General features: G+C 66.7%; 54 protein-coding genes and 3 tRNA genes (2 of these 57 running past the window's edge). 40 read left to right on the top strand and 17 right to left on the bottom strand.

Annotated elements, in window-relative coordinates; translation table 11 throughout:
- Positions 1-1,488 carry the 5' portion of a PhoX family protein gene (locus ACTIFS_RS18095; protein WP_439575522.1) on the bottom strand. It extends 516 nt beyond the left edge of the window, so 1,488 of the gene's 2,004 nt are visible here — the first part of the coding sequence; it begins with the start codon at positions 1,486-1,488; its stop codon lies off the left edge, out of view.
- Here ACTIFS_RS18095 and ACTIFS_RS18090 point away from each other — a divergent pair.
- Positions 1,466-1,894, top strand: coding sequence for a hypothetical protein (locus tag ACTIFS_RS18090; RefSeq protein ID WP_439575521.1), 429 nt, complete (start codon positions 1,466-1,468; stop codon positions 1,892-1,894). The genes ACTIFS_RS18095 and ACTIFS_RS18090 overlap by 23 nt on opposite strands.
- Positions 1,895-2,051: 157 nt before the next feature.
- Here ACTIFS_RS18090 and glnA read toward each other — a convergent pair whose 3' ends face one another.
- A complete protein-coding gene (glnA, locus tag ACTIFS_RS18085) occupies positions 2,052-3,461 on the bottom strand; it encodes a type I glutamate--ammonia ligase (RefSeq protein ID WP_439575520.1) in 1,410 nt (469 codons plus the stop codon).
- A 56-nt stretch (positions 3,462-3,517) separates the two neighbouring features.
- Positions 3,518-3,856 (bottom strand): P-II family nitrogen regulator, encoded by a 339-nt coding sequence (locus ACTIFS_RS18080; protein ID WP_439575519.1) that lies wholly within the window; start codon positions 3,854-3,856, stop codon positions 3,518-3,520.
- Between the two features lie 346 nt (positions 3,857-4,202).
- On the opposite strand from ACTIFS_RS18080, the gene ACTIFS_RS18075 reads away from it, so the two are divergent.
- Positions 4,203-5,669, top strand: a complete 1,467-nt coding sequence (locus ACTIFS_RS18075) for an NAD(P)H-hydrate dehydratase (protein WP_439575518.1) — start codon at positions 4,203-4,205, stop codon at positions 5,667-5,669.
- Between the two features lie 6 nt (positions 5,670-5,675).
- On the opposite strand, the gene ACTIFS_RS18070 is transcribed toward ACTIFS_RS18075, so the two are convergent.
- A complete protein-coding gene (locus ACTIFS_RS18070) occupies positions 5,676-7,013 on the bottom strand; it encodes a multicopper oxidase family protein (RefSeq protein ID WP_439575517.1) in 1,338 nt (445 codons plus the stop codon).
- 154 nt (positions 7,014-7,167) lie between these two features.
- Here ACTIFS_RS18070 and ACTIFS_RS18065 point away from each other — a divergent pair, with 154 nt between their 5' ends.
- The 5 genes from ACTIFS_RS18065 (at position 7,168) to clpX (ending at position 11,294) form a co-directional block, all read left to right on the top strand.
- Positions 7,168-7,314, top strand: coding sequence for a hypothetical protein (locus ACTIFS_RS18065; RefSeq protein WP_439575516.1), 147 nt, complete (start codon positions 7,168-7,170; stop codon positions 7,312-7,314).
- 130 nt (positions 7,315-7,444) lie between these two features.
- Positions 7,445-7,529, top strand: a tRNA-Leu gene (locus ACTIFS_RS18060).
- Between the two features lie 49 nt (positions 7,530-7,578).
- Positions 7,579-8,934, top strand: a complete 1,356-nt coding sequence (gene tig / locus ACTIFS_RS18055; protein WP_439575515.1) for a trigger factor — start codon at positions 7,579-7,581, stop codon at positions 8,932-8,934.
- Positions 8,935-9,087: 153 nt separating this feature from the next.
- Positions 9,088-9,723, top strand: a complete 636-nt coding sequence (gene clpP / locus ACTIFS_RS18050; protein WP_439575514.1) for an ATP-dependent Clp endopeptidase proteolytic subunit ClpP — start codon at positions 9,088-9,090, stop codon at positions 9,721-9,723.
- 314 nt (positions 9,724-10,037) lie between these two features.
- Positions 10,038-11,294 carry an ATP-dependent Clp protease ATP-binding subunit ClpX gene (gene clpX, locus ACTIFS_RS18045; protein ID WP_439575513.1) on the top strand — a complete coding sequence of 419 codons (1,257 nt, stop codon included), beginning with the start codon at positions 10,038-10,040 and terminating at the stop codon, positions 11,292-11,294.
- Positions 11,295-11,362: 68 nt separating this feature from the next.
- Here clpX and ACTIFS_RS18040 read toward each other — a convergent pair whose 3' ends face one another.
- Positions 11,363-11,722: a hypothetical protein gene (locus ACTIFS_RS18040; RefSeq protein WP_439575512.1), complete on the bottom strand. Its 360-nt coding sequence runs from the start codon at positions 11,720-11,722 to the stop codon at positions 11,363-11,365.
- A gap of 454 nt (positions 11,723-12,176) precedes the next feature.
- On the opposite strand from ACTIFS_RS18040, the gene lon reads away from it, so the two are divergent.
- The 5 genes from lon (at position 12,177) to ACTIFS_RS18015 (ending at position 16,857) form a co-directional block, all read left to right on the top strand.
- Complete coding sequence (lon, locus tag ACTIFS_RS18035) at positions 12,177-14,600, top strand: endopeptidase La (protein ID WP_439575511.1); 2,424 nt, start codon at positions 12,177-12,179, stop codon at positions 14,598-14,600.
- A gap of 199 nt (positions 14,601-14,799) precedes the next feature.
- Positions 14,800-15,075: an HU family DNA-binding protein gene (locus tag ACTIFS_RS18030; RefSeq protein WP_439575510.1), complete on the top strand. Its 276-nt coding sequence runs from the start codon at positions 14,800-14,802 to the stop codon at positions 15,073-15,075.
- A 172-nt stretch (positions 15,076-15,247) separates the two neighbouring features.
- Positions 15,248-15,323, top strand: a tRNA-Val gene (locus ACTIFS_RS18025).
- Positions 15,324-15,490: 167 nt separating this feature from the next.
- Positions 15,491-16,633, top strand: coding sequence for an AbrB family transcriptional regulator (locus ACTIFS_RS18020; protein ID WP_439575509.1), 1,143 nt, complete (start codon positions 15,491-15,493; stop codon positions 16,631-16,633).
- Positions 16,634-16,780: 147 nt separating this feature from the next.
- Positions 16,781-16,857, top strand: a tRNA-Asp gene (locus ACTIFS_RS18015).
- Positions 16,858-16,958: 101 nt separating this feature from the next.
- Here ACTIFS_RS18015 and ACTIFS_RS18010 read toward each other — a convergent pair.
- Both ACTIFS_RS18010 and ACTIFS_RS18005 read right to left on the bottom strand, forming a co-directional pair.
- Positions 16,959-17,474, bottom strand: coding sequence for an ATP-dependent Clp protease proteolytic subunit (locus ACTIFS_RS18010; protein ID WP_439575508.1), 516 nt, complete (start codon positions 17,472-17,474; stop codon positions 16,959-16,961).
- Between the two features lie 118 nt (positions 17,475-17,592).
- A complete protein-coding gene (locus tag ACTIFS_RS18005; protein ID WP_439575507.1) occupies positions 17,593-18,816 on the bottom strand; it encodes an MFS transporter in 1,224 nt (407 codons plus the stop codon).
- A 381-nt stretch (positions 18,817-19,197) separates the two neighbouring features.
- Here ACTIFS_RS18005 and ACTIFS_RS18000 point away from each other — a divergent pair, with 381 nt between their 5' ends.
- From ACTIFS_RS18000 to ACTIFS_RS17905, 20 genes are all read left to right on the top strand, one after another.
- On the top strand, positions 19,198-19,575 hold the full coding sequence (locus ACTIFS_RS18000; protein ID WP_439575506.1) for an NADH-quinone oxidoreductase subunit A: 378 nt from the start codon (positions 19,198-19,200) through the stop codon (positions 19,573-19,575).
- Positions 19,576-19,585: 10 nt separating this feature from the next.
- Positions 19,586-20,170 carry a NuoB/complex I 20 kDa subunit family protein gene (locus ACTIFS_RS17995; protein ID WP_439575505.1) on the top strand — a complete coding sequence of 195 codons (585 nt, stop codon included), beginning with the start codon at positions 19,586-19,588 and terminating at the stop codon, positions 20,168-20,170.
- Positions 20,171-20,179: 9 nt separating this feature from the next.
- Positions 20,180-20,779 carry an NADH-quinone oxidoreductase subunit C gene (locus tag ACTIFS_RS17990; RefSeq protein WP_439575504.1) on the top strand — a complete coding sequence of 200 codons (600 nt, stop codon included), beginning with the start codon at positions 20,180-20,182 and terminating at the stop codon, positions 20,777-20,779.
- A gap of 2 nt (positions 20,780-20,781) precedes the next feature.
- The gene (locus ACTIFS_RS17985) at positions 20,782-21,966 is read left to right on the top strand and encodes an NADH-quinone oxidoreductase subunit D (protein ID WP_439575503.1); all 1,185 of its coding nucleotides are present in this window, start codon (positions 20,782-20,784) and stop codon (positions 21,964-21,966) included.
- Complete coding sequence (gene nuoE, locus ACTIFS_RS17980) at positions 21,963-23,066, top strand: NADH-quinone oxidoreductase subunit NuoE (RefSeq protein WP_439575502.1); 1,104 nt, start codon at positions 21,963-21,965, stop codon at positions 23,064-23,066. The genes ACTIFS_RS17985 and nuoE overlap by 4 nt, the downstream gene beginning before the upstream one ends.
- A gap of 4 nt (positions 23,067-23,070) precedes the next feature.
- The gene (nuoF, locus tag ACTIFS_RS17975; protein WP_439575501.1) at positions 23,071-24,372 is read left to right on the top strand and encodes an NADH-quinone oxidoreductase subunit NuoF; all 1,302 of its coding nucleotides are present in this window, start codon (positions 23,071-23,073) and stop codon (positions 24,370-24,372) included.
- 70 nt (positions 24,373-24,442) lie between these two features.
- Positions 24,443-25,267, top strand: coding sequence for a hypothetical protein (locus ACTIFS_RS17970; RefSeq protein ID WP_439575500.1), 825 nt, complete (start codon positions 24,443-24,445; stop codon positions 25,265-25,267).
- 119 nt (positions 25,268-25,386) lie between these two features.
- A complete protein-coding gene (nuoG, locus tag ACTIFS_RS17965) occupies positions 25,387-27,462 on the top strand; it encodes an NADH-quinone oxidoreductase subunit NuoG (RefSeq protein ID WP_439575499.1) in 2,076 nt (691 codons plus the stop codon).
- A gap of 12 nt (positions 27,463-27,474) precedes the next feature.
- On the top strand, positions 27,475-28,494 hold the full coding sequence (gene nuoH, locus ACTIFS_RS17960; protein ID WP_439575498.1) for an NADH-quinone oxidoreductase subunit NuoH: 1,020 nt from the start codon (positions 27,475-27,477) through the stop codon (positions 28,492-28,494).
- 10 nt (positions 28,495-28,504) lie between these two features.
- On the top strand, positions 28,505-28,762 hold the full coding sequence (locus ACTIFS_RS17955) for a hypothetical protein (RefSeq protein ID WP_439575497.1): 258 nt from the start codon (positions 28,505-28,507) through the stop codon (positions 28,760-28,762).
- 25 nt (positions 28,763-28,787) lie between these two features.
- Entirely contained in the window at positions 28,788-29,276 is a 489-nt protein-coding gene (nuoI, locus tag ACTIFS_RS17950; protein ID WP_439575595.1) for an NADH-quinone oxidoreductase subunit NuoI, read from the top strand.
- Between the two features lie 130 nt (positions 29,277-29,406).
- Positions 29,407-30,012: an NADH-quinone oxidoreductase subunit J gene (locus tag ACTIFS_RS17945; RefSeq protein WP_439575496.1), complete on the top strand. Its 606-nt coding sequence runs from the start codon at positions 29,407-29,409 to the stop codon at positions 30,010-30,012.
- 2 nt (positions 30,013-30,014) lie between these two features.
- A complete protein-coding gene (gene nuoK, locus ACTIFS_RS17940) occupies positions 30,015-30,326 on the top strand; it encodes an NADH-quinone oxidoreductase subunit NuoK (RefSeq protein ID WP_439575495.1) in 312 nt (103 codons plus the stop codon).
- 9 nt (positions 30,327-30,335) lie between these two features.
- Positions 30,336-32,423, top strand: coding sequence for an NADH-quinone oxidoreductase subunit L (gene nuoL / locus ACTIFS_RS17935; RefSeq protein ID WP_439575494.1), 2,088 nt, complete (start codon positions 30,336-30,338; stop codon positions 32,421-32,423).
- Positions 32,423-33,946 carry an NADH-quinone oxidoreductase subunit M gene (locus ACTIFS_RS17930; protein WP_439575493.1) on the top strand — a complete coding sequence of 508 codons (1,524 nt, stop codon included), beginning with the start codon at positions 32,423-32,425 and terminating at the stop codon, positions 33,944-33,946. Before nuoL ends, ACTIFS_RS17930 begins: the two co-directional genes overlap by 1 nt.
- 14 nt (positions 33,947-33,960) lie before the next feature.
- On the top strand, positions 33,961-35,397 hold the full coding sequence (gene nuoN, locus ACTIFS_RS17925; protein WP_439575492.1) for an NADH-quinone oxidoreductase subunit NuoN: 1,437 nt from the start codon (positions 33,961-33,963) through the stop codon (positions 35,395-35,397).
- 4 nt (positions 35,398-35,401) lie between these two features.
- The gene (locus tag ACTIFS_RS17920; protein ID WP_439575491.1) at positions 35,402-36,175 is read left to right on the top strand and encodes a biotin--[acetyl-CoA-carboxylase] ligase; all 774 of its coding nucleotides are present in this window, start codon (positions 35,402-35,404) and stop codon (positions 36,173-36,175) included.
- A gap of 1 nt (position 36,176) precedes the next feature.
- Positions 36,177-37,865, top strand: coding sequence for a ribonuclease J (locus tag ACTIFS_RS17915; protein WP_439575490.1), 1,689 nt, complete (start codon positions 36,177-36,179; stop codon positions 37,863-37,865).
- Positions 37,866-37,894: 29 nt separating this feature from the next.
- Positions 37,895-38,299 carry a methylmalonyl-CoA epimerase gene (mce, locus tag ACTIFS_RS17910; protein WP_439575489.1) on the top strand — a complete coding sequence of 135 codons (405 nt, stop codon included), beginning with the start codon at positions 37,895-37,897 and terminating at the stop codon, positions 38,297-38,299.
- Positions 38,296-38,568 (top strand): DUF1467 family protein, encoded by a 273-nt coding sequence (locus ACTIFS_RS17905; RefSeq protein WP_439575488.1) that lies wholly within the window; start codon positions 38,296-38,298, stop codon positions 38,566-38,568. Before mce ends, ACTIFS_RS17905 begins: the two co-directional genes overlap by 4 nt.
- Positions 38,569-38,913: 345 nt before the next feature.
- On the opposite strand, the gene ACTIFS_RS17900 is transcribed toward ACTIFS_RS17905, so the two are convergent.
- Complete coding sequence (locus ACTIFS_RS17900; protein ID WP_439575487.1) at positions 38,914-39,420, bottom strand: GNAT family N-acetyltransferase; 507 nt, start codon at positions 39,418-39,420, stop codon at positions 38,914-38,916.
- Positions 39,421-39,509: 89 nt separating this feature from the next.
- Here ACTIFS_RS17900 and proS point away from each other — a divergent pair, with 89 nt between their 5' ends.
- The 3 genes from proS (at position 39,510) to sugE (ending at position 41,733) form a co-directional block, all read left to right on the top strand.
- The gene (gene proS / locus ACTIFS_RS17895) at positions 39,510-40,835 is read left to right on the top strand and encodes a proline--tRNA ligase (protein WP_439575486.1); all 1,326 of its coding nucleotides are present in this window, start codon (positions 39,510-39,512) and stop codon (positions 40,833-40,835) included.
- The gene (locus ACTIFS_RS17890; RefSeq protein ID WP_439575485.1) at positions 40,828-41,253 is read left to right on the top strand and encodes a GNAT family N-acetyltransferase; all 426 of its coding nucleotides are present in this window, start codon (positions 40,828-40,830) and stop codon (positions 41,251-41,253) included. The genes proS and ACTIFS_RS17890 overlap by 8 nt, the downstream gene beginning before the upstream one ends.
- Before the next feature lie 162 nt (positions 41,254-41,415).
- The gene (gene sugE, locus ACTIFS_RS17885; RefSeq protein ID WP_439575484.1) at positions 41,416-41,733 is read left to right on the top strand and encodes a quaternary ammonium compound efflux SMR transporter SugE; all 318 of its coding nucleotides are present in this window, start codon (positions 41,416-41,418) and stop codon (positions 41,731-41,733) included.
- A gap of 39 nt (positions 41,734-41,772) precedes the next feature.
- Here sugE and ACTIFS_RS17880 read toward each other — a convergent pair whose 3' ends face one another.
- On the bottom strand, positions 41,773-42,894 hold the full coding sequence (locus tag ACTIFS_RS17880; RefSeq protein ID WP_439575483.1) for a Kelch repeat-containing protein: 1,122 nt from the start codon (positions 42,892-42,894) through the stop codon (positions 41,773-41,775).
- Positions 42,895-43,052: 158 nt separating this feature from the next.
- Between ACTIFS_RS17880 and ACTIFS_RS17875 the strand changes: the two genes are divergently transcribed.
- Positions 43,053-43,799, top strand: coding sequence for a VWA domain-containing protein (locus tag ACTIFS_RS17875; RefSeq protein ID WP_439575482.1), 747 nt, complete (start codon positions 43,053-43,055; stop codon positions 43,797-43,799).
- A gap of 12 nt (positions 43,800-43,811) precedes the next feature.
- The gene (locus ACTIFS_RS17870) at positions 43,812-44,531 is read left to right on the top strand and encodes a DnaJ domain-containing protein (RefSeq protein WP_439575481.1); all 720 of its coding nucleotides are present in this window, start codon (positions 43,812-43,814) and stop codon (positions 44,529-44,531) included.
- Between the two features lie 35 nt (positions 44,532-44,566).
- On the opposite strand, the gene ACTIFS_RS17865 is transcribed toward ACTIFS_RS17870, so the two are convergent.
- Positions 44,567-46,159 (bottom strand): serine hydrolase, encoded by a 1,593-nt coding sequence (locus tag ACTIFS_RS17865; protein WP_439575480.1) that lies wholly within the window; start codon positions 46,157-46,159, stop codon positions 44,567-44,569.
- A gap of 387 nt (positions 46,160-46,546) precedes the next feature.
- Between ACTIFS_RS17865 and ACTIFS_RS17860 the strand changes: the two genes are divergently transcribed.
- Entirely contained in the window at positions 46,547-46,885 is a 339-nt protein-coding gene (locus ACTIFS_RS17860; protein ID WP_439575479.1) for a phasin family protein, read from the top strand.
- Positions 46,886-46,929: 44 nt separating this feature from the next.
- Here the strand turns inward: ACTIFS_RS17860 and ACTIFS_RS17855 are convergent, their stop codons facing one another.
- Positions 46,930-47,940, bottom strand: a complete 1,011-nt coding sequence (locus ACTIFS_RS17855; protein ID WP_439575478.1) for a TerC family protein — start codon at positions 47,938-47,940, stop codon at positions 46,930-46,932.
- A 323-nt stretch (positions 47,941-48,263) separates the two neighbouring features.
- Here ACTIFS_RS17855 and ACTIFS_RS17850 point away from each other — a divergent pair, with 323 nt between their 5' ends.
- On the top strand, positions 48,264-48,620 hold the full coding sequence (locus ACTIFS_RS17850; protein WP_439575477.1) for a DUF1236 domain-containing protein: 357 nt from the start codon (positions 48,264-48,266) through the stop codon (positions 48,618-48,620).
- A gap of 102 nt (positions 48,621-48,722) precedes the next feature.
- On the opposite strand, the gene ACTIFS_RS17845 is transcribed toward ACTIFS_RS17850, so the two are convergent.
- The 6 genes from ACTIFS_RS17845 to ACTIFS_RS17820 form a co-directional block, all read right to left on the bottom strand.
- Entirely contained in the window at positions 48,723-49,928 is a 1,206-nt protein-coding gene (locus tag ACTIFS_RS17845) for a vWA domain-containing protein (RefSeq protein WP_439575476.1), read from the bottom strand.
- Between the two features lie 174 nt (positions 49,929-50,102).
- Positions 50,103-50,891, bottom strand: coding sequence for an indole-3-glycerol phosphate synthase TrpC (gene trpC, locus ACTIFS_RS17840; RefSeq protein WP_439575475.1), 789 nt, complete (start codon positions 50,889-50,891; stop codon positions 50,103-50,105).
- 7 nt (positions 50,892-50,898) lie between these two features.
- Complete coding sequence (gene trpD / locus ACTIFS_RS17835; protein WP_439575474.1) at positions 50,899-51,915, bottom strand: anthranilate phosphoribosyltransferase; 1,017 nt, start codon at positions 51,913-51,915, stop codon at positions 50,899-50,901.
- Entirely contained in the window at positions 51,915-52,529 is a 615-nt protein-coding gene (locus tag ACTIFS_RS17830; RefSeq protein WP_439575473.1) for an anthranilate synthase component II, read from the bottom strand. The genes trpD and ACTIFS_RS17830 overlap by 1 nt, the downstream gene beginning before the upstream one ends.
- Positions 52,526-54,043, bottom strand: a complete 1,518-nt coding sequence (gene trpE / locus ACTIFS_RS17825; RefSeq protein ID WP_439575472.1) for an anthranilate synthase component I — start codon at positions 54,041-54,043, stop codon at positions 52,526-52,528. Before trpE ends, ACTIFS_RS17830 begins: the two co-directional genes overlap by 4 nt.
- A gap of 18 nt (positions 54,044-54,061) precedes the next feature.
- Positions 54,062-55,945 carry a SurA N-terminal domain-containing protein gene (locus ACTIFS_RS17820; protein WP_439575471.1) on the bottom strand — a complete coding sequence of 628 codons (1,884 nt, stop codon included), beginning with the start codon at positions 55,943-55,945 and terminating at the stop codon, positions 54,062-54,064.
- A 161-nt stretch (positions 55,946-56,106) separates the two neighbouring features.
- Here ACTIFS_RS17820 and tpiA point away from each other — a divergent pair, with 161 nt between their 5' ends.
- Positions 56,107-56,307 carry the 5' end (the start) of a triose-phosphate isomerase gene (tpiA, locus tag ACTIFS_RS17815; RefSeq protein ID WP_439575470.1) on the top strand. It continues 552 nt past the right edge of the window, so the window shows 201 of its 753 coding nt (coding positions 1-201); its start codon is at positions 56,107-56,109; its stop codon lies off the right edge, out of view.

Genomic DNA, 56,307 nt, shown 5'->3' with positions numbered 1-56,307 from the left:
GCCGAAGCGGTTGTCGGGCCGCGGGTTCGCGGCATCGACCTGTTCGGGCCTGCGCCGGTCATTGCCGGTCAGCATGACATAGACCTTGTCGGTCGCGGGATTGGCCTCGACATCCTCCGGACGATCCATGCGGGTGGCACCGACGAGATCGGCGGCCCGGCGGGTCTCGACAAGGACATCGGCCTGGGACCGGAAGCCGTTGGCGGGGGTGAGCGGCCCCTGGCCGAACACGAGCGGCAGCCACGTGCCCGTGCCGTCGGCATCATAACGCGCCACCGACAGGGTGCCGGCATCGAGAAGGTCCCTGTCGCGGGCGCGCTCGCCGCTGACACGGCCGTCGGTCACGAAACGATAGATGTACTCGAACCGCTCGTCATCGCCCGAATAGACGACGTGTCGGCCGTCGCGGGCCGTGATGCCGGCCGCGCCCTCGTGCTTGAACCGGCCCATGGCCGTGCGCTTCTTCGGCACCGAGGTCGGATCGAAAGGATCGATCTCCACCACCCAGCCGAAGCGGTTCGCCTCGTTCGGCTCCTTCGCCACGTCGAACCGCGTGTCGAAGTCATGCCAGTTGTACCAGTGGGCCGGAAGGCCGAGGCGCCGGTAGTTGCGATATTCCGGGTGGCCTTCCGCCAGTGCCCCCGAGAAATAGCCGTTGAAATTCTCCTCGCATGTCAGCCAGGTGCCCCATGGCGTGCGCCCGCCAGCGCAGTTGTTGAGCATGCCGCGCACCCGCCGCCCGGTCGGGTCGAAGCCTGTGCGCAGGCGCGCGTGCCCGGCCGCCGGCCCGCTTATCTCCATCTCGGTCTCGGCGGTAATGCGGCGGGCATAGCGGGAACCGGCCACCACCTGCCAGGCCTCGCCCTCGCGCCGCACTTCGATCACCGACCCTCCGTGGGCCATCATCTCGATCGCCACCAGATCAGCGGTCATCTTCGCGAAAGGTACGCCGCCGCGCGCGGCGATGCGCCGGTCCTGGATACCGAGGCCGGGGAACATCAGCTCCTCGTTGGTATATTCGTGATTGATGCACAGCAGCCCGTGCCGTGACGGATCGGTTGCCCCTGGCATCGGGAAATAGCCGATATAATCGTTGTTATAGCCGAACTGGCCGGCCTGGGCGGTGGGCGTCTGGGCGTTCGGATCGAACGTCGGCGCACCGGGCAGGACCGGGTCGCCCCAGCGCATCAGCACCGTGGCGCGGTAGCCATCGGCGACCCCGATGCCGTCTGTCGGTGCAGACGAGAGCTCTTCGAACGCAAAGGCGCTGGCAGCAGGTCCGACACTCTGTGCGGCAAGGCTGCGCGGCCCGAGCGCCGCGGAGACGGCGGCCGCGCCGAGAATGCCTCTGATCAGGTCCCTGCGGCCGAAACGGGCGGCGATCACATCGCCGATGGTCGGACCCAGCGTCGGATTGGAGCCGGCATCTTCGACCGCTTCGGCAAGCTCCGCGCGGGAGCGGGCAATGCTGTCGTCGGTATCGGCCACGAAACAACCCCGGTCTGGAAAGGCGGGCGCGATGATGGCGCTGCTGGACGACGTCACCATGACCCAACGTGGCCGATCTGCAACAGCCAAGACGCTTTGCTCCGGTGGCACGAAACCTCAAGACCGCGTTTACCCGCCGGCGCGCATGCTCGTCATGAACCACGGATGGTTCTGGCGTACAGGAGTACAGGCGATGGACCGCCTCTTGGGACTGGCGACGATCGAGACGGACATGTCCCGGCTCATGCGCGCCGCCGAGAGAGCCGGCCTTGCCCTTGGCTGCATCGACCCTGAGGAAACCAGGCTGGTGCTTCCCGGCGACGAGGCTGACCCGTCCTGGACGCTCGGCCGGATTGGCGCCTGGGGGGTCACCTGCGCGATGGCCGCGGCCTTCCTGCTGCTCTGATCGCGGGTCCCCAAAAGAAAAACGGGCGCCGGGGCGCCCGCTTGTGAGGTGACCGCAGCGCGGCCGCGGTTGGGAGGAAGCTCGTTCTGCGCGCAAGGCGCGGGAATGGGCTCGCCGGCCTGCGAGGGGGCGGGTGCGAAGACCCGCCCCGTCGGGATCAGACCGAATAGTACATGTCGTACTCGACCGGGTGCGGGGTCATCTCGAAGCGCATGACCTCGCCCATCTTCAGCTCGATGTAGCTGTCGATGAAGTCGTCGTTGAACACGCCGCCGGCCTTGAGGAAGGCGCGGTCCTTGTCCAGGCTCTGGAGAGCCTCGCGCAGCGAGCCGCACACCGTCGGGATCTTCTTCAGCTCCTTCGGCGGCAGGTCATAGAGATCCTTGTCCATGGCGGCGCCCGGATCGATCTTGTTGGTGATGCCGTCGATGCCGGCCATCAGCATGGCTGCGAACGCCAGGTAGGGGTTGGCAGTCGGGTCGGGGAAGCGGACCTCGACGCGCTTGGCCTTCGGGTTGGCCGTCCACGGAATGCGGCAGGAGGCCGAGCGGTTGCGGGCCGAGTAAGCCAGCAGCACCGGCGCCTCATAGCCCGGGACCAGACGCTTGTAGGAGTTGGTCGACGGGTTGGTGAAGGCGTTCAGGGCCTTGGCATGCTTGATGATGCCGCCGATGTACCAGAGGCACTCCTGGCTGAGATCAGCATATTTGTTGCCGGCAAACAGCGGCTTGCCGCCCTTCCAGATCGACTGGTGCACGTGCATGCCCGAGCCGTTGTCGCCGAAGACGGGCTTCGGCATGAAGGTGGCGGTCTTGCCGTAGATGTTGGCGACCTGATGGATGCAGTACTTGTAGATCTGCATCTGGTCGGCCATGTGGGTCAGCGTGTCGAACTTCATGCCGAGCTCGTGCTGGGCGGAAGCCACCTCGTGGTGATGCTTCTCCACCTTCACGCCCATCTTGGCCATGGAGGCGAGCATCTCGCCGCGCATGTCCTGCAGGCTGTCGATCGGCGGGACGGGGAAGTAGCCGCCCTTGGTGCGGACGCGGTGGCCGAGATTGCCGCCCTCGTAGTCGGTGTAGCCGTTGGTCGGCAGTTCCGAGGAATCGACCTTGAAGCCAGTGTGGTACGGCTCGGCAGAGAACTTGACGTCATCGAAAACGAAGAACTCGGCTTCCGGGCCGACGAAGATCGTATCGCCGATCTTGGATGCATTCAGATAGGCCTCGGCCTTCTTGGCCATGCCGCGCGGGTCGCGGCCGTAGGGCTCGCCGGTGGTCGGCTCCAGCACGTCGCAAACGATCGACAGCGTCGTCTCGGCGAAGAACGGGTCGATCTGCGCGGTCGACGGGTCGAGCATGAGGAGCATGTCGGACTCGTTGATCGCCTTCCAGCCGGCGATCGAGGAGCCGTCGAACATCGTGCCCTCGGCGAAGATCTCCTCGTCGATCATGGTGATGTCGAAGGTGACGTGCTGCCACTTGCCGCGCGGATCGGTAAAGCGGAGATCGACGTACTTCACGTCGTTCTCCTTGATCATTTTCAGGACATCCTTGGCAGTCGTCATTGTGCTTCCTCTTGGTTTGCACGTTCGCGTCGTGGCGGGCAGGCCGCCGGAAAGGATCAGATGGCGTCGAGGCCAGACTCACCGGTGCGGATGCGGATGGCTTCCTCGATGGTCGAGACGAAGATCTTGCCGTCGCCGATGCGCCCGGTCTGGGCGGCCCGGCGGATGGCCTCGACGGCCTTGTCCACCATGTCGTCCGGCATGACGATCTCGATCTTCACCTTCGGCAGGAAATCCACGACATATTCTGCGCCCCGATAGAGCTCGGTATGGCCCTTCTGGCGGCCGAAGCCCTTGGCCTCGGTGACGGTGATGCCCTGGAGGCCGACCTCCTGAAGCGCTTCCTTCACCTCGTCCAGCTTGAACGGCTTGATGATGGCCTCGATCTTCTTCATTCCGAACCTGCTCCTGTAGTCTGGGCGCTGGCTGCCGCGCCGCTCCCGGACCGTATCGCGGGCTAGCAGGAGACATGCCAGAGCGGTCCATGGCGGAAACCGTCGTTATTTCAAGAGGTTGAATGCATTCGGTCTTGCCCCTGATGCTCACCCGATCATGGCGATGCCGAAGAAATAAGCAATCTGCATTCGCAATGGGCATTGCGGGGTGCCATCGGTCGGCCATGTCTCGTCGGCAATTCCAGATGTGCACAGGAACTGTGCAGGATCGGGGCGACGGGAGCAGGAAGCGGGGTTTGACCCCCGCAGACCGGTCCCTCACAGTCATCGGATGATAGAACTTCTGATGCCGGTCGAGGTGGGCGAGGCGGATCGGTTGTCCGTCATGTCCGGCACCTCCATTGAAACACTGATGAACCGGGCCGGGATCGCCGTCGCGGATGCCGCCGCGCGCCGGCTGCAGATCGGCGGGCGGATCGTGGTGCTTGCGGGGCCGGGCAACAATGGCGGCGACGGCTATGTCGCGGCCAGGGTTCTGCGACAGAGGGGCTACCGGGTAACCGTCGCGCGAAACCGCCTGCCAGACGCGCGGGCGCCGGCGGCGCTGGCCGCCGCTGGCCGGTGGGACGGCCCGGTGGTCGGGCTCGAAGCCTTTGGCGAGCCTGAGCCCGACCTGGTCGTCGATGCCCTCTATGGCGCAGGTCTGGTGCGTGTCATAGCCGGGGCAGAGGCCGACGCGATCGAAAGCCTCAACGCTTCGGGCCGGCCGGTCATCGCCGTTGACATGCCCTCGGGAATCGATGGCGCCAGCGGGTCGGTTCGCGGGGTGGCTGTCCGCGCGGTCGAAACGGTCACGTTCTTCAGGCGGCGGCCGGGCCACCTCCTGATGCCCGGTCGGCTGGCCTGCGGCAGGCTTCGCACCGCCGATATCGGCATCGACGACGCGGTTCTGGACGTCATCCGCCCGCGCAATTTTTCCAACGAGCCGCCCCTGTGGCGCCCGGAATTTCCGCTGCCGGGAGCGGACGGTCACAAATACAGCCGGGGCCATGCTGTGGTGGTCTCGGGCGGTGCGACCAGCACCGGCGCCGCCCGGCTTGCCGCGATGGGTGCGCTGCGATCCGGGGCCGGGCTGGTCACCGTTGCCTCGCCGCCAGAGGCGCTCATGGTCAATGCCTGCCACCTGACGGCGGTCATGCTCGCGCGCATGGAGGGGCCGCCGGGCCTTGCCGCGATCCTTGCCGACCGGCGCCGCAATGCCGTCTGCCTCGGACCGGGTCTTGGGGTCGGAGACGCGACGCAGGCGCTGGTTGTGGAGGCGCTGGCCAGCGGTGCGGCGACGGTCCTTGATGCCGATGGCCTGACCAGCTTTGCCGGGTCGCCGGACCGCCTTTTCGCCGGTATCGGTGCCTGGTCGGACCGTCCCTGCGTCCTGACCCCACATGGCGGCGAGTTCGCACGGCTTTTCGGCCCGGCTGGCGACGCCTCCAAACTGGAACGCGCCCGGCAGGCGGCAAGCCGTTCAGGCGCGGTCGTGGTCTTCAAGGGGCCGGACACGGTTGTGGCGGCGCCCGACGGGCGGGCGGCGATCACGGCGAATGCACCGCCCTGGCTCGCCACGGCCGGCTCGGGCGATGTGCTCGCCGGTATGGTTGCGGGGCTGCTGGCGCAGGGCATGCCAGCCTTCGAGGCTGCGTCGGCAGCGGTCTGGCTTCACGGCGAGGCCGGCAACGGGCTGGGTATCGGTTTGATCGCGGAAGATCTGCCGGCTGCGCTGCCGGCCGTCTATGCCCGCCTGCTGCAGCCCGAATAGCCCCGGTTACTCGACCTGAAACCAGGCGATGAGCGGGGCCCGGTCATCATTGATCGGTTGAAGCTCGATCGGCCAGCCACCCGGATTGTCGGCGACGAAGGCAAGGCGTGTCGTGGTGCGTGGGGCGAGCACGGCCGTGCCGACAAAATACGGCTTCCAGCCATCATCCAGCGTGTCCAGCAGCCGTACCTGATGACCGTGAAGCTGGACGGCATGAAACCGATCGGTGCCGTTGGCGAGCGTCAGCACGACGACCGCGCCGCGCTGCGCTTTGAACGCCGGGGCGTCGGCCGGCTCGCGGTCCTGCCGCCCGGCAAAGGTCATCGCGCCAGCCGCGCCCATGGCCACCGGCAGTTCGGCGCGCGTTGCCGTTGCGAGATTCATCGTCTGCGCAATCGGATTGGCCGGCAGGGCGGCAGGGGCGGGGAGCGGCGTCGAGCGCATCGGCGCCGCGGTGCCCGCAGCCACCCGGCCCTCAAGCGTTGCACCCGCAAGGTTTGCCAGCGCGATCGGCACGGAAGCCAGCGATTCGCCTGGCAGGTCGATGATGAGGTCGGCGCGCTGGCACGGCGCGAGCAGCAGCCGGCCATCAGCGAGCGGGAACACCTCCGAGGGCTGTCCGTCGAGTGCGATCAGCCAGGGCTCGCGGCCACCGATCGTGATCTGGACAAGACGGTTGACCGTGCCATTGGCGATTCTCAGGCGCAGCCGCTCGTTGGCGCGTCCCTCGATGGACAGATCCGGCCGGCCATTGACCGTCAGATGGGGTAGCAGGCCGGGCGGCGGCTCGTCGTCGCCGGAAAACAGCCGACCGTCATCGGCCACCCGCCAGTCCTGGATCAGCAGCAACTCGTCGCGGTCGGCGACCGCCGGCCCCTCTCCATCGACCACGAGAAATCCGGTCAGGCCCTGCATGACCTGCCGCTGCCCGTGGCGCGGATGCCATGGCCGATAGAGAAACGACCCGGCATCCGGAGGCACGAATGTCAGGTCGCTCGTCGTCCCCGGCGCAATGCCAGGGCCGACCATGGCACCGAACCCGGCGGTCCGGTTGTCGATGCGCAGGCCGTGCCAGCTCAGCGAGGTCGGGTCGGCCAGTCCGTTTCGGAACTGGATCTGGAACGGCTCGCCCTGCCGTGCATACAGGGCCGGGCCGGGTATGGTGCCGCCATAGGTGAGAACGGACGAGCCGGCCGCCTCCGCTCCGCGCAGGCGCGCTACCGCCGGGCGCGCCACCAGAAGCCCCGAAGACTGGGACAGAGCTGTCCCCGGCCGGGACAGCGCGGCGGCCAGAGTCCCGGCGCCTGCGAGAAGGGAGCGGCGGGTCAGAGCAAATGGTTTCATGGCTGCGGCACGCCTGGCGGGCATTCGAGGGGGTTTTAGGGCGCTCGGCGGGCGGGACCAGCCCCCGGTCGGACAGGTCGCCGTCCCATGGCGGGATTGGCACGGCCCTTGTGACGAGCGGGTGTCAGGCTGTCGCCAACCATGGAGAACAGAGATGATCCGGCTGGCCATCATTGGTGTCTGCGCTCTCGTGCTTGCCTCGCATTTCGGTTTCGTGCCGCACAACCCTGCAACCTTCGTTCTGGGCGCCGCCCTCGCCACCCTGGCGATGATCTGGGCCGGCCTGTTCGCACGAAGCTGAACCTCCGATAGGGCCCGAACCAAGGCGGTCGCGCGTTTTTTTGCTGCAGTGGCCGCCCCATGGTGCTAAGAGGCCGCGCCCGATCGCGCTTGCGTCGATCGGAACGAGAAGCTATTTCGAGCGGCCCTCGGCGGGCGTGGTGGAATTGGTAGACACGCGGGATTTAGGTTCCCGTGGCGAAAGCCGTGGGGGTTCAAGTCCCTCCGCCCGCACCATCCGACCGAGCGGAACAGTCCCGCCGACCAACGCGAAAGACAACAAGCCATGCAGGTGACCGCCACCGTATCCGAAGGCCTGAAGCGCGAATTCCGCGTGGTGGTCCCGGTGTCCGATCTCGCCGCGCGGGCCGAAGCCCGCCTCGACGACCTCAAGGGCCGTGTGCAGATCAACGGTTTTCGTCCCGGCAAGGTGCCGACCGCGCATCTGAAGAAGCTCTACGGCCGCGCCGTGCTGGCCGAGACGATCGAGCAGCTGGTCGGTGAGACGAACCAGAAGATCGTCGAGGATAATGGCTTCAAGCTGGCCATGCAGCCCGAGGTCAAGCTCCCCGAGGCGGAGAACGAGGCCAAGGCGGTGTTCGAGGGGACGGCCGACCTCGACTACACGGTCGCCTTCGAGGTGCTGCCGACCATCCAGCTCGCCGACTTCAAGGGCATCAAGGTCGAGCGCCCGGTCGCCGAGCCGACCGAGGCCGATGTGCAGTCCATGCTGGAGACCATGGCCAAGCAGAACCGACCCTTCGAGCCGAAAGCCGAAGGTGCTGCCGCCGATGGCGACAGGCTGACCATCTCGTTCGTCGGAACCATCGACGGCGAGGCCTTCGACGGTGGCACGGCCGACGGCATCCAGCTTGAACTTGGCTCCAAGTCCTTCATTCCCGGCTTCGAGGACCAGCTTCTTGGCGCGAAGGCCGGCGAGGAGCGCCTGGTGAAGGTGACGTTCCCGACCAATTACATGTCGGAGAAACTGGCCGGCAAGGACGCCGAATTCTCCGTGACGGTGAACGCGATCGAACAGCCGGGCGAGCGCGCCATCGACGAGGAGTTCGCCAAGATGGTGGGCTTCGAGGACATGCCCAAGCTGAAGGCGGCCATCACCGAACGCCTGAAGGGCGAATACGCCACCGCATCGCGCCGCAAGGTGAAGCGCGCCCTGCTTGACGCGCTCGACGAAAAGCATGCCTTCGATCTTCCGAAGACGCTGGTGGACCAGGAGTTCGACAGCGTGTGGCGCCAGATCACCCAGGATCTTGAGGGGCGCGGCAAGACCTTCGCCGACGACGACACGACCGAGGAAAAGGCCCGCGAGGAGTACCGCAAGATCGCCGAGAGGCGCGTTCGCCTCGGCCTGGTCCTTGCGGAGATCGGTGAGAAGGCCCAGATCAAGATCACGGACGACGAGGTGACCCGTGCGGTCGTCGAGCGCGCCCGCCAGTTTCCCGGCCAGGAACAGCTGGTCTGGGAATATTACCGCAAGACGCCGGAGGCTCTCGCCCAGCTTCGCGCTCCGATCTTCGAGGAGAAGGTCGTGGACTACATCCTGGAACTCGCCGACGTCACCGAGAAGCCGGTGACCAAGGACGACCTGTTCAAGGACAACGACGACGAGGAGGAGGCCTGAGGGTTCGCCCCGGGTCTTGAGACGTCATCGGGCGGGCTGTTCCGGCAGCCCGGATCGCGTGGGGGGCGGCTCGCCGCAGGCGGGTCGTGCCGTTAGGATGACGTCAATGAGATTCGGTCGACAAGACCGGATCGAATCCAAGGACCGAAGATCATGAGAGACCCCCACGACACCCTGATGAACTATCTCGTGCCCATGGTGGTCGAGCAGACCAACCGGGGCGAGCGGTCCTACGACATCTATTCGCGCCTTCTGAAGGAGCGCATCATCTTCCTGTCGGGTCCGGTCGAGGACGGAATGGCGACGCTGATCGTCGCCCAGCTGCTGTTCCTGGAAGCTGAGAACCCGAAGAAGGAAATCAACATGTACATCAACTCGCCGGGCGGGGTCGTCACGGCGGGCATGTCGATCTACGACACGATGCAGTTCATCAAGCCGGCCGTGACGACGCTGTGCATGGGCCAGGCGGCCTCCATGGGCTCGCTGCTGCTGACCGCCGGCGCCAAGGGCCAGCGGTTCGCCCTGCCGCATTCGCGCATCATGGTTCACCAGCCCTCGGGCGGCTATCGCGGTCAGGTCACCGACATCCTCATCCATGCGGAAGAGGTCAAGGAACTGAAGCGGCGCCTCAACGAGATCTATGTGAGCCACACCGGGCGGACTTTGAAGGAGATCGAGGACGCTCTCGAGCGCGACAACTTCATGTCGGCCGAGAAGGCCCGCGAGTTCGGCCTGATCGACCAGGTCATCGAGCACCGTGCGGACGAGCCCGCGCCGTCCAAGGCCTGATCGGCGCCGCCGGCATGGGATCGGTCTCGCTGCGGGACAGGGCCGGCGGCCCGTTCCTTGCTGCTTTGCACCTGGGCCTGGGCCGTTTCGAAGGCGGTCATGGTTCCGTCACGATGGCGTGTCCTGGCTTTCAGGTCAGCGCGGGCGTGACGAAATAGCATTAATCCTTTCTTGATCCGGGTCGGGTCACCATGCTTGGCTGAAAGGCCGTCGGGTGACCGGCCCGGGACCAGGACGACCGGAAGCCGGGTCCGCCCCAGCGGATCAGGCCAGTGACGGACAGGCCAGCGCCTGCCCGACGTGGAGAGAGACTGATGAGCAAGGCCGGCAGCGACGCGAAGAACACGCTCTACTGTTCCTTCTGCGGCAAGAGCCAGCATGAGGTTCGCAAGCTCATCGCAGGCCCGACGGTTTTCATCTGCGATGAATGCGTCGAACTGTGCATGGACATCATCCGCGAGGAGTCGAAGTCCTCCCTGGTCAAATCCAAGGACGGCATTCCGACCCCGAAGGAGATTTGCAAGGTCCTGGACGACTATGTGATCGGCCAGTTCCATGCCAAGCGCGTCCTGTCGGTCGCCGTCCACAACCACTACAAGCGCCTGAACCACGCGACCAAGCACAACGACGTCGAGCTGTCGAAGTCGAACATCCTGCTGATCGGGCCGACCGGTTCGGGCAAGACGCTGCTGGCCCAGACGCTGGCGCGCATTCTCGACGTGCCCTTCACCATGGCCGATGCCACGACCCTGACCGAGGCCGGCTATGTCGGCGAGGACGTGGAGAACATCATCCTCAAGCTGCTTCAGGCCTCCGACTATAATGTCGAGCGGGCCCAGCGCGGCATCGTCTATATCGACGAGATCGACAAGATCTCGCGCAAGTCCGACAATCCCTCGATCACCCGCGACGTCTCGGGCGAGGGTGTGCAGCAGGCGCTGCTCAAGATCATGGAGGGCACGGTTGCCTCCGTGCCGCCCCAGGGCGGCCGCAAGCATCCCCAGCAGGAGTTCCTGCAGGTCGATACCTCCAACATCCTGTTCATCTGCGGCGGCGCCTTCGCCGGCCTCGAAAAGATCATCTCGACCAAGGGGCAGGGCTCCTCGATCGGCTTCGGTGCGTCGGTTCGTGCGCCGGAAGAGCGCCGGACCGGTGAAATCTTCCGTGACGTGGAGCCGGAAGACCTGCTGAAATACGGTCTGATCCCCGAGTTCGTCGGCCGTCTGCCGGTCGTCGCCACCCTGGAGGACCTGGACGAGGCGGCGCTGACCAAGATCCTGACCGAGCCGAAGAATGCCCTGGTCAAGCAGTATCAGCGGCTGTTCGAGATGGAGAATGTCGACCTGACCTTCCACGAGGACGCGCTCGGCGCCGTCTCGCGCAAGGCGATCGAGCGCAAGACGGGTGCCCGTGGCCTGCGGTCGATCATGGAAGGCATCCTCCTGGACACGATGTACGACCTGCCGGGCCTGGAAGGCGTGGAGGAGGTCGTGATCTCCGACGAGGTCGTGCAGGGCAAGGCCCGGCCGCTCTACATCTATGCGGAGAAGGAGAAGGCGCAGAGCGCCTGACGTCTCCACGGCTGCGGCGAATCAAAAAGGCGGGCCGGTGGCCCGCCTTTCTTGTTTCTGCGGCCCGGTCAGTCAACGCGGTATCGCGTGCCGCCGTTCCAGGTGAGCGTGACGACGCTGACGCGGCACAGATCGACTTCGCGGATCTCGGCCCGTTCGCCGTCCGAGTAGATGATCCGGATATCGAAACTGCAGTCGCGCTGGTTGCGTCCGAAGGTGATGTTCCGCCGCGTGCCCGAGGGCATCACTTCGTCACCGAGAATGTCGCGGCCCCAGCGATTGTTGGCCGAAGCGCTGACATAGAGTTCGTTGATCTGGTAGCCGGTGCGGTTGACCAGGGCGAAATCCTGCTGGGACTGGGCCAGCGCTGGAGCGGAGCCGAGGCATGCGCTGGCAAGAAGGGAGGCGAGAAGGATTCGGCGGCGCATGGGCAGTCTCCGTACTTGTCCCGCGGGCGAACGCAGCCCGGCGGAGGGTGGAATATGGCATCGACTAGAAGCTTCGTGTTTCCGACGTGCGACGCGCCACGGAAGTGCACGAAACGCGACATTATCGTGCAAGTGGCCGGCTGCAATGGTCTTGTTGCAGGCACAGGACAGGCTCTGCGGCCCGCCCGTCGGGCGCCTTGACACGGGCGGGTGCCGCCGCCACCTAATGGTCTCCGACAGACCCCCGGGCAGGGTTGTGTGCCCGAGGTCGGCCAAGCGCCTAGAGACCCCGAAGGAGGCCGGCAAGAGCCTTCGGATCGGCCTCGATTTCGCCGCCGTCCCCGCGCGACAAAAGCGTAATCCAGCGTGACCCTGTCTGGAATCATCCGAGCGCCGCCGTCGGGCGGGCCCATTGGGCCGTTTCGCGGCGTGTCGAGCAAAGGACGAACGAATCATGAGCGAGACCAAGAAGCGTCCGCCTCTGGAACCCGGTGAAGCGAAGGTCTTCCCGGTCCTGCCGCTCCGCGACATCGTGGTGTTTCCCCACATGATCGTGCCGCTCTTCGTCGGCCGCGAGAAATCCATCCGCGCGCTCGAGGAGGTGATGCGGGCGGAGACCCACATCCTGCTGGCCACGCAGATGAAGGCGCAGGACGATGATCCTGAGCCCGACGACATCTATCGCATCGGGACGCTGGCGAGCGTGCTGCAGTTGCTCAAGCTGCCGGATGGCACCGTCAAGGTGCTGGTCGAGGGCGTGTCGCGCGCGACCATCCTCGACTATTCCGGCCGCGAGGAGTTCTACGAGGCAGAGGCGACGGCGCTGCCGGACGAGATCGCCGACAAGGTCCAGGTTCAGGCTCTCGCCCGCTCGGTCATTGCCGAGTTCGAGGGCTATGTGAAGCTGAACAAGAAGGTCTCGCCCGAGATCGTGTCCGTCGTCGGCCAGATCGACGACCCCTCCAAGCTGGCCGACACCGTGGCCTCGCATCTGGCGGTGAAGATTTCCGACAAGCAGCAGGTGCTTGAGACGATCGACGTCGGCAAGCGGCTGGAGAAGGCGCTCGGCCTGATGGAGAGCGAGATCTCGGTGCTGCAGGTCGAGAAGAAGATCCGCACCCGCGTCAAGCGGCAGATGGAGAAGACCCAGCGCGAGTACTACCTCAACGAGCAGATGAAGGCGATCCAGAAGGAGCTCGGCGACGAGGATGGCCGCGATGAGCTCGTCGAGATCGAGGAGAAGATCAAGCGCACCAAGCTCTCCAAGGAAGCGCGCGACAAGGCCAATCACGAGTTGAAGAAGCTGCGGCAGATGTCGCCCATGTCCGCCGAGGCGACCGTGGTGCGCAACTATCTCGACTGGCTGCTGTCGCTGCCCTGGGGCAAGAAGTCGAAGATCAAGAAGGACCTGCCGGGCGCGCAGGCGGTGCTCGATGCCGATCACCATGGCCTCGACAAGGTCAAGGACCGGATCGTCGAATATCTTGCCGTCCAGCAGCGCGCCAACAAGCTGACCGGCCCGATCCTCTGCCTCGTCGGCCCCCCCGGCGTCGGCAAGACCTCGCTCGGCAAGTCGATCGCCAAGGCGACGGGTCGCGAGTTCGTGCGCATCTCGCTCGGCGGCGTGCGCGACGAGGCCGAGATCCGCGGCCATCGGCGCACCTATATCGGCTCCATGCCCGGCAAGATCATCCAGTCGATGAAGAAGGCCAAGACGGCGAACCCGCTGTTCCTGCTCGATGAGATCGACAAGATGGGTCAGGACTTCCGGGGCGACCCCTCGGCAGCCCTGCTGGAGGTGCTCGATCCGGAGCAGAACGCCACCTTCAACGACCACTACCTTGAGGTGGACTTCGACCTCTCCAGCGTCATGTTCGTGACCACCGCGAACACGCTGAACATCCCGCCGGCCCTGCTCGACCGGATGGAGACCATCCGCATTGCAGGCTACACCGAGGACGAGAAGCGCGAGATCGCCAAGAAGCACCTGATTCCGAACGCGATCACGAAGCACGGCCTCACGCCGAAGGAGTGGTCGATCACGGATGAGGCCCTGATGACGGTGGTCCGCCGCTACACCCGCGAGGCCGGCGTCCGCAACCTTGAGCGGGAGGTCTCGAACCTCGTCCGCAAGGGCGTGAAGGACCTGACCCTGACCAAGAAGCGGACGATCAAGGTCACTCCGAAGGTGGTCGAGGAGTATCTCGGCGTTCCCCGCTATCGCTACGGCATGGCGGAGACCGAGGATCAGGTGGGCGCCGTCACGGGCCTCGCCTGGACCGAGGTCGGCGGCGAACTTCTGACTATCGAGGCCGTGATGATGCCCGGCAAGGGCCGCATGACGGTCACCGGCAACCTCAAGGACGTGATGAAGGAATCGATCTCGGCGGCGGCCTCTTATGTCCGCTCCCGGTCGCTGGCCTTCGGCATCAAGCCGCCGCTCTTCGACCGGCGCGACGTGCATGTCCACGTTCCCGAGGGCGCGACCCCGAAGGATGGGCCGTCTGCGGGCATCGCCATGGCAACCGCCATCATCTCGGTGATGACGGGCATCCCGATCCACAAGGACATCGCCATGACCGGCGAGGTCACGCTGCGTGGCCGGGTCCTGCCGATCGGCGGTCTGAAGGAGAAACTGCTCGCGGCTCTGCGTGGCGGCCTGAAGACCGTGCTGATCCCCGAGGAGAATGCCAAGGACCTCGCCGAGATCCCGGACAATGTGAAGAACGGCCTGGAGATCATTCCGGTCGCTCGCATGGACGAGGTCATCAAGCACGCCCTCATCCGCCAGCCGGAACCGGTTGAGTGGGACGAGGGGGCGGAACCGGTCCGCCCGCGTTCGGCCGATGACGATCAGACCGGCGTTGTCGCTCACTGACGGCAGAGTTCGCCAGGCATTGCAGGAACCCGGGGCCGTGCCCCGGGTTTTCTGTTGAAACGGCAGAAAACCTGCCGTTTTTGGTGATTTCAGGCCGCTCTTTCCTTGCTTTCGGACCCGTTGCACGGCAAACGAGTGCCTCCGTCGGCGACGGAATCACGGATTCCCGGATCGGCGACAACGAAAAGGAGAACAGCCCGTGACCAAGAACGAACTGATCGCCGCGGTCGCCGAATCGGCGAGCCTGACCAAGGCGCAGGCGGGTGCAGCGGTGGATGCGACCTTCGACATCATCGCGAAGACGCTGAAGGCTGGCGACGATGTGAAGCTGGTGGGTTTTGGCGCCTTCTCGGTGAGCCAGCGCGCCGCCCGCGAGGGTCGAGACCCGCGTACCGGCAAGCCGGTCAAGATTGCCGCCTCCAAGGCGCCGAAGTTCTCGGCCGGCAAGGGCCTGAAGGACGCCGTCAACGGCTGACGATCAGCAACCCGGTGGCGGGGGGCGTGAGGCCTGGAGGGCTTCGCGCCCCTTTTGCTTTGGCGGGGGGCAGGCGCGGTTGGGCAGGGTGCTCCGCGGGACTGGCATCCTGCGACGGGGCTGCCGGTTGCGGCCCACCGTCCGAGCGTCTAAATCCCTCCAGGCTTGTTGGGGGCGGTTAGCTCAGTTGGTAGAGCGCCTGCTTTACACGCAGGATGTCGGCGGTTCGAGCCCGTCACCGCCCACCACCTCCAGACGCTTCGGCTGAGCCCGTCCGCGCATCGGCGACCGGCCACCCGGTGACAGGAGCGTCGCGGACTGCCTCGCGCCGGCCGGATGGCATCCTCCCGCGATCAGGGTGACTGGTGCGGCCCCCGCCATGCTATGCGGCGGTCAAGCGTGGAGGGGCCCCGTCGTGTCGAGCTGGCTTGCCGAACTCAGGAATGGCTTTGCCGCGCTTTCCCCTTCAGCCTTTCCCTATGGTCGCTTCGCCCTGGCCATCGCCATCGGCATCTGCGGCGGTTACGTCTTCTCGCGGGCCGGGCTGCCGCTGCCCTGGATGCTGGGCGCCATGTCCTTCTGCACGGTTGCGGCGCTGTCTGGCGCTCCGGTCGCTGCTCCCCCGGTGATCCGCTCGCCGATGGCTGCCGTCATCGGTGTCATGCTCGGTTCGGGCTTCACGCCGGCCATCGTCGGCCAGGTTCCGCACTGGATCGTTCCGCTGGCCGGGCTGGTGGTCTTCATGATCGCCTGCGGCGTGACCGTCGTCTGGTATTTCAGGGTCCTTGGCGGCTACGACCGGACCACCGCCTTCTTTTCCGGCATGCCGGGCGGCCTTGTGGAGATGGTGATCTACGGCGAGGAGCGGGGAGGCGATGCGCGCGTGATTGCGCTCGTCCATTCGGCCCGCATCCTGATGGTGGTGATGACGCTGCCGTTCATCATCCAGTGGAGCCAGGGGGTCAGTCTGGCGCGCCCCGTCGGCGGCGTCTCGATGTTCGACGTTCCCATGCTGTCGCAGGGCTGGCTGGTGGGCTGCGGGCTTGCGGGCGCGCTGCTCGGCCATCTTCTGCGCCTGCCCGCCAAGACCCTTCTGGGCGCCATGATCGTCAGCGCCGCCGTCCACATCTCGGGCCTGTCCGACTTCAAGCCCTCGTTCGAGATCGTCAATGCCGCGCAGGTCGTGCTCGGCGTGGTCATCGGCTGTCGCTTTGCCGGCACGGCGACCAGGGTGGTGCTGAAGGTCCTTGCCCTGTCCGTCGGCTCAACCGCCATCCTGCTGTTCTGGATGACGCTGTTCGCGGTCGTGGTGGCCCGCCTGTCCGGCTTCGAGGCCGTGACACTGATTCTCGCCTATTCGCCGGGCGGGCTTGCCGAGATGAGCCTGATCGCGGTGGCGCTGAACGTGGAAGTTGCCTTCGTCGCGGCCTTCCACATCATCCGGGTGTTCCTCGTCATGATCGCGGCTCCGCTTCTGTTCGGCTGGCTTGGCGCGGGGGGCGGAGATGCGGGTCCGGCAGGAGAAAATCCTCCGGAGGAACCCGGTCATCCCTCCTGATCATCGTGATCGGCGCCGCCGGCTGGCGCCCGCGGCGACCGGCTTCGGCCGGTGATGGCAGGACAGGCCCGAATGCGCCTTGACAGGGCAGGGTGCCTCCCGTAAGTCCGCCCTCCTCGACCGGCTCATGTCTGAGCCGAGCAACGCGCGGGCGTAGCTCAGTTGGTTAGAGTGCCGGCCTGTCACGCCGGAGGTCGCGGGTTCGAGTCCCGTCGCCCGCGCCAGTTCTCTCCGGGAAGCGAGCTTCGCAGTCCCGTCCCGGGGGCAGACCCCGATCATTCGCCGCGATACGCTCCCGCCACCCGTGCCGCGAGACGTGTTGCCGTCACGGGATGTGGATCGAAATCACCTCGTCGCCCGGCGCCATGCGGCGCTGCTCGATATGCTGGACCATGCCGATGCGCTGGGCCTCGTCCGCGCCGAAGCGGTAATTGTTCGGGGTGAAGCGTGCCGCCATGTCGGCCTCGCTCCATTTCAGGACGTCCCGGAAAGGCGCCGAGATGAGATCGGTGATGGGGTTTCTCTCGCCGGCGCGGGGGCCGCTGTCGAAGGTCACCTGGTGCAGCAGGAACTGGGTGGTCGGATCGCAGGAGCGGCGCTCCGAGGCCAGCATGATGGTCGCGGCAATCGAACTGCACATGCCGATCGCGTGAATATGGACGCTGATCGGCAGGAACCGGATCGTCCCCATCAGGCCGAGGGCCGTTTCGATGTCGCCGCCGCTGCTGGTCAGCATCAGGACGACGGACGGGTGTCCCGCGCGCTGGGTTTCGATCAGCTCTGCCTGGGTGTTCCGCATGCCGGGCGGGGTCACCCGCCCGTTATAGATGAGATAGCGCACGCCGATCCTCCGTGGTTGCCGCTCAGGCTCCATTCGGCCCCGGATCGGCGAACCTGTCCACACCTGCGAGTGTGGGTACGGGCGCGCCGCGTGCCCAAGGGCGCCACAAGGGACAGGATCAGGTGCGCCGGCGCTCCTGCACCAGTGCCAGCAACACGGTCAGCACCATGAAGACCGCCGCGACGGCGAAGATGGCGCGGGGCTGGCCCCTGTCGAGCAGGAAGGCAAACAGCAGGGGCCCGATGAGGCCGCCGATATTGAACCCCGTCGAGACGATGCCGAAGACGATGCCTTCCGCACCGCGGGGGGCGGCCGCCCGCACCATCATGTCGCGCGACGGCGTGATGATGCCCGACAGGAAGCCGGCCAGGCCCATCAGGATGATCACGACCACGGCGGAGGGCGTCGTCAGTGCCAGCCCGGCCGTGATGACAGCGGTTGCCAGATAGGCGGCAGCCGCGACCAGCCCGTGCCGACGCGTGCGGTCGGCGAGCGCCCCGCCGGCCAGCACCCCCAGCGCACTGGCAAACAGGAAGGCCGTCAGCGCCGCGCTGGCAGAGGCAAGATCGAGCCCGTAGCCCTGGACGAAGGCCGCCACCGCATAGCTCACCAGGCCGCCGGTGCTGAGCGCCAGAAGCACGAAAAGCCCGATCAGGGAGATGACCGTGGGCGTGATCAGGCTGGCGCGAGGCAGCGCCTCCTGCGGGCCGTCCGCCTGTCGCGCCGCAGTCGAACGGGCGCCCCCTTCGCCGACGGGCGTCAGGATGATCAGCACCGCCACGACGAATGCGAGGACGCCCGCCAGCGCGAAAGCCTGGCCAACGCCCGCAAGGGCGGCCGCGCCGAGCAGAAGGGGCGGGGCGATGGCATTGCCGAAATAGCCCGCGAATGTATGGATGGAGAAGGCGCGGCCCATGCGGCTGCCGTCGATCCCGCGGGCAAGCAGCGCATAATCGGCCGGGTGGTACACGCCGTTCGCAAGCCCTGCGGCGGCCATGGCGATGAGCAGCCAGACATAGCTGGGGCTCACCGCGATCGACAGGAAGCTGCTGCCGCCGAGCACCAGCCCGAGCAGCAGGATGCGCCGCGCGCCGAACCGGTCGGTCGCAAATCCCATGGGCGTCTGGACGAGCAGCGACACCAGGTTGAACACCGTCAGCGCCAGGCCGATCTCCACATAGCTTGCGCCGAAGAAAGCCGGCAGCAGCGGCATCAGGGCCGGCACCGTGGTGATGTGGACGTGGCTGACAAGATGGGCCATCGACACCTGGCCGAGCAGGATGCGCTCGCCGCTGCGCGCGGGGCCTCCCATCGGGGCCGAAATATCGGAGGAACTGGTCATAGAGGCGCTTCCCTGGGCCGCATGGCATAGCAGCTTCGCGCTGCTCCCGCCCTGCCGCCGCTGCAGCCGCGCCCGGCGCGCGCCACATGGCGCCGTATCGGCGGGCGTCCTGGTGAAGCCACGGGGTGAACGCGCCTGATTCCCCGGTCATGCCCGGTCCGGCAGCGGACAATGCGATGCGGGCACCGGCGATCGAGCTGCCACTTCGCTGGCTTGCAGGGGCGTCCGGATCGCTCCAGCGCGGAGTTCACAACGATTCCAGCCGTGGCCGGGAAATGCGTTCTGTCATGCGCTTGCACCGCAACAGATGAGAGAGTAAGGCACGGGGCAGAGCCGGAGGAGGGGCGCGCTTGTCCGCCGGCCCCACGCAGGAGAACCGCGATGCAGGCTGCCACGGCCGCGCTTCTGACCGACTATCTGCCGCTGGTGATCTTCATCGCGCTTGCCGCCTTCATCGGCGTGGTCCTGCTGGTTGCGCCCTTCGCCGTCGCCTATTCCCGGCCCGATGCAGAGAAGCTGTCCGCCTACGAATGCGGCTTCAACGCCTTCGACGATGCGCGCATGAAATTCGATGTGCGCTTCTACCTCGTGGCGATCCTCTTCATCATTTTCGACCTCGAAGTGGCGTTCCTGTTCCCCTGGGCTGTGGCCTTCAAGGAAATCGGCGTCTTCGGCTTCTGGTCCATGATGGTCTTCCTCGGCGTGCTGACGATCGGCTTCGTCTACGAGTGGAAGAAGGGCGCCCTGGAGTGGGATTGAGGGTCTGACCATGGCAACCACCGCTCTCGATCGCGGCAATCCGCTCGTCGCTCCGGCGCCCAAGGGCCTCCTCGGCCCGGATGGCAAGCCGGTTGGCGCTGCTGACCCGTTCTTCACCGGCATCAACAACGAGCTGGCCGACAAGGGCTTTCTCGTGACCGCGACCGACGACCTGATCAACTGGGCGCGCACCGGCTCGCTGATGTGGATGACCTTCGGTCTGGCCTGCTGCGCCGTGGAGATGATGCAGCTGTCGATGCCGCGCTATGACGTCGAGCGCTTCGGCTTCGCGCCGCGCGCCTCGCCCCGCCAATCCGATGTGATGATCGTCGCCGGCACGCTGACCAACAAGATGGCGCCCGCCCTGCGCAAGGTCTACGACCAGATGCCGGAGCCGCGCTACGTCATTTCCATGGGCTCCTGCGCCAATGGCGGCGGCTATTATCACTATTCCTATGCGGTGGTGCGCGGCTGCGACCGCATCGTGCCGGTTGATGTCTATGTTCCCGGCTGCCCCCCGACGGCCGAAGCGCTGCTCTACGGCGTTCTGTTGCTGCAGAAGAAGATCCGCCGCACCGGCACGATCGAGCGGTGAGGGGGCATCATGTCGCTTGAAGAACTCGGCGAGACCATCAGGGCGGAGCTTCCCGGAATGGTGACCGGTGCGTCGGTCGCCTATGGCGAACTGACGCTGGAGGCAGACGCAGCCGCGATCATTCCGATCCTGACCCATCTGCGTGACGAGCCGGACTGCCTTTTCCGCAACATCATCGATATCTGCGGCGTCGACTATCCCGGTCGCGAGAAGCGCTTCGACGTGGTCTATCATCTGCTCTCGCCGAGGCATAACCGCCGCATCCGCGTGAAAATCCAGACCGACGAGACGACGCCGGTGGCCTCGGCCACGGACGTGTTCCCCGGCGCCCTGTGGTTCGAGCGCGAGACCTATGATCTCTACGGCGTGCTGTTCACCGGCCATCCGGACCTCAGGCGGCTGCTGACCGACTACGGTTTTGACGGTCATCCGCTGCGCAAGGACTTCCCGACCACGGGCTTCGTCGAGGTTCGATACGACGACGAGGTCAAGCGCGTCGTCTATGAGCCGGTGCGCCTGGCGCAGGAGTTCCGGCAGTTCGACTTCCTGTCCCCATGGGAAGGCACGGACTACGTGTTGCCGGGTGACGAAAAGGCCAAGGCGAACTGAGCATGGCTGAAGCTGAAATCCGCAACTTCACCTTCAACTGGGGTCCCCAGCACCCGGCAGCCCACGGCGTGCTTCGCCTCGTCATGGAGCTCGACGGCGAGGTGGTCGAACGCTGCGATCCGCATATCGGCCTCCTGCACCGCGGCACCGAGAAGCTGATCGAGACCAAGACATATCTTCAGGCGATGCCCTATTTCGACCGGCTCGACTATGTCGCGCCGATGAACCAGGAGCATGCCTTCTGCCTCGCCATCGAGCGCCTGCTCGGCATCGAGGTCCCCAGGCGCGGCCAGCTGATCCGCGTGCTCTATTCCGAGATCGGCCGCATCCTCTCGCACCTTCTCAACGTCACCACGCAGGCCATGGACGTCGGCGCGCTGACCCCGCCGCTCTGGGGCTTCGAGGAGCGCGAGAAGCTGATGATCTTCTACGAGCGCGCCTCCGGCTCGCGCATGCATGCGGCCTATTTCCGCGTGGGCGGCGTGCACCAGGACCTCCCCGCAGCGCTCGTCGACGATATCGAAGCCTGGTGCGACCCCTTCCTCAAGGTGGTCGCCGACCTCGACGCCCTGCTCACTCCGAACCGCATCTTCAAGCAGCGCAACGTCGATATCGGCGTGGTGACGCTCGACGAATGCTGGGCCTGGGGCTTCTCGGGCGTCATGGTGCGCGGCTCCGGCGCGCCGTGGGACCTCAGGAAGTCGCAGCCCTACGAGTGCTATGCCGAGCTCGATTTCGACATTCCGATCGGCAAGAACGGCGACTGCTACGACCGCTACCTCATCCGCATGGAGGAGATGCGCCAGTCGGTGAAGATCATGCGCCAGTGCTGCAAGCTGCTGCGCGAGACGCCCGGCCCGGTTTCGGCGAAGGACAACAAGGTGGTGGCGCCCAAGCGCGCCGAGATGAAGCGCTCGATGGAAGCGCTCATCCATCACTTCAAGCTCTATACCGAGGGCTTCCACGTGCCGGCCGGCGAGGTCTATGCGGCCGTCGAGGCGCCCAAGGGCGAGTTCGGCGTCTATCTGGTCGCCGACGGCACCAACAAGCCCTATCGCTGCAAGATCCGAGCGCCGGGATTTGCCCACCTGCAGGCGATGGATTTCCTGTGCAAGGGCCACATGCTGGCGGATGTCTCCGCCATCCTCGGCTCCATCGACATCGTGTTCGGAGAGGTTGACCGGTGAGCGTTCGCAGACTGGCTCCCGACGAGGTCCAGCCGGCCTCCTTCGCCTTCACGCCCGACAATCTCGCCTGGGCGCGCGCGACGATTGGCAAATACCCGTCGGATCGGAAGGCGTCCGCCGTCATCCCGCTGCTCTGGCGGGCGCAGGAGCAGCACGCCTACTGGCTGCCCAAGGCGGCGATCGAATACATCGCCGACATGCTCGACATGCCCTATATCCGGGTCTTCGAGGTGGCGACATTCTACACCATGTTCCAGCTGCAACCGGTTGGAAAGAAGGCCCATATCCAGGTTTGCGGTACCACGCCGTGCATGCTGCGCGGTGCCGAACAGCTCATCAAGATCTGCAAGAACCGCATTCATCCGGAACCCTTCCACCTGTCCGCCGATGGCGACTTCTCCTGGGAAGAGGTTGAATGCGCGGGCGCCTGCGTGAACGCGCCGATGATCCAGGTGTTTTCCGACACCTATGAGGACCTGACGCCGGAAAGCTTCGAGAAAGTGCTGGACGCCTTCGCCCGCGGCGCGACACCGAAGCCCGGTCCGCAGAACGGTCGCCACGGCGCCGAACCCGAGGGCGGTGCGCTGACCCTGCGCGACCTGCCTTTCAGTGCTGCCGGTCCCGGGGACGCACCGGTTGCCGAGAAACCCAAGGCCGAACCGAAAGCCAGGCCGGTGGCGAAGGCGAGGGTGGAGCCGAAGGACAAGCCGGCCGCGGCCCCGGTGCCCCAGCCTGCTGCTCCCTCGGCAGCCGAGCTTGCCGCGCAGGAAGAGGCCGAGATCAAGGCGAGGCTCGCAACGCTTGCCGCCGACGCCACGCCCGAGCAGAAGGCCGACGCGGTCGGCACACGCCCCGCCGGGCTCGCCGCTGCACGCGGCGCTGCGCCCGACAAGCTGCAGAGGGTGAAGGGCATCGGCCCGGTCAACGAGGGCAAATTGCACGCGCTCGGCATCTTCCATTTCGACCAGATCGCCGCCTGGACCCGCGAGGAGATCCGCTGGGTCGGCACCTATCTTGCGTTCCCCGGCCGCATCGACCGTGAGGAATGGGTGGCTCAGGCCATGGCGCTGGTGGCGGACAAGCCGCCTGCGAAGGAGTGAAGGCATGCTCGCCGACAAGGACCGCATCTTCACCAACATCTACGGGTTCCACGACAAGAGCCTGAAAGGCGCCATGGCGCGCGGGCACTGGGACGGGATCAAGGGCTTCATCGATCAGGGCCGCGACTGGATCATTCAGCAGGTCAAGGATTCCGGCCTGCGCGGCCGGGGCGGCGCAGGCTTCCCGACCGGCCTGAAATGGTCGTTCATGCCCAAGCAGTCCGACGGCCGGCCGCACTATCTCGTGGTCAATGCCGACGAGTCCGAGCCGGGAACCTGCAAGGACCGCGAGATCCTGCGCAACGACCCGCACACGCTGGTCGAGGGCTGCGTGATTGCCGGCTGCGCCATGGGCGCCCATGTCGGCTACATCTACGTTCGCGGCGAGTTCATCCGCGAGCGCGAGGCCCTGCAGCGCGCCATCGACGAGTGCTACGAGGCCGGCCTGCTCGGCAAGGGCAACAAGACCGGTTGGGACTTCGAACTCTACGTCCACCACGGCGCCGGGGCCTATATCTGCGGCGAGGAGACGGCACTTCTGGAGAGCCTGGAAGGCAAGAAGGGCCAGCCGCGCCTGAAGCCGCCGTTCCCGGCCAATATGGGCCTCTATGGCTGCCCGACGACGGTCAACAACGTCGAATCGATTGCCGTCGTGCCGACCATCCTGCGGCGCGGGCCGACCTGGTTCGCCTCCTTCGGCAATCCGAACAATCTCGGCACCAAGCTGTTCTGCGTCTCCGGCCATGTGAACAAGCCGGCGACCTTCGAGGAGGCCATGTCGATCCCGTTCTCGGAACTGGTCGAGAAGCATTGCGGCGGCATTCGAGGCGGCAAGGACAACCTGCTCGCCGTGATCCCGGGCGGCTCCTCGGTGCCCCTGGTGCCGGCCGAGCAGATCTGGGATGCGCCGATGGACTTCGACGGGCTCAGGGCGCTCCGGTCGGGCCTCGGCACCGCCGCCGTCATCGTCATGGACAAGTCCACCGACGTGGTGAAGGCGATCACGCGCATTTCCTATTTCTACAAGCACGAGAGCTGCGGCCAGTGCACGCCCTGCCGCGAGGGCACGGGCTGGATGTGGCGCGTCCTGACCCGCATGAGCGAGGGCCGCGCCCACAAGAAGGAGATCGACATGCTCCTCGACGTGGCGGGCCAGGTCGAGGGCCATACGATCTGCGCGCTCGGCGATGCGGCAGCCTGGCCTGTCCAGGGGCTGATCCGCCACTTCCGCCATGAGATCGAGAAGAAGATCGACGCCTATTCCGCCAATCCGCACGACGATCCCGTGCGCGCGGCGGCCCATTGAGACGACCGGACCGGAGACATCTGCCGTGACGGGCGAAGTGCATTGGCTCAGACGAGACGGAGAGACAGCGATGTCGCTTGCCGCGAAGAATGAGAGTGCAGTGCGCGCCTGGCCGCAGGCCATGCCGCTTGAGACGATGGCTGGACCTTTCGCCGCCGCAGCGATCCTGCCGGCCGCGGCGATGATGGCCGGGTTCGTGACGGTCTGGGGCGTCGGCTTCGGACTTGCCAGCGCCTTCGCCACCCTGCGCCGGGACAGACTGCCCGCTCCGGTCAACGACGAGCCGGCCCTGGCCGCGGCGCCTGCAGTTCGGCTGGTGGTGGCCAATGACGAACCACTGGTCGATGCGGCGAAGCCTGCGACGCCGAAGGACGGCGGCCTGAAGACGCCCGGACCCGGCGTTCCGCCGAAGCCGGCCAAGCCGGGCGGCGCGCCTCCCAAGCCGAAGGCTATGGCCGCAGCGCCGGTGACGGTTGCTGAAACCGTGGTCGCGGCGACCAAGCCTGCGACGCCGAAGGATGGCGGCCTGAAGACGCCCGGACCTGGCGTTCCGCCGAAGCCGGCCAAGCCGGGCGGCGCGCCGCCCAAGCCGAAGGCTATGGCTGCAGCGCCGGTGACGGTTGCCGAAACACTGGTCGCGGCCACGAAGCCGGCAACCCCGAAGGATGGCGGCCTGAAGACGCCCGGACCCGGCGTTCCGCCGAAGCCGGCCAAGCCGGGCAGTTCCCCGCCCAAGCCGAAATCGGCCGCCGCGCAGCCTGCTGCCCGGCGCAAGGCGACGCCGGCCGTGACGGTCGCTCCGCTGAAGATCGAGGCCAAGGCGACGTCCAAGGGCATTTCGCTGCCCCGGGTGTCGATCCAGGACGACAAGGCAGACGGGCCGCAGAAGACGTGAGGGAACGGTGCGGGCCAGCCCCGCACCGCCACAGACAATGACAGGGCAGCAGCCTTCCGCTGCTGCCAGACTGCGGGGGCTCCGCCGGGGCCGTCCGCGAGGACCGAATGGGACGACCGATGACGAAGCTGATCGTCGACGGACAGGAAGTCGAGGTTCCCGCCGAATACACGCTGATGCAGGCGTGCGAGGCGGCGGGCGCCGAGATTCCGCGATTCTGCTATCATGAGCGGCTGTCGATCGCCGGCAACTGCCGCATGTGCCTCGTGGAGGTGAAGGGCTCGCCGAAGCCCATCGCCTCCTGTGCGCAGAATGTCCGCGACCTGCGTCCCGGCCCGAACGGCGAGCCGCCGGTGGTCAACACCCGCACGCCGCTGGTCAAGAAGGCGCGCGAGGGGGTGATGGAGTTCCTCCTCATCAACCACCCGCTGGACTGTCCGATCTGCGACCAGGGCGGCGAGTGCGACCTGCAGGACCAGGCCATGGCCTATGGTGTCGACAAGTCGCGCTACCACGAGAACAAGCGCGCCGTTGAGGACAAGTATATCGGTCCGCTGGTCAAGACCGTCATGACGCGCTGCATCCACTGCACGCGCTGCGTCCGCTTCACCACCGAAGTGGCCGGCATTTCCGAGCTCGGCCTGATTGGCCGCGGTGAGGATGCCGAGATCACCACCTATCTCGAACAGGCCATGACCTCGGAGCTGCAGGGCAATGTGGTCGATCTCTGCCCGGTCGGCGCCCTGACATCGAAGCCCTACGCGTTTAATGCCCGCCCCTGGGAACTGCTCAAGACCGAATCCACCGACATGATGGATGCCGTCGGCTCGGCCATCCGTGTCGATGCGCGCGGCCGCGAGGTCATGCGCGTGTTGCCGCGCCTCAACGAGGCGATCAACGAGGAGTGGATCTCCGACAAGACGCGTCACGTCGCCGATGGCCTGCGCACCCAGCGCCTCGACCGCCCCTATCTGCGTGAGAACGGCCGGCTGCGGCCCGCTGCCTGGGCCGAGGCTTTCGCGGCCATCGCGGCGAAGGTGAAGGCCTCGGCCCCGGAGAAGATCGGCGCGATTGCGGGCGACCTCGCCACGCTGGAAGAGATGTATGCCCTGAAGGGCCTCGTCTCGGCTCTTGGCTCGAAGAACATCGACGGCCGGCCGGACGGCGTGCGGCTCGATCCGGCGCTTGGCCGGGCGACCTATGTCTTCAATCCCGGCATTGCTGCCATCGAACGGGCGGATGCGATCCTTCTGGTCGGCACCAATCCGCGCAAGGAAGCGCCGATCGTCAATGCGCGCATTCGCAAGCGCTGGCGGATGGGCAATGTCCGCATCGGCCTGATCGGCGAGCATGCCGACCTGACCTATACCCACGACTATCTCGGCGCCGGCCCCGAGACGCTGGCCGATGTGGTCGCGGGCAAGCATGCCTTCGCCGATGCGCTGAAGAAGGCCGAGCGGCCGCTGGTCATCGTGGGGCAGGGGGCGCTTGCGCGGCCTGACGGGCAGGAGGTGCTGTCGCTGGCCGCCCATGCCGCGACCGCCTTCGGTGCCATCGCCGATGGCTGGACCGGATTTGCCGTGCTGCATACGGCCGCCGCCCGCGTCGGCGCGCTCGATCTCGGCCTCGTGCCGGGCGAGGGCGGGCTTGATGCTGCGGCCATGGCGGCCGGCGGCGTGGAGGTGCTGTTCAACCTCGGCGCGGACGAGATCCCGGTCGCCGACGGACCTTTCGTCGTCTATATCGGCACCCATGGCGACCGCGGCGCCCATCGCGCCGATGTCATCCTGCCCGGCGCGGCCTATACCGAGAAGGCGGGCCTCACGGTCAATACCGAGGGGCGCGTCCAGGCGATCAGCCGGGCGGGCTTCCCACCGGGCGATGCCAGGGAAGACTGGGCCATCCTTCGCGCCCTCTCTGACCAGTTCGGCGTCACGCTGCCCTTCGATTCGCTGGCCCGGTTGCGCGCCACGATGGCGGTCGATCATCCCCACGCCTTGCGGGTGGGCGTGCTCGGCGAGCCGGACCAGGGCGCCATCGCGGCTCTTGCGAAACGCGGCGGCAAGGTCGGTTCGGCCCCCTTCACGGTCGCGGTCGACGACTTCTACCTGACCAATCCGATCGCCCGCGCCTCGGCCACCATGGCCGAATGCTCGGCGATCGCGAAGGGCGCCCACCGCCAGGCAGCGGAATAGCGGATCGGATCGATGGATTTCTTCTGGACCCACCTCTGGCCCGTCCTGCTGATCGTGATCCAGAGCCTCGTGCTCATGGTGGCGCTGCTGGTCTTCGTCGCCTTCATCCTGCTCGCCGACCGCAAGATCTGGGCTGCGGTCCAGCTTCGCCGCGGTCCCAACGTGGTCGGCCCCTTCGGCCTGCTGCAGAGCTTTGCCGACCTCCTGAAGTTCATCCTCAAGGAGCCGGTCGTCCCTTCAGGCGCCAACAAGGGGGTGTTTCTGCTTGCCCCGCTGGTCTCGGTGCTGCTGGCGCTTGCCGCCTGGGCCGTGATCCCGCTGCAGGAGGGCTGGGCGATCGCCGACATCAATGTCGGCATCCTGTTCATCTTCGCGGTGTCATCGCTCGGCGTCTATGGCGTGATCATGGGCGGCTGGGCGTCCAACTCGAAATATCCCTTCCTCGGCGCGCTGCGTTCGGCAGCCCAGATGGTCTCCTACGAGGTCTCCATCGGCTTCGTGATCATCTGCGTGCTGCTCTGCGTCGGCTCGCTGAACCTCACCGACATCGTCAAGGCGCAGGACAAGGGCATCGGCCTGTTCGGCTGGTTCTGGCTGCCGCTGTTCCCGGTCTTCGTGATCTTCTTCATCTCGGCCCTGGCGGAGACCAACCGGCCGCCCTTCGACCTGCCGGAAGCTGAGTCTGAGCTCGTGGCCGGCTTCATGGTCGAATATTCCTCGACCCCGTACATGATGTTCATGCTCGCCGAATACGTGGCGATCATGACCATGTGCGCGCTCACCACCATCCTGTTCCTGGGGGGATGGCTGCCGCCGTTCCCGTTCGCGCCGTTCACCTGGGTTCCGGGGGTGGTCTGGTTCGTTCTGAAGATCTCCCTGGTCTTCTTCATGTTCGCCATGGTGAAGGCCTTCGTGCCGCGCTACCGCTACGACCAGCTCATGCGGCTCGGCTGGAAGGTGTTCCTGCCGATCTCGCTCGCCATGGTGGTCGTCGTCGCCGCTGTGCTGCAGTTCACCGGCTGGGCGCCGTGAGGAGACAGATGTGGACGGCTTGCTGAACCCGGCCGGACTGATCGGCGCTCTCATCGGCGCCGGCATCGGCTGGGTGGATTACCGGATCATCTCCGGCATCCTCACCCGCAAGCTGCGCGAGACCGACCGCTCGACGACGGCCGCCGAGCGGGCGGACTACGAACGCAGGATCGTGCTGGCACAGCGCCTCCTGCTGGTGATCACCGTGCCCGTCTTCGCGGGCATAGGCTATTGGCTCGGCCGCACGCTCGGCGGCTGGGGCGTTTGAGGAGACGAGGTACATGGCGTCGGCAATCAGGCTCGACCGCGCGGCCAAGGCCCTGTTCCTGACCGAGTTCGTCTCGGCCTTCTTCCTGTCCATGCGCTATTTCTTCAAGCCGAAGGCGACCATCAACTACCCCTTCGAGAAGGGGCAGATTTCGCCGCGCTTCCGTGGCGAACACGCGCTGCGCCGCTATCCGAACGGCGAGGAGCGCTGCATCGCCTGCAAGCTCTGCGAGGCGATCTGCCCGGCCCAGGCGATCACCATCGAGGCCGGCCCGCGCCGCAACGACGGCACGCGCCGCACCACCCGCTACGACATCGACATGGTGAAATGCATCTATTGCGGCTTCTGCCAGGAGGCCTGCCCGGTGGATGCCATCGTCGAGGGGCCGAACTTCGAGTTCGCGGTCGAGACCCGCGAGGAGCTCTATTACGACAAGGTGCGGCTGCTTTCGAACGGCGACCGCTGGGAGCGCGAGATCGCCGACAGCCTGAAGCAGGACGCGCCCTATCGCTGATGCCGGAATGGGTCCGGACCCCGTCGTCTGGACGCATTCCAACTTGGACACTATGAGAAGCGCGCGCGGGGCTCCCCTCTTGAGTCTTCGTCAGCGCGCCCTTTGAAACAGGAACGGGGCAAAGGGGCAGATGCTCGCCGGTCTCTTCTTCTACCTCTTCGCGGCGGTGCTGATCGCATCCGCATTCATGGTGATTGCCGCGCGCAATCCCGTGCATTCGGTGCTGTTCCTGATCCTCGCCTTCGTCAACGCCTCCGGGCTCTTCGTGCTGATGGGCGCCGAGTTCCTGGCGATGATCCTGGTGGTCGTCTATGTCGGTGCGGTGGCGGTGCTGTTCCTGTTCGTCGTCATGATGCTCGATGTCGACTTTGCCGAGCTGCGCCAGGGCTTCCTGCAATATCTGCCGGTCGGGGTGCTTATCGGCCTCGTCGTTCTCGCCGAACTGTTCATGGTCATCGGCGCCTGGGTGATCGGCGGCGGCGCGCCGCGCGCCATCGCCGCGCCGATCCCGGCCGACATCACCAATGCCGAGGCGCTCGGACGGGTGCTCTACACGAAATACGTCTTCTTCTTCCAGACCGCCGGCCTGATCCTCCTGGTCGCCATGATCGGCGCCATCGTGCTGACGCTGCGCCACAAGGTCGGGGTGAAGCGGCAGGACCCGGGCGCGCAGGCGGCGCGCACGCCGGAGACCTCCATCGAGGTCGTCAAGGTCAAGACGGGCGAGGGGGTCTGACCATGCTCACAATCGGCCTCTCACACTACCTGTCGGTCGCGGCGATCCTGTTCACGCTCGGCATGCTCGGCATCTTCCTCAACCGGAAGAACGTCATCGTCATCCTGATGTCGATCGAACTGATCCTGCTGGCGGTCAACATCAATCTCGTCGCCTTCTCGACCCATCTCGGAGACCTTGTCGGCCAGGTTTTCGCGCTGCTGGTGCTCACCGTTGCCGCCGCCGAGGCGGCCATCGGTCTGGCGATCCTCGTGGTCTTCTTCCGCAACCGCGGCTCGATCGCGGTGGAAGACATCAACATGATGAAGGGCTGAGACGAACCCATGTATCAGGCCATCGTCTTTCTACCCCTCGTCGGCTTCCTGATCGCCGGGCTGTTCGGCCGGGCGCTGGGCGCGCGCGCCTCCGAGATCGTCACCACCAGCCTGCTCGGCATCTCGGCGCTTTTGTCCTGGGTCGCGTTCTACCAGGTCGGCTATGCCGGCCAGACGACCACCGTGGAATTGCTGCGCTGGATCCATGCCGGCTCGCTCGACGTGTCCTGGTCGCTGCGGATCGACACGCTCACCGCCGTCATGCTGGTGGTGGTCAATTCGGTGTCGTTCCTCGTCCACCTCTATTCCATCGGCTACATGCACGAGGATCCGCACCGGCCGCGGTTCTTCGCCTATCTGTCGCTGTTCACCTTCGCCATGCTCATGCTGGTGACGGCCGACGACCTCGTGCAGATGTTCTTCGGCTGGGAGGGCGTGGGCCTCGCCAGCTATCTGCTGATCGGGTTCTGGTACCAGAAGCCGACCGCCAATGCCGCGGCCATCAAGGCCTTCGTGGTCAACCGGGTCGGTGATTTCGGCTTCGCCCTGGGCATTTTCGGCGTCTACAAGCTGACCGGCTCCGTCGACTTCGACACGATCTTCGGCGCGGCACAGGGCCTCGCCGGCAAGCCGATGGAATTCCTCGGCTATCAGGTCGATGCACTCACCGTCGTGTGCCTGCTGCTGTTCATGGGGGCGATGGGCAAGTCGGCGCAGTTCCTGCTGCACACCTGGCTGCCGGACGCGATGGAGGGGCCGACGCCGGTCTCCGCGCTGATCCATGCCGCCACCATGGTCACCGCCGGCGTGTTCATGGTCGCGCGGCTGTCGCCGCTGTTCGAATATGCGCCGATCGCCCTTCAGGTGGTCATGTTCTTCGGCGCCACCACCGCCTTCTTCGCGGCGACCGTCGGCCTCGTCCAGAACGACATCAAGCGTGTGATCGCCTATTCCACCTGCTCGCAGCTCGGCTACATGTTCGTGGCGCTCGGGGCAGGGGCCTATTCGGTCGGCATCTTCCACCTGTTCACCCATGCCTTCTTCAAGGCGTTGCTGTTCCTCGGTGCCGGCTCGGTCATCCATGCCATGCATCACGAGCAGGATATCCGGCGCATGGGCGGCCTCGCCGGCCATATCAAGTTCACCTATGCGATGATGCTGATCGGCACGCTCGCCCTGACCGGGTTCGGCATTCCGTTCCTCCATATCGGCTTTGCCGGCTATCACTCGAAGGACGCCATCATCGAAGTGGCCTATGCCGCCCACGGCGCCATGGGGCCCTATGCCTTCGCGCTGACGGTCGCGGCCGCCGCCATGACCTCGTTCTATTCGTGGCGCCTCATCTTCCTGACCTTCCACGGCAAGCCGCGCTGGCAGGAGGGTCATCACGACGCCCATGGTCATGCCGCGCATGGTCATGCCGACCACGGACAAGCCGCGCATGGCGCCGGGGACGAGCACCGCGACCACGCCACCGCCGACGACCATCACGGTCACGGCCACGGCCATGCCCACACGCCGCACGAGAGTCCGGTGGTCATGCTGGTGCCGCTCGGCGCCCTGGCCTTCGGATCGGTGGTGGCCGGCTTCGCCTTCGCCAAGAAGTTCAACTACGAGGACGGCATCCGGTCGTTCTTCCGCGAGTCGATCTTCATGCGGCCGGACAACCACATCATCCACGCTTTCCACCAGGTGCCCGGATGGGTGCCGTGGACGCCGTTCGTCATGATGTCGCTGGGCTTCGTGCTGGCCTGGTACATGTACATCAAGGCGCCGCACGTGCCGGCCGATCTCGCCCGCCGGCACCACGGCCTCTACCAGTTCCTGCTCAACAAGTGGTATTTCGACGAGCTCTACGACCGCATCTTCGTCCGTCCGGCGCGCTGGCTCGGCCGCTTCCTGTGGAAGAAGGGCGACGGCTGGGTCATTGACGGCTTCGGACCCGACGGGGTGGCCGCGCGCGTGATCGACGTCACCCGCGGCGTCGTCCGTCTGCAGACCGGCTACGTCTATCACTATGCCTTCGCCATGCTGATCGGGGTCGCGGCGCTCGCCACCTGGTTCATGTTCTCCGGCGGCGTCGGGGGAGCCCGCTGATGTCCAATGCCCCGATCCTGTCCCTGATCACCTTCCTGCCGCTCCTCGGCGCGGCCCTGGTGATGATGGTCCGCGGCGACGACGAGGCCGCCCGCCGCAACATCCGCATGATCGCGCTGTTCACGACAGCCGTGACCTTCGGCCTGTCGCTGATCCCGGTCGCCCTGTTCAACCCGGCGACCGCCGAGTTCCAGTTCGTCGAGCGCGCCTCCTGGCTCGGCGGCGTCATCAGCTACCGGATGGGGGTGGACGGCATCTCGCTGCCGCTCATCATCCTGACCACCTTCCTGATGCCCTTCTGCATCCTGGCCTCGTGGACCTCCATCGAGCACAGGGTGAAGGAATATATGGTCGCCTTCCTGGTGCTTGAGACGCTGATGATCGGCGTCTTCTGCGCCCTCGACATCGTGCTGTTCTACCTGTTCTTCGAGGCCGGCCTCATCCCGATGTTCCTGATCATCGGCATCTGGGGCGGCAAGCGGCGCATCTACGCCTCGTTCAAGTTCTTCCTCTACACGCTGCTCGGCTCGGTGCTGATGCTGCTCGCCATCATGGCGATGATCTGGACGGCCGGCACCAGCGACATCGCGGAACTGATCAAGCGCGGCCCCAGCGTCTTCTCGCGCGACATGCAGTTCTGGCTCTGGGTGGCCTTCTTCGCCTCCTTCGCGGTGAAGATGCCGATGTGGCCGGTCCATACCTGGCTGCCGGACGCCCATGTCGAGGCGCCGACAGCCGGCTCCGTCATCCTCGCCGGCGTGCTGCTGAAGATGGGTGGCTACGGCTTCCTGCGCTTCTCGTTGCCGATGTTCCCGGAGGCGAGCGCCTTCTTCGCGCCGCTGGTCTTCGCCCTGTCGGTGATCGCCATCATCTACACCTCGCTGGTGGCGATGATGCAGGAGGACATCAAGAAGCTGATCGCCTATTCCTCCGTCGCCCATATGGGCTTCGTGACCATGGGCATTTTCGCCGGCAATGCCGAGGGCATCCAGGGCGCGGTGTTCCAGATGGTCTCGCACGGCATCGTGTCGGGGGCGCTCTTCCTGTGTGTCGGCGTCGTCTATGACCGCATGCACACGCGCGAGATCGCCGCCTATGGCGGTCTCGTGAACCGCATGCCGATCTATGCCGTCATCTTCATGATCTTCACCATGGCCAATGTCGGCCTGCCGGGCACGTCCGGCTTCGTCGGCGAGTTCCTCACGCTGATCGGCGCCTTCAAGGCCTCCACCATCGTGGCGTTTCTCGCCACGACGGGCGTCATCCTGTCGGCCTGCTATGCCCTGTGGCTCTACTGGCAGGTCATCTGGGGCGAGTTGACCAAGCCGGCGCTGAAGGCGATCACCGACGTCAACACCCGCGAGGTCACCATCCTCGCCCCGCTGGTCGTGCTGACCATCCTGCTTGGCATCTATCCGACCGTCGTGCTGTCGACCTCCGAGGTTGCGGTCAACGCGCTGGTCGAAAGCTACAACCAGGCGATCACCGCGGCGGGCCGAACGGCCGCCGTTCTGCCGCGCTGAGGGATCGGGAACCCATGAACGCTCCGCTCCTCGACCTTGCTCCGGCGCTGCCCGAACTGATCCTCGCGGTCGGTGCCATGGCCCTGCTCATGTATGGCGTCTTCGCCGGCGATGGGTCCAACCGCGCCGTCACCGCCGGGGCCGTGGTCCTGCTGGTCGCCGCCGCCATCGCGACGCTTGCCGTCAGCGGCGCCCCGCGCGCCACCTTCGGCGGCTCCTTCCTGTTCGACGCCTTTGCCCGCTTCATGAAGGTGCTCGCCTTCCTCGGTGCGGCGGTGACGCTGGTCCTGTCGCACGACTTCCTCAGGCGGGAGAAGGTCGAGCGCTTCGAGTTCCCGATCCTGGTCGTGCTGTCCGCCACCGGCATGGGCATCCTGATCTCGGCCGGCGACCTGATCGCGCTCTATCTCGGCCTCGAACTCATGTCGCTGTCGCTCTATGTGGTGGCCTCCATCCATCGCGACGATGCGCGCTCGTCCGAGGCGGGCCTGAAATATTTCGTCCTCGGCGCCCTGTCCTCCGGCATGCTGCTCTACGGCTGCTCGCTCATCTACGGCTTCACCGGAACGGTGGCCTTCGATGGCATTGCGGCCGCCGTCAAGACCGGCCCGATCAGCCTCGGCCTGGTCTTCGGCCTCGTCTTCCTGATCGCCGGACTTGCCTTCAAGGTCTCGGCCGTGCCGTTCCACATGTGGACGCCGGACGTCTATGAGGGCGCGCCCTCGCCGGTGACGGCCTTCTTTGCCGCCGCACCGAAGGTGGCGGCCATCGCCATCTTCGCGCGCGTCATGGTCACCGGCTTTCCGGGCGCAACCGCCCAATGGCAGCAGATCGTCGTCTTCGTCTCGGTCGGCTCCATGCTGCTCGGCTCGTTTGCCGCCATCGGGCAGACCAACATCAAGCGGCTGATGGCCTATTCCTCCATCGGCCATATGGGTTTCGCGCTGGTCGGGCTCGCGGCCGGCACCGCGAACGGCGTGCAGGGCATTGCCATCTACATCGCCATCTACATGGTCATGACGCTCGGCACCTTCGCCTGCATCATCGCCATGCGGCGCGGCGACGGTCCGGTCGAGACCATCGACGATCTGGCCGGTTTGTCGCGCACCAATCCCATGATGGCCGCCTCGCTGGCCGCGCTGCTGTTTTCGCTGGCGGGCATTCCGCCGCTCGCCGGCTTCTTCGCCAAATTCTACGTCTTTGCGGCGGCCATCGAGGCCAAGCTCTACACGCTGGCGGTCATCGGCGTTCTGGCCAGCGTGGTCGGCTGCTACTACTACCTGCGCATCATCAAGCTGATGTATTTTGACGAGCCGGCACCGGCTTTCGAGCCGATGCGCTTCGAGCAGAAGGCGGTGCTGGGCCTTGCCGCGCTGTTCGTCACCTTCTTCGTGCTCTATCCGGCCCCGCTGGTGGCAGCCGCCGGCGCAGCCGCGCGCGCGCTGTTCTGATCAGGTGCCGGCTCTCTCCGACACCGCGCGGGCGGCAGGTTTCCAACTGGTCCATCTCGACGCCGTGGGGTCCACCAATGCCGAGGCGCTGGCGAGCGGGGCGACGGGCGAGACCCGCCCGACCTGGTTCGTCGCCGACCGGCAGACGGCCGGACGGGGCCGGCGCGGCCGCGCCTGGGTTGGCCTCGACGGCAATCTCTTCGCAACCCTTCTGCTGACGGATCCGGCCCCGGCGCCGCGCATTCCCGAACTGTGTTTCGTGGCCGCTCTCGCCCTCGACGATGCGTTGCTGAAACTGGCACCCGATCTCGAGATCCGGTTCAAGGTGAAGTGGCCGAATGACGCCCTTCTGGATGGTGCGAAGGTTTCCGGCACGCTGATCGAGGCGACGACACGCGGCGCGGTCACGCAGGCCGCCATCGGCATCGGCGTCAACATTGCCGGCCATCCGGACGGCATGCCCTATCCGACCACCTCGCTCCAGGCCGCCGGCTTTGCGGTGACGCGCGACCAGGTCTTCGAGGCGCTGTCGAAATCCATGGTGACGGCGCTTGCCATCTGGAACCGCGGTCAGGGCTTCGATGCCATCCGTGCAGGCTGGCTCGCGCGGGCCCACAATCTCGGCCGCCCGGTGGCGGTCCGGATCGATGGACGGCATGTCGAGGGAATTTTCGTCGGGCTGGACGGGCAGGGGCGGCTGCTGCTCGACACGCCGGACGGACGCGAGACGATCATGGTGGGTGAGGTGATGCCCTCGCTGGCAGGGATGGTGCACTGACATGGCAAGACGGGGCGGACGCGGCCACGCAGAGGAACTGGTCTTCGCCCCGCTTGGCGGCGTCGGCGAGATCGGTATGAACTTCTCGCTATACGGCTATGGGCCGCCGGCGAAGAAGGAATGGATCGCGGTGGATTGCGGCGTCGCCTTTGCCGGTCCCGATCTTCCCGGCATCGACCTCGTCATGGCCGATCCCGCCTTCATCGCCGACGAGCGCCGGCACCTCAAGGCGCTGATCATCACCCATGCCCACGAGGACCATATCGGCGCGGTCGTCGATCTGTGGCCGCGCCTGCGCTGTCCCGTCTATCTGACCCCGTTCGCGGCTGCGATGCTGGAAGCCAAGCGCCTCTCCGAGGCCGGCGCGCCGGACGTGCCCATCCATGTCATCGCGCCGGGCGTGACGGTTGAGGCCGGTCCCTTTGCGTTCGAGTTCATCGCCGTTGCCCATTCGATCCCTGAATCGAACGCGGTGGCGATCCGCTCCCCGCTCGGCATGGTGCTGCATACCGGCGACTGGAAGATCGATCCAACGCCCGTTCTGGGGGCAAAGACCGACGAGGCCCGCCTGAGGGCGCTGGGCGATGCCGGCGTCCTGGCCATGATCGGCGATTCCACCAATGCCATCCGCGAGGGCGTCTCTCCGTCCGAGCGCGAGGTCGCCGGTGAGCTTGAACAGATCATCAGGGCCGCCAAGGGCAGGGTGGCGGTGACCACCTTCGCCTCGAATGCCGGGCGCATCCGCTCGGTCGCGGAGGCTGCCATGCGCTGCGACCGTCAGGTCGTGCTCGTCGGCCGCGCCATGGAGCGGGTCATGGGCATCGCCCGCGAGCAGGGCATGCTGGATGGCATCCCGCCCTTCGTCGGTGCCGAATCCTATGGCTACCTGCCGCGCGACAAGGTGGTCGCCTGCCTGACCGGCAGCCAGGGCGAGCCGCGGGCCGCGCTCGCCCGCATCGCCAATGACGATCATCCGGAAGTGACACTCGCGGCCGGCGACACCGTCGTGTTCTCCTCCCGCACCATTCCCGGCAACGAGAAGGCCGTTGGCGGCATCATCAACGGGCTGGTGAAACAGGGCGTCCATGTCATCACTGACCGCGAGCGGCCGCTCGTCCATGTCTCGGGCCATCCGCGGCGCGGCGAGATGGAGCAACTCTATCAATGGGTGCGGCCGGCCATCTCGGTGCCGGTCCACGGCGAGGCACTGCACCTGGCCGCCCATGCCGAACTGGCGAGGCGCATGGGCGTGAAGGACGTGATCCTTGCCAGTGACGGCGACGTCATCCGTCTTGCTCCCGGTGAGCCCGACGTGGTCGACACGCTGCCATCGGCGCGGCTGCTCAAGGATGGGGCGCTGCTCATTCCCGAGGGGCTGCGCGTCGTGCCCGAACGGCGCCGGCTGGCCTTCGCCGGCATCGTCTCGGTGGCGATCGCCATGGACGAGCGTGGCCAGATCGTCGGCGACATCCAGATGGACATGGCCGGCATCCCGGAGGCCGATGCCACGGGCGACAGCCTGGTCGATCTCATCGAGGAAACGGTGATCGACTGCGTGGAGAACCTGCCCAAGGCGCGCCGCCGCGACCCCGATGCCGTGTCGGAGAGCGTGACGCGCGCCATTCGCGGAACCGTGAATGGCCGTTGGGGCAAAAAGCCGATGTGCCACGTGCTGGTGCTGACGGTATAAGCCAGCGTTCCCGGACGGAGACCGCAGCCATGATCGGACGCCTCAACCACGTTGCCATTGCCGTGCGCGACATCGCCGCCGCCAGTGCGCTCTATCGCGACACGCTGGGCGCCAGAGTGACCGCCCCCGTCGACCAGCCGGCCCATGGCGTCACCGTCGTCTTCGTCGAACTGCCCAACACCAAGATCGAGTTCCTCCAGCCGCTCGGCGCCGACAGCCCGATCGCGCGGTTTCTCGACAAGAACCCGGACGGCGGCATCCACCATGTCTGCTACGAGGTCGACGACATCATCGCCGCCCGGGATCATCTGAAGGCGCAGGGCGCGCGTATCCTCGGCGACGGCGAGCCGAAGATCGGCGCCCATGACAAGCCCGTGCTGTTCCTCCATCCGAAGGACTTCAACGGCACGCTGGTGGAGCTCGAACAGGCATGACGCTGCCCGCAGCCCTGGCGATCTACTTCATCATCTGGTGGCTCACGCTGTTCGCCATCCTGCCCTTCGGAATCCGCTCCCAGATCGAAGCGGGCGCGGTGGTTCCCGGCAGCGATGGCGGCGCTCCTTCTCGTCCGGGTCTGGCGGCGAAGGTGCTGTGGACCACGCTCGTTTCGGGGGTCATCTTCGGCCTCTACTACGCCAATTACGTCACCGGTTACATCACGCTCGAAGACCTGCCGGCGTTCCTGCGCGGCCCCGCCGTCTGATCCGTATTCATCCGGATGGCTTGAGCTGCACTTTTTTTGGCCAGCTGCTGCCCAACTTGATGACAAAGCATTTTATGTCGTCTAGCGTCCGCATGCTGCAAGAAACAGACCGGCGCACAACGAAGCCAAGGTCAAGGCGGCTCAGGTCTTGGGAGGAAGACCACCAAGGACGGCGCGTTCATCGGAACGACGCCGACGGCTCATAAAATGGGAGACGTGTGGCGCGCTCGCTCGCGACGGCGATCTCCAGAGCATACCTTCGGGGGGCGGGGTCTTTGATCCCGCCTTTCCTTTTTGGCCAGCCTGGTAGCATCGCCGGACTGTTCAAGGGCCTGACCGTCGCGGTCACGCCAGCGCCTTGGCCATCCGGAAATTGGTCAGCACTTCGCCGCGCGCCGGAATGGCCCGCATCATCACGACGGTGAAGCCGTGGCGTTGGAAAACCGGCCGTGCCGCAAGGCTCGCATCGGTCGTCAGCCCGGACATCCCGCCGCTCCGGGCCTCCGCCTCCACGCGGCCGAGCAGGGCGCGCGCGACGCCGCGACCCTGGAAGCGCGGCTCGACGAACAGCATGTCGATATGCCCGTCCGCCATCAGGTCGGAGAAGCCGGCCACCTCGCCATCTATCTCCGCAATGAAGGTCGGGCGGCTCGCCCGCCGCTCCGCCCAGCCGTCCCGATCAACGGTGTCGGGCGCCCAGGCCTCCACCTGCCGGGCGGTGTAGTGGCGGGGGGCATTGTTCCTCACCGCCCGCCGGAACAGGCCGATCAGGGCGTCCAGATCATCGGGCCGGTAGAGCCGGATCGTGATGGGCGCCGGTGCATCGGGATCCTTCATCATTGCGCCTGCCATGCTTGCTTCCCGCGCCAAAACCGGGTCAAGTCCGCCACCCGCGGCCGCCTGAACCGGGCCGCGCACAGACCGCGACCAGAGGACCCTCGATGCGTCTCAGCCGTTACTTCCTGCCTATCCTGCGCGAGACGCCCAAGGAAGCCGAGATCGTCTCCCACCGCCTCATGCTCAGGGCAGGCATGGTCCGCCAGGAGAGCGCCGGCATCTATGCCTGGCTGCCGCTCGGGTACCGCGTGCTGCGCAAGGTCGAGCAGGTCATCCGCGAGGAGCAGGACCGTTCCGGCGCCATCGAACTGCTGATGCCGACCATCCAGTCGGCGGATCTGTGGCGCGAGAGCGGCCGCTATGACGCCTATGGCAAGGAGATGCTGCGCATCCGCGACCGGCATGATCGCGAGATGCTGTTCGGCCCGACGAACGAGGAGATGATCACCGAGATCTTCCGGGCCTATGTGAAGAGCTACAAGGACCTGCCGCTGAACCTTTATCACATGCAGTGGAAGTTCCGGGACGAGGTGCGGCCACGCTTCGGCACCATGCGCTCGCGCGAGTTCCTGATGAAGGATGCCTATTCCTTCGACCTCGACCAGGCGGGCGCCGTCCATGCCTACAACCGCATGTTCGTCGCCTATCTCAGGACCTTCGAACGGTTCGGGCTGAAGTCCATTCCCATGCGCGCCGATACCGGCCCGATCGGCGGCGACCTCAGCCACGAGTTCATCATTCTCGCCGATACGGGCGAGTCCGAGGTCTTCTGCCACAAGGATTATCTCGACTTCCCGGTGCCGCCGGCCGACACCGATTTCGACGATGTCGAGGGCCTCAAGGCGAGCGTCGCCAAATGGACCTCGCTCTATGCGGCGACCTCCGAGATGCACGACGAGGCGGCCTACAACGCCATTCCCGAGGCCTCGCGCGTCTCGGCGCGCGGCATTGAGGTCGGTCACATCTTCTATTTCGGCACCAAATATTCCGACCCCATGGGCGCGACCGTGCAGGGGCCCGACGGCAAGCCTGTGCCGGTCCATATGGGCTCCTACGGAATCGGCCCGACGCGCGTGGTCGCCGCCATCGTCGAGGCGTGCCATGACGAGGCCGGCATCCGGTGGCCGACGGAGGTCGCTCCCTTCACGGTAGCGCTGCTCAACCTGAAGCAGGGCGACAGCGCCTGCGATTCGGCCTGCGAAGGGCTCTATCGTTCGCTCGGCGCCGCCGGCATCGACGTGCTCTACGACGACCGTGACGACCGTCCCGGCGCGAAATTCGCCACCGCCGATCTGATCGGCATCCCGTTCCAGGTCATGGTGGGGCCGCGCAGCCTGGCCGAGGGCAAGGTGGAACTGAAGGTGCGCGCCACCGGCGAGCGCGAGATGCTGGCGGCTGGCGATCTCGTCGAACGGATCACCGGTGGCTGACTTCGTGATCCGCGTCGTCGGTCCGGCCGACGCTCACCTGTTTGGCCGCATCGCCCCGGACGTCTTTGACGGGCCGGTGGTGCCGGAGCGCCTGGCGGCCTATCTCGCCCGGCCCGACCACATCATGGTGCTCGCTCTCGAAGGGGATGAGGTGGTTGGCCAGGTCGCCGGCGTGATCCACCACCATCCCGACATGCCGGACGAACTCTACATCGATAATCTGGGCGTCACGCCGGGCCGGCAGCGCCGCGGGATCGGGCGCAGGCTCATGGAGGCCATCTTCGAGATCGGGCTGCAGCGCGGCTGCGAGGAGGCCTGGGTCGCGACCGAGACGGACAACGGTCCCGCCCGCGCCCTCTACCGCGCGCTGGAGCCGGTGGAGGACGAAAGGGTGGCGTTCTACCAGTATGAACTGTGAGCCGGCCGAGCAGGGCGCCTCGGCCTTCAGATGCGACCGCGGCAGGGCACGCATGCCTTGCGACGGGCCGCTCGTGTCCCACATCCTGCTTGCGATCCGGGACGGCCCGGACCTTCTGATCATGGCCAGCGGGGACGACCCCGCCATGATGGAGGGTCTGACATGGCATGGATCTATCTCGTTCTCGCCGGCCTGTTCGAGATCGGCTGGGCGGTCGGCCTGAAGTTCACCGACGGCTTCACGAGGCCCATGCCGACCGCGCTGACGGTCGCCAGCATGGCGGTGAGCCTCTTCCTGCTCGGCCTCGCGCTCAAGTCGCTGCCGCTCGGCACGGCCTATGCCATCTGGACCGGCATCGGAACTGTCGGAACGGTGGTCCTCGGCATCGCGCTGTTCGGCGAGAGCACCCACGTCCTGCGGCTCGCCTGTATCGGCCTCATTGTCATGGGCATTGTCGGACTCAAGGTCGTCACGCCTTGAGTGAGCAAAACCAGAGATTTATGCCGATGATCTCATGTATCATGAGAGCATGAAGGCCTCGTGGATGGCGCTCTTCACGCCGCCGCCCATCTGGGGTCCGCCGCCTGCCACATAGATCGCATCGCCAATGGCCACGGCGCCCATGCCGTGGCGGGGCGTCAGCATCGGGGCATAGGCCTCCCAGCGATCGGCGGCCAGATCATAGGCCTCGTTCTGCCCATAGACGCGGTTCCAGCCCTCGCCACCCATGCAGAAGATGCGTCCGCGGAATAGCACGGCGCCGTGGCCGGACCGGGCCGTCGGCATGTGGTTGCGCGCGGTCCAGCGGTCCTCGCGCGGATCGTAGACGTGGTGCAGCACCGAATTGGTATGGAAGGAATCGACCCGTCCACCGATCAGGTGGATCAGGCCCTCGACGGTGACGATGCCGGTATGGTCGCGGCCGAGCGGCATGGGGGCCACGCGCGTCCACCGGTCGTCCTTCGGATCATAGACCAGGTGCCAGTCGATCGATTTGCGGGTGGCGAACGTGTTGCCCGTGGCGCCGCCGATGGCATGGATGCGCTCGCCGATCGTCGTGCAGGCAATGGCGCCGCAGGCTTCGGGCAGGGGACGGATCGCCGACCAGCGGTCGCCCTCCACCCCCCAGACGAAACATTCGGCATGCGGCGTGCGGTTCTGCTCGATGAAGCCGCCGATGGCATAGAGCCGCTGGCCTGCCACAGCGACGCCGACATGGTTGGCGCCGCGCGGCACCTCGGCAGCGGTGATCCAGCTGTCATTGGCCGGGTCATAGACATGGTGATACGGCCGGTCGACCCGCTGCTCGGCATAGCCGCCGACGAGGTGCATCCGGCCCTCGCGGCCGACCGCCCAGGCCATTTCCGTGCGCGGAATGGGCAGCGGCGCCTTCGGCACCCAGCGGCCGGGATTGGGCGCCTGCGGCACCGGGCTCGTCACATCGGCCTGCTGGTGATGGATTTCGGGCAGGTCGACCCGGCCAGGCGCGTTCAGCCGCTCGAACTGGCCCTGGCGGTGCTGATGCGGCCCGTGGGACGAGTGTGGCCCATGCTGGGCATGCGGGTTCTGCGCGAGCGCGGGACCGGAGACGACGGCGATGCCGCCCGTGACCATCAGGCGGCGCGAAAGGATGGTGTTCACCGGCGCTCTCCCAGCAAGATCGTGACGCAACGTGAAGGCTAGCGCCGATCCGCCAGCCGGCAAGCCGGGACCGGGCAATGTCACGCGGGCGTGAAGCGGATGAGCCCTGCGGCACGCGAATGGCTTGCAATCCCGTCCGGGGGCGCCAGATTGGGGGCATGAGCGACAAGACTTCCAGACCCTCGACGCCAGGCGTGATCGATGCCCGCACCGGACGAACCGTCGGCGTCTCCGGCGCGGCCGACATTTCCAGCTTCCTGAAGCGGGCTGCAGCCGTCGGCCCGCCCAAGGTGGCCGGCGAGCGCGGCCGGCTGATCTTCGCGCTGGACGCCACCGCCAGCCGGGAGCCGACCTGGTCGATGGCCCAGGAGATCCAGGGCGAGATGTTCAATGCCGCCGCCAGCGTCGGAATGCTGGATATCCAGCTCGTCTTCTTCCGGGGTGTCGGCGAGTGCCGCGCCTCCGGCTGGATCGCCGATTCGGCCCGCCTGAAGGAGTTGATGCGGAAGGTCAGTTGCCTCGGCGGCCAGACCCAGATCGGGCGCGTGCTCGACCATGCCATGGAGGAGGCCGCCGACAAGCGCATCCACGCCGTCGTCTTTGTCGGCGACGCCATGGAAGAGAGCCTCGACATGCTGTGCGGCAAGGCGGGCAAGCTCGCCTTCGCGAACATCCCGGTCTTCCTGTTCCAGGAGGGCGGCGATCCGGCTGCGTCCACGGGCTTTGCCGAAATCGCCCGCATCACGCGCGGCGCCCATGTGCGGTTCGACCCGGGGGCTGCGGCACAGCTGGCGGACTTGCTGAAGGCCGTGGCGATCTTCGCCTCGGGCGGACGGTTGGCCCTGACCGACGCTTCGGCGCGCGGGTCGCGCGGGGCGCAATTGCTGCTCGGCCGGATGACGTGATAGGCCGCGGCCATGACCTATTTCATCGCCGGCCTGATCGCGCTCATCGTCTTTTCCGGTGTCCTCAATCAGGTGATCAGCGCCAATCCCCGCTGGCTGTCGAAGCAGATGCGCCGGCTGGGGGGCATCGCCGTCATCGCCTTCGGCATCCTGCTGCTGGCCCGCGGGCGCTGGGAACTGGCCCTGCCGGCCTTTCTGGCGGGGGCCACGCTGCTCGGCATCGTGCCCGGACAGTCCATGCTCGGCGGCTGGGGACAGGCGGGCCAGCGCACGCCGCGTCAGACCTCGAAGGTCCGCTCCACCTTCATCGAGATGGAACTGGACATCGACACGGGTCAGATGACCGGGCGGTTTCTTGCCGGCTCTCTGGCCGGCCAGACGCTTGAGCAACTCCCCGTACCGCGGCTGATCCAGGCCTTCGCCGAGATCGACGCGGAGAGCGCCCAGCTCCTAGAGGCTTATCTTGACCGCCGGGAGCCCACCTGGCGTGAACACGCTCAGGGCAATGCGGGTGCGCGGCAGGCCGGCCCTGCGGCTTCGGGCGCGATGACGGAAGAGGAGGCCTACCAGATCCTTGGCCTTGAGGCGGGGGCGGACGAGGAGGCCATCCGCGGCGCGCACCGCTCGCTGATGAAGAAGCTGCACCCCGACCAGGGCGGCTCCACCTGGCTCGCTTCGCGCGTCAACCAGGCCAAGGATGTTCTGCTGGATCGCCATCGCCGGAACTCCTGAACGCATTTCCATCCGGGGTTGGTCTCTGTCATCCGTCAGTTGCGGATGACCATGCAGTCGAAGTCGCGGCTCTTCAGGGCCCGGCAGGCGGCATCGGCCGCCGTGCGGTCGAACCCTGCGAAGCGGGCGCGGACCAGGGTCATGCCGCGGGCTTCGACCGTTTCGGTATAGGGATCGGCAGCGCCGAGCTGGCGAACGCCCGTCTCGCGCGCTTCCCGGAGCGTGGCGACGGCCGCCTGCTCGGTCGGGAAGGCGCCGATCTGGATCGACCATTCGCCGCGGCGGCGCGTCGTGTCGGCGGCCGGGGCAGGCGCCACCACGGGGGTCGGCACCGCGCGCGGCGACACGGATGCGGTTGTCAGCTGCGAGGCGTTGATCTGACCGAGCACGCCGGGGCTCGGATTGGGATTGCCCGGCGCCGGAGCGGGCACGGAGCGGGCAGCCAGCGTGGCGGCCGCAACGGGCGCCGGCGCCTGTTCGGCCCGTATGATCTGGCGATGCGGCTGGGCGCTGGCGGTGGCTGGAGCGGCCGCCGAGGCGCCCGTCGAGGCGCCGCCGCGGGTCTGGCCGGCAGCAACGACGGCGACGGCCATGGGTGTGGCCGCGGCCGGCGGCGAGATCGGCAGTGGCGCGGTCACCTGCTCCCGGCGGCCGGGGACGGGGACCTGGGCCGAGGCGGTGATGCGCATCGGCGGACGGGCCTGTGCTACCTGCGCCGGTTCGCTGGCGCGGGCGATGACCGGCGCGGTGCGGGCCCCCGCATAGGCACGGGGGAACTGCAGCTCGATCAGTTGGCGCATGCGGGCATCGCGGGCGCCGCCCGTGCGGCCGCCCATGACGACGGCGACGAGCTGGCGCTCGCCGCGACGCGCCGAGGTGAGAAGGTTGAAGCCCGAGGCGCGGATATAGCCGGTCTTGATGCCGTCGACCCCGGCCACCCGGCCGAGCAGCCGGTTGTGATTGCGATAGTTCACTCCGCGATAGGCGAACGAATAAGTCTGGAAATAGCGCCATTGGCGCGGAAAGTGGTCCTGGATGGCCCGGCCGAGGGTTGCGAGATCGCGGGCCGTCGTCATCTGCCCGGCGTCCGGAAGACCGGAGGCGTTGCGGAAGGTGGTCCGCGACATGCCGATCGCACGGGCGCGCCGCGTCATGATCTGGGCAAAGCGTTCCTCGCTGCCGCCGATGTTCTCGGCGATGACCACGGCGACGTCATTGGCCGATTTGGTGACGAGGGCGCGGATCGCCTCCTCGACCGTGATGGTCGATCCGGGCCGCACGCCGACCTTGGAGGGCGGCTGCCGGGCGGCTTCGGCCGACACGGAGAGCGGCGACTGCAACGACAGGCGGCCGGATTCGATCTGCTCGAACAGCAGATAGAGTGTCATGACCTTGGTGATCGAGGCTGGAAAGCGCATGGAATCGGCGCTTTCGGCATGCAGCGTCTGGCCGGTCTTGGCGTCGATCACGATCGCCGCATAGGCCGGCGCATAGCCGCCGTGTCGGCGCGGCCTGGCCTCGGTGTCGGTTGCGGTAAGCGACATGACCGCCAGCGCGGCCATCCAGCATGCGACCTTCTGCGTCCGGCGCAACCCTTCGGTCCGGCCGGCGCCGTTCATCGTCGCCATTCCAACACCCCTGACTCAACCGCATGCGTCCGGGGCCGTCCTGGCATCCGGTGCGCGTCCCTGTCCCCGCGGCCGGGTGGGGCGGCATCAACCTCAGGGGGACGACCGACGGCCCGAAGGCCGCCGGCGACGCAACACCACTTCGGCGATACGCAGCCGTACTCGGCACGCCGTCCCCACCGAGGCGGGAACGTTGAAAAAGACGGTAACTTGAAGCGGTTGCCAGGACGTTAAACGTCGAGCCTCTCTGTTCGGCCAAATCTGGCGAGGCGCATGCAGGTCGTTGACGACGCTCATTGTGCGACGCACACTCCCGGACTGGCGCAATGCGGCAGAAAGGTTACCGGGCGACCCGCCCGGACCGCCGGGCGTCGAGAGGGGGACCCAATGGCGCAGTCGGTGGACGATCTTCAGCGGCTCGGGCGCGAGCGGCTCGACGTGATGGTGCAGAGCGCGACAGCCACAACCGCCAGCTATCGGAGCCTGGTGACCGAAACGGCCGAGGCGATGAAGCGATCAGTGGAGGAGGCGGCAACGACGGTCGAAAAGATGGCCGCCGTGCGGTCTCTCGACGCTCTCGTGGCGCTTCAGTCGGACTATGCGCGCGGCGCGGTCGAGACCGCCGTCATGCGCTGGACCCGCATGGCGGAACTCCAGTCGCAGATCGTCACGGCGATGGCCGCGCCCTTCCAGCCGATGGCCGTCACGCGACCCGCTGCCGAATGAGGGGGCGGGCCCGGCTTTGCAGCCGGACCCGCTTCTGAGCCCGATCAGCCCGCCTGCCGGGCCTCGACGTTTGCCTGGTTCCGTGACCGCCACAGCGAGAAGGCGACACCGGCACCGAGAATGCTGATCGTCACGGCCAGCGAAAACTCCGCCGGCACCTTGTCGATGCCCAGAAGGTCGGAGGCAAAGACCTTGCCGCCGATGAACACCAGCAGCACCGCCAGCGCCTGCTTCAGGTACTGGAAGCGGTGGATGATGGCGGCCAGCGCGAAATAGAGCGCGCGAAGGCCGAGGATCGCGAAGATGTTGGACGTGTAGACAATGTAGGGATCGGTGGTGATGGCGAAGATCGCCGGCACGGAATCGACCGCGAAGATCACGTCCGCCACCTCGATCATGACCAGCGCCAGGAACAGCGGCGTCGCGAACAGCGCGGCGCGGCCGGTCTTGCTGTCGGCAAGCCGCACGAAGAAGCGGTCGCCGTGCAGCCGGTCCGTCACCCGCATCCGCCCCTTGAGAAAACGCAGCAGCGGGTTGTCGGCGAGTTCGTGCTCGCTCTCGCCCCAGAACAGCATTTTCAGGCCGGTGAGCACCAGGAAGCCGGCGAAGATGTAGAGAATCCACGCATGGCTCGCCACCAGCGTGGCGCCGACGCCGATCATGATCCCGCGCAGCACGATCACGCCGAGAATGCCCCAGAACAGCACCCTGTGCTGGTACTCGCGCGGAATGGCGAAGAAGGCGAAGATGGTGGCGATGACGAAGATATTGTCGAGCGCCAGGCTCTTTTCCAGGAGGAAGCCGGTCAGATATTCCACGCCGGACTGGCGGCCGAGCCAGGTCCAGATGAATGCGCCGAAGGCCAGACCCAGCACGATGTAGAAGCCGGAGAGCATGAGGCTCTCGCGCACGCCGATCTCGCGGCGTCCGCGATTGAGCACGCCGAGATCGAAGGCGAGCAGCAGGCCGACGATGGTCAGGAAGGCGAGCCACATCCAGGCGGGCTTGCCGAGGAACGGCTGGTCGAGGACCAGCATCAGGTCGATGGGAAGCATGAAGAACCCTCTCGTGTTCGAGGGTGTTCAACGCCGATTCCAGCTTGGAACTTGCTTCGGACCCGGCATCGAGATCACCCGATGCGGTCCGACATCACGACTGTGTCGTCGTCAGAGGGGCCCGGCCCGCCCGTGTCCTTTCTCCAAACGGCGCCGAAAAGTCAAGACCGCCGCGATGACGTGGTCGTGAGGATGGCTGGGGGCGAACACGAGGCGCGACGCGGTCCGGCAAAAGGCGCGGCACCCTGATCGGTTCCGGAACGATCCGGCCTGGCAGACGTTGGATTCACAGGCGAAGGGGCAAACGTGTATTGGAGAATTTCATGAAGAAAACCATCATCGCATCAGCCTTCATCGTCGCTCTTTCAGGTGGCGCATGGGCCCAGGGTCCGGCCGATACGACCGGCTCTCGCCCCAACCCGTCGGCTGCGCAGACCACCGGCTCCATCCCGAACGCGCGCATGGAGGTGATCCGCAACTTCTGGACGACGGAGCGTCCGCGCGCGGTCGTGCTGCCCGACGGCATGACCATGTCGCGCGGGGCCATGGTGCCGCCGGCCGTCGAGCTGAACACGTTCCCGCAGACGGTCGACGCGCCCTATCGCTACGTCGTGGTCGGGAACCAGATGTATCTCGTGGACCCGGCCGACCGGCGCGTTGTCTACATCATGCAGCAGTAATCACGAACCGAACGTCTCGTGATGATGCCGCCGCACTCCGGTGCGGCGGCATTTCGCTTTTCTCGAGCGGCCTTGAACGCCTGCCTGCTGAGCCGGTCGGCGCTAGTTGGACAGCCGCAGGTTGCCGATCTCCGCCGCGATGCGCTGGAACACCGGTCCAAGGTCGGCCGCCGACTGGACGTCGTAGTACATGGTCGTCTGGCTGGCGCAGCGGCGCAGCAGCGCCGCGTCTCCGTTGATCACGCGGATCGTATAGAGCCGGATGCCGTTGGCTTTGGTGTTGGTGCAGGCCAGATCCGTGCGCGCGTCGATCGACGTGCCATTGGTCGACCAGCGGTTCTGGGTGTTGTCGCCATCGGTCAGCAGGATGATGATCCGCTCCAGGTCCGGCTCCTGGGCCAGCGTGCGGGCATTGGTCAGCGGCTGCGAGGGGGTCAGCATGTGCAGGCCCCAGGCAAGGCCGATGGTGACATTGGTGTTGCCGGACGGGTTCATGGCATCGATGCGGCCCTTGAGCGCCGTCCAGTCGGTGGTCAGCGGCATGATCGCGGCGAGCGACGTCTTGGTGCAGTTGCGCGCCGGAAACAGTGTGGCGGCCACCGCCGTGGTCGGCGTGGTGTCGGCCACGTCATGGCTCTGGTCGCGGTCGGTCACGCAGCCGGTCCAGCTGCTGGAATTGGTTCCCGAGCCGGAATAGGTCAGCCAGCTCTCGTTCCGGTAGGTGGTTCCCACCCGTACCTGCGTGTCGAAGGGAACGATGCCGATGCGCACGGCATCGGGACGGGTGGCGACCGAGGCCAGCATGTCGACCAGGTTTTTGGCGGCGCTCTTCAGCGCGGTCATCTTGCCGGAGGAGGACATCGAGCCGGTATTGTCGAGCACCAGCACCAGGTCGATCTTCTTGGTCCGCCACACCGCGCCGGCCTTGCCGGCGATCGACAGGTGCGAGCCGGTCAGGATGTTGGCCATCATCGGGTTGATCGTGCCCGAGCCGCTGACCCGCACGACGCCGCCTTCGATGACGGCGCCGATCTGGAGATTGAACATCTCGGTCGGGTTGACGTTGCCCTCGACATATTTGCGGGCGACCGTGCTGATGTCGGACGGCGCCTTGCCGTCGGCGACCATCCTGGCGACCATCAGCGCCGCGGCGTCGAGGGCGGCCTGAAGGCGCGCCTGCTGCTGGCTGAGCCGGCTGAGATCCACAGCCGCACAGATCATCATCATGATCGGATACATCGCGACGGCAAATGCCACTGCGATTGCGCCCCGTCGATCCTTTTGGAACTGACGAAAAAGACTCAGCATGAGGTGCCCCTGTTCTGCGACCGGGATCGAGAATAGAGACGAGCTGATAAGCAACCGGAATCCGACGAGATTCAATTAAGATAAGATAAACGGGACGTCATTTAGCCTTCGTTTACCAGCAAACTGCGAATTCGCGTGCTGGCACTAGGGAAGGGGACCTTACGTGAGCTGGCGTTACGTCAGGAGGACCCTCGTTGCTGCCGCAACGTCATCCTGACGCATCAGACTCTCGCCGACCAGCAGCGTGCGGATGCCCGCGCCGGCCAGCCGGGCGACGTCGGCGGGTGAGAAGATGCCGCTTTCGCCGACGACGATCCGGTCGGCCGGGATGCGCGGGGCCAGCCGCTCGCAGGTCGTCAGCGAAACCTCGAAGGTGCGCAGGTCTCGGTTGTTGATGCCCACCAGCGGCGAGGCGAGGCGCAGCGCCCGGTCGAGTTCGGCCTCGTCATGCACCTCCACCAGCGCATCCATGCCGTAGTCGCCGGCGGCCGCCACGAGGTCGGCCGCGAGCACGTCGTCGACCGAGGCCATGATGACCAGGATGCAGTCGGCGCCCCAGGCGCGGGCTTCCGCCACCTGATAGGTGTCGTGCATGAAGTCCTTGCGCAGAACCGGCAGGGCGGTGGCCGCGCGGGCTGCCGTCAGAAACTCCGGCGCGCCCTGGAAGGAGGGCGTGTCGGTCAGCACGGACAGGCAGGCCGCGCCACCGGCCTCATAGGCGCGCGCCAGAGCCGGCGGGTCGAAGTCGGGACGGATCAGCCCCTTGGAGGGGCTCGCCTTCTTGATCTCGGCGATCAGCGCGGTCTGCCCAGCCGCCAGCCTGGCGCGGATCGCGCCCGCAAACGGCCGCACCGGCGGGGCGGCCCTTGCGGCCGCCTCGACCTCGGCCAGCGGCCGCGCGCGCCGTGCCGCCGCGATCTCCTCGCGCTTGTAGGCCTCGATCCGTTTCAGCACGTCGACCATGGTTGCCTCAGGCCGCGTTCGAGACGGCGACGAGCCGGTCGAGCCGCGCGGCGGCGGCGCGGCTGTCGATGGCGGCCTCCGCCATCGCGAAGCCGTCCGGCAGGGTGGGCGCCTTGCCGGCCACCACCAGCGAGGCGCCGGCGTTGAGAGCCGCCACGTTGCGGTAGGCATTGCGCTCGCCGTCCAGAACCGCCCGCAGGGCCGCGGCGTTGAAGGCGGCATCGCCGCCCTTGAGTTCGCCCGGCCCGCACAGCGCCAGACCGACATCCGCCGGCGAGACCTCAAACTGGGTGACACGTCCCTGGTCGAGCTGGGCGACCATCGTCGGGCCGGTGCCAGTCACCTCGTCGAGACCGTCCGAGCCATGGACGACCCAGGCCCTGGCCGAGCCGAGATTGTTCAGCACCTCCGCCAGCGGGGCGACCCATTGCCCGGAGAAGACGCCAACCATCTGGCGCGTCACACCGGCCGGATTGGAGAGCGGACCGAGCAGGTTGAAGATGGTCCGGGTGCCGAGTTCCACGCGTGTCGGGCCGACGAACTTCATGGCCGGGTGATGGGCGGGTGCGAACATGAAGCCGATGCCGGCCTCGCGGATGCAGCGGGCGATCGCCTCCGGCCCGAGGTCGATCTTCACGCCGAGCGCCATCAGGCAGTCGGCCGCGCCCGAGCGCGAGGACAGCGCGCGGTTGCCATGCTTGGCGACCGGCACGCCGGCGCCGGCCACGATGAAGGCGGCACAAGTGGAAATGTTCAGCGAGTGCGAGGCATCGCCGCCGGTGCCGACCACGTCGATCGCATCGGCCGGCGCCTCGACCCGCACCATCTTGGCGCGCATGGTGGCGACCGCCGCGGTGATTTCCTCCACCGTTTCCCCGCGCACGCGCAGGGCCATCAGGAAGGCGCCGATCTGCGAGGGCGTGGCATCGCCGGACATGATCTGGTCGAAGGCCTGGCCGGCCTCCGTGCGCGTCAGCGGCTCGCCGGTGGCGACCTTGGCGATGAGAGTCCTGAACTGTTCCATCAGCGGCGCCCCTGGCTGCGGTTCCAATCGGCGGCAAGCCCGAGGAACGTGCCGATCATGCGGTGTCCGTGCTCGGAGGCAATGCTCTCGGGATGAAACTGCACCCCGTGGACCGGCCGCGCGCGATGCATCAGGCCCATGATGACGCCATCGGCCGTTTCGGCGGTGATGTCCAGGTCCTGCGGCCAGCCGTCCCGGTCGACCGTCAGCGAATGGTAGCGCGTCGCCTGGAAGGCGCCGTTGATGCCGCGGAACACGCTCTGCCCGGAATGGCGGATCTCGGAGAGCTTGCCATGCATCGGCACCGGGGCGCGCACAACCTTGCCGCCGAACACCTGGCCCATGGCCTGATGCCCGAGGCAGACGCCGAACATCGGGATGCGGGCGGAGGCCTTCTCGATCAGTTCCAGGCAGATGCCCGCCTCGTTGGGCGTGCAGGGGCCCGGCGAGAGCACGATGGCGTCGGGATCGCCGGCGATCACCTCATCCGCCGTGGTCTTGTCGTTGCGGATGACCGCGACCTCCGGCCGCGCGCCGTCGATCTCCTGCCTGCCGATATAATGGACGAGGTTCCAGGTGAAGCTGTCGTAATTGTCGATGAGGGTGATCTTCACTGGCCCCTCCCGGCGCGCGCAGCGGCCTTCACCGCCTCGTCGGCGGCCGAGAGCAGCGCCCTGGCCTTGTTGACGCACTCGGCCTGCTCCATCGCATTGACGCTGTCGGCAACGATGCCGGCGCCGGCCTGCACATACATCTGCCCGTCCTTGACCACCGCCGTGCGCAGCACGATGCAGGTGTCCATGGCGCCCGTCGCGGAGAAATAGCCGACGCAGCCGGCATAGAGGCCGCGCTTCTCCTTCTCCAGTTCGTCGATGATCTGCATGGCGCGCACCTTCGGCGCTCCCGACACCGTGCCCGCCGGGAACCCGGCCGCCATGGCATCGATCAGGTCGTGCTTCGGGTCGATGTCGCCCTCGACATTCGAGACGATGTGCATGACGTGCGAATAATGCTCGAGGAAGAAGCGGTCGGTGACGGTGACCGTGCCGATCTTGGCGACGCGCCCGACATCGTTGCGGCCAAGATCGAGCAGCATCAGATGCTCGGCGCGCTCCTTCGGATCGGCGAGCAGGTCCTCGCCGAGGCGCTTGTCGTCGGCCGGCGTCGCGCCCCTTGGGCGGGTGCCGGCGATCGGCCGGATGGTGACGCGGCCGTCGCGCACGCGAACGAGGATTTCGGGAGATGAGCCCGCAACCGAGAAGCCGTCGAAGGCCAGGTAATAGAGGAATGGCGAGGGGTTCACCCGTCTCAACGCCCGGTAGAGCGAGAAGGGCGGCAGGGTGAAGGGCGTGGAGAAGCGCTGCGACAGCACCACCTGGAAGATGTCGCCGGCGGCAATGTACTCCTTGGCCCGGTCGACCATGGCTGAATAATCCGCCTCGCTCGTGTTCGAGACGAGGCCGGCCATGATCTCGGCATGGTCGGGCAGGGGGGTCTGCTTGTCGATCGGCGTGTCGAGCGCATCGACCACCGCGATCAGCCGGTCCACCGCGCGGTCATAGGCCACTTTGGCGGTCTGGCCGGACTGCGGCCTGACCGGCGTGACCACGGTGATCTGGTCCTTCACCGCGTCGAAGACCAGCACCACCATCGGCCGGATGAACAGGGCGTCCGGCAGCCCCATCGGATCGGGCCTGACATGGGGCAGGTGCTCCATCTGCCGGACCATGTCGTAGCCGAGATAGCCGAACACGCCGGCCGCCATCGGCGGCAGGCTCTCGGGAATGTCGATCCGGCTCTCGGCCAGCAGCGTGCGCAGCGCGGTCAGCGGCGCCTCGGCCAGCGGCAGGAAGGCATTCCGGTCGGTCTGCGGCCGGCGGTTGATCTCCGCGACCTCGCCGCGGCAGCGCCAGATCAGGTCCGGGTCGAGCCCCAGGATCGAATAGCGGCCCTTGATGGCGCCGCCCTCGACCGATTCGAGCAGGAAGGCATTGGTCCTGGTGCCGGCGATCTTCAGATAGGCCGAGACGGGGGTCTCGAGATCGGAAACGAGCGTCGTCCACACCACCTGCGGCCGCCCCGCCGCATGTACGGTGGAGAAGGCCTCGAAGGAAGGCTCGATCTGCATGGGAAAGCCTCGCTTGGGCTAGCGGGTCTCGCCGCCACCCACGGCCCGGCTCAGCAGCGTCTGGTTCACACTCGTGCCAAAGTCGCGCTGGAGCTGGGAGATATACTGTTCGAGAACGTCGTTCTCGATGGATGAAACGAGCTGGTCGCGCGTGCGCTGGTCGAGCGTGGCATTGGCCGGCACCTCGACCGTCTCCGTCACGAAGACGATGCGGTCGATGCCGTCCTGCCCCGCAGCCTGGCCCGCCTTGCCCTTCGCGGTCGCGAACAGCGCGGCGACGGTGCCTGCGGCCCAGTCGCCCTCGGTCGCGGTGCGCAGCAGTTCGGGTGACTGCTTGACCTCGAGCCCGAGCGGGGCGGCCAGTTCCGCCAGCGTCTTGCCGCCATTGATGGCGGCGACCATCTCCTCAGCCGCTTTGGCAATGCGGCTCTTCACCTCGTCCTCACGCCATCGGGCCTCGACGCGGTCGCGGACCTCATCCAGCGTGCGGTCGCGCGCGGGCGTGATGCCGGCGACCTCGAACCAGATGAAGGCGCCGGTCTGGCGAACCTGCACCGGTTCGTTCTCCAGCCCGATATCGGCACGGAAGGCGCCCGGCAGGAACTCTGCGGCGCCGACCAGATTGAGCAGCGTGTCGGCAGGGTCGCGACCCTGGACATCCACCGCCTCGATCGTCTGGGCGGTCACGCCCACCTTCGTGGCAATATCGGTCAGCGGCAGGCCGGTCGCCCGCTCGCGCTCGATCCGGTCGTGCAGCTCGTTCACGGCCGTGCGGGCCATCGAACGGGCCAGCGTCAGCCGCGCCTCCTCGCGGGCGCGGCCCTCGTCGAAGGGCTCGACACGGGTGACGCGCAGCAGGAAGGTGCCGAAGGTTCCGGTCACCGGCTCGCTGACGGCGCCCTCGGCGAGGGCGAAGGCGGCATCCCTGACGACCGTGTCGCTGACCTGCGCCCGCGACAGCGTGCCCAGCGTCAGGTCGGTGTCGGAAATGTTCCGCTCCTTCGCCAGATCCTCGAAGGACAGGCCCTCGCCGAGCCGGCGGCGGGCCGCGGCGGCCTCGTCGGCATTGCCGAACCGGATCTGCTGGATGGTGCGCCGCTCGGCGGTCTCGCGCAGGCGCGCCACCTCCGCCTCGATCCGGTCGGCCGGCACCTGCTGGAACCCGGCCTGCTCTTCCGGCGTCAGGGTGACGACCACGAGCTTGCGATATTCCGGCGCGCGGAAGGTTGCCCGGTTGTCCTCGAAATATTTCTGGAGCGTCGCCGCATCCGGCGCGGGAATGTCGCCCACCGCGCGCGCGCCGAGCACGACATAGGCGGCCCGGCGCTTTTCCTGCTGGAAGCGGGCCAGCGACTCGATGATGGCATTGGGAGCCGTCAGCCGGTCGGACACCGCGCCGGCAATCTGCTGGCGCAGGGCAAGCCGCCGCTCATAGTCGATATAGGTCTGTTCGTTGAAGCCGAGCGACCGGACCCGGTCGAGGAACACGTTGCGGTCAAACTGCCCGGTCGGCCCGCGGAACGCCGGTGTGGTCAGGATGCGCGCGCGGATCGTGTCGTCGTCCACGCCGAGCCCGAGCTGGCGGGCCCGCTCGTCGAGGGTCGCGTCGGTCAGCAGTTGCGACAGCACGCGCCGGTCGACCCCGAACTGGCGGGCCTGGTCCGGCGTGACGCCGCGACCCAGCATCCGTCCGAAGTTCTGGACGTCGCGGTTATAGGCGGTCTGGAAGGCCTGGACGGTCACCTGCGTCTGGCCGACGGTGGCCAGGGTCGTCGATGTTCCACCCCGGAAAATGTCGCCCACGCCCCAGACGGCGAAGCTCAGCACGAGCAAAGCCATCAGGCCGATCAGGAGGAAACGCACGAATCCGCGCTCGAAGGCGCCGCGAATGCCGGTCAACATGCCGGTCGGTTCTCCACGTCACAGGGCTGCCGGACCTGTCGCAGGACCGGAAAAAAGTCGGCGGAGCATAGTGATCGCCCCCGCCAGGGGCAAGGTCGCCGGGTGGCGCACCGGGCGGCCTTCTGCTAGTCACCCGGCCATTCGCGATCGGGAGAATGATCATGGCGCCTCGGCCCCTTGTCGCCGGCAACTGGAAGATGAACGGCAGCCGTGCGGCGCTGAAGGAACTGGCCGCCATGGCCGAGGGCTATGACGCCGCGCTGAGGGCGAAGGTCGATCTCATGATCTGCCCGCCGGCGCCGCTGGTCTTCCTCGCATCCGCCGCCGCGCTCGGGTCCCGCATCGCCATCGGCGGCCAGACC

Origin of the sequence: Phreatobacter sp. (assembly GCF_051860605.1) — a bacterium.
Taxonomy (GTDB): domain Bacteria; phylum Pseudomonadota; class Alphaproteobacteria; order Rhizobiales; family Phreatobacteraceae; genus Phreatobacter.
Note: the sequence above shows the minus strand (reverse complement) of the source record. Positions and strands in the feature narration are given on the sequence as shown.

Bases quoted from the DNA above. Each gene is read 5' to 3' on its own strand.
- ACTIFS_RS17855 (WP_439575478.1), bottom strand. From the start codon at position 47,940: ATGCTTCCCATCGACCTGATGCTGGTCCTCGACCAGCCGTTCCTCGGC.
- ACTIFS_RS17820 (WP_439575471.1), bottom strand. From the start codon at position 55,945: ATGTTGACCGGCATTCGCGGCGCCTTCGAGCGCGGATTCGTGCGTTTC.
- ACTIFS_RS18090 (WP_439575521.1), top strand. From the start codon at position 1,466: ATGCTGTCGTCGGTATCGGCCACGAAACAACCCCGGTCTGGAAAGGCG.
- nuoL (WP_439575494.1), top strand. From the start codon at position 30,336: ATGTATCAGGCCATCGTCTTTCTACCCCTCGTCGGCTTCCTGATCGCC.
- ACTIFS_RS17905 (WP_439575488.1), top strand. From the start codon at position 38,296: ATGACGCTGCCCGCAGCCCTGGCGATCTACTTCATCATCTGGTGGCTC.
- tig (WP_439575515.1), top strand. From the start codon at position 7,579: ATGCAGGTGACCGCCACCGTATCCGAAGGCCTGAAGCGCGAATTCCGC.
- ACTIFS_RS17900 (WP_439575487.1), bottom strand. From the start codon at position 39,420: ATGGCAGGCGCAATGATGAAGGATCCCGATGCACCGGCGCCCATCACG.
- trpE (WP_439575472.1), bottom strand. From the start codon at position 54,043: ATGCAGATCGAGCCTTCCTTCGAGGCCTTCTCCACCGTACATGCGGCG.
- ACTIFS_RS17860 (WP_439575479.1), top strand. From the start codon at position 46,547: ATGGCGCAGTCGGTGGACGATCTTCAGCGGCTCGGGCGCGAGCGGCTC.
- ACTIFS_RS17985 (WP_439575503.1), top strand. From the start codon at position 20,782: ATGGCTGAAGCTGAAATCCGCAACTTCACCTTCAACTGGGGTCCCCAG.
- ACTIFS_RS18005 (WP_439575507.1), bottom strand. From the start codon at position 18,816: ATGACCAGTTCCTCCGATATTTCGGCCCCGATGGGAGGCCCCGCGCGC.
- mce (WP_439575489.1), top strand. From the start codon at position 37,895: ATGATCGGACGCCTCAACCACGTTGCCATTGCCGTGCGCGACATCGCC.
- nuoH (WP_439575498.1), top strand. From the start codon at position 27,475: ATGGATTTCTTCTGGACCCACCTCTGGCCCGTCCTGCTGATCGTGATC.
- sugE (WP_439575484.1), top strand. From the start codon at position 41,416: ATGGCATGGATCTATCTCGTTCTCGCCGGCCTGTTCGAGATCGGCTGG.
- ACTIFS_RS18080 (WP_439575519.1), bottom strand. From the start codon at position 3,856: ATGAAGAAGATCGAGGCCATCATCAAGCCGTTCAAGCTGGACGAGGTG.
- ACTIFS_RS17930 (WP_439575493.1), top strand. From the start codon at position 32,423: ATGTCCAATGCCCCGATCCTGTCCCTGATCACCTTCCTGCCGCTCCTC.
- ACTIFS_RS17875 (WP_439575482.1), top strand. From the start codon at position 43,053: ATGAGCGACAAGACTTCCAGACCCTCGACGCCAGGCGTGATCGATGCC.
- ACTIFS_RS18070 (WP_439575517.1), bottom strand. From the start codon at position 7,013: ATGAAACCATTTGCTCTGACCCGCCGCTCCCTTCTCGCAGGCGCCGGG.
- ACTIFS_RS18075 (WP_439575518.1), top strand. From the start codon at position 4,203: ATGCCGGTCGAGGTGGGCGAGGCGGATCGGTTGTCCGTCATGTCCGGC.
- ACTIFS_RS17945 (WP_439575496.1), top strand. From the start codon at position 29,407: ATGCTCGCCGGTCTCTTCTTCTACCTCTTCGCGGCGGTGCTGATCGCA.
- lon (WP_439575511.1), top strand. From the start codon at position 12,177: ATGAGCGAGACCAAGAAGCGTCCGCCTCTGGAACCCGGTGAAGCGAAG.
- ACTIFS_RS18040 (WP_439575512.1), bottom strand. From the start codon at position 11,722: ATGCGCCGCCGAATCCTTCTCGCCTCCCTTCTTGCCAGCGCATGCCTC.
- ACTIFS_RS17845 (WP_439575476.1), bottom strand. From the start codon at position 49,928: ATGCTGAGTCTTTTTCGTCAGTTCCAAAAGGATCGACGGGGCGCAATC.
- ACTIFS_RS17870 (WP_439575481.1), top strand. From the start codon at position 43,812: ATGACCTATTTCATCGCCGGCCTGATCGCGCTCATCGTCTTTTCCGGT.
- nuoF (WP_439575501.1), top strand. From the start codon at position 23,071: ATGCTCGCCGACAAGGACCGCATCTTCACCAACATCTACGGGTTCCAC.
- proS (WP_439575486.1), top strand. From the start codon at position 39,510: ATGCGTCTCAGCCGTTACTTCCTGCCTATCCTGCGCGAGACGCCCAAG.
- ACTIFS_RS17970 (WP_439575500.1), top strand. From the start codon at position 24,443: ATGTCGCTTGCCGCGAAGAATGAGAGTGCAGTGCGCGCCTGGCCGCAG.
- clpP (WP_439575514.1), top strand. From the start codon at position 9,088: ATGAGAGACCCCCACGACACCCTGATGAACTATCTCGTGCCCATGGTG.
- ACTIFS_RS17850 (WP_439575477.1), top strand. From the start codon at position 48,264: ATGAAGAAAACCATCATCGCATCAGCCTTCATCGTCGCTCTTTCAGGT.
- nuoK (WP_439575495.1), top strand. From the start codon at position 30,015: ATGCTCACAATCGGCCTCTCACACTACCTGTCGGTCGCGGCGATCCTG.
- ACTIFS_RS17990 (WP_439575504.1), top strand. From the start codon at position 20,180: ATGTCGCTTGAAGAACTCGGCGAGACCATCAGGGCGGAGCTTCCCGGA.
- trpD (WP_439575474.1), bottom strand. From the start codon at position 51,915: ATGGAACAGTTCAGGACTCTCATCGCCAAGGTCGCCACCGGCGAGCCG.
- nuoG (WP_439575499.1), top strand. From the start codon at position 25,387: ATGACGAAGCTGATCGTCGACGGACAGGAAGTCGAGGTTCCCGCCGAA.
- ACTIFS_RS17865 (WP_439575480.1), bottom strand. From the start codon at position 46,159: ATGGCGACGATGAACGGCGCCGGCCGGACCGAAGGGTTGCGCCGGACG.
- clpX (WP_439575513.1), top strand. From the start codon at position 10,038: ATGAGCAAGGCCGGCAGCGACGCGAAGAACACGCTCTACTGTTCCTTC.
- trpC (WP_439575475.1), bottom strand. From the start codon at position 50,891: ATGGTCGACGTGCTGAAACGGATCGAGGCCTACAAGCGCGAGGAGATC.
- ACTIFS_RS17915 (WP_439575490.1), top strand. From the start codon at position 36,177: ATGGCAAGACGGGGCGGACGCGGCCACGCAGAGGAACTGGTCTTCGCC.
- nuoN (WP_439575492.1), top strand. From the start codon at position 33,961: ATGAACGCTCCGCTCCTCGACCTTGCTCCGGCGCTGCCCGAACTGATC.
- ACTIFS_RS17995 (WP_439575505.1), top strand. From the start codon at position 19,586: ATGGCAACCACCGCTCTCGATCGCGGCAATCCGCTCGTCGCTCCGGCG.
- ACTIFS_RS18000 (WP_439575506.1), top strand. From the start codon at position 19,198: ATGCAGGCTGCCACGGCCGCGCTTCTGACCGACTATCTGCCGCTGGTG.
- glnA (WP_439575520.1), bottom strand. From the start codon at position 3,461: ATGACGACTGCCAAGGATGTCCTGAAAATGATCAAGGAGAACGACGTG.
- ACTIFS_RS18065 (WP_439575516.1), top strand. From the start codon at position 7,168: ATGATCCGGCTGGCCATCATTGGTGTCTGCGCTCTCGTGCTTGCCTCG.